Origin of the sequence: Geomonas azotofigens (assembly GCF_018919395.1) — a bacterium.
GTDB lineage: Bacteria > Desulfobacterota > Desulfuromonadia > Geobacterales > Geobacteraceae > Geomonas > Geomonas azotofigens.
Genome location: NZ_JAHLME010000011.1, coordinates 7,501 through 49,868 on the forward strand (window position 1 = coordinate 7,501; position 42,368 = coordinate 49,868).

At 61.7% G+C, this 42,368-nt stretch carries 42 protein-coding genes and 1 rRNA gene (1 of these 43 running past the window's edge); 11 read left to right on the forward strand and 32 right to left on the reverse strand.

Annotated features, from left to right (window positions below; genetic code table 11):
• Positions 1-1,351 carry the 5' portion of a 4-alpha-glucanotransferase gene (malQ, locus tag KOL99_RS20690; RefSeq protein WP_216512357.1) on the reverse strand. Its footprint begins 197 nt before the window's first position, so 1,351 of the gene's 1,548 nt are visible here — the first part of the coding sequence; it begins with the start codon at positions 1,349-1,351; the stop codon falls past the left edge of the window.
• 77 nt (positions 1,352-1,428) lie between these two features.
• Between malQ and KOL99_RS20695 the strand changes: the two genes are divergently transcribed.
• Positions 1,429-1,590 carry a hypothetical protein gene (locus KOL99_RS20695; RefSeq protein WP_183348458.1) on the forward strand — a complete coding sequence of 54 codons (162 nt, stop codon included), beginning with the start codon at positions 1,429-1,431 and terminating at the stop codon, positions 1,588-1,590.
• Positions 1,591-1,642: 52 nt separating this feature from the next.
• Here the strand turns inward: KOL99_RS20695 and ftsH are convergent, their stop codons facing one another.
• From ftsH to KOL99_RS20770, 15 genes are all read right to left on the reverse strand, one after another.
• Positions 1,643-3,493 carry an ATP-dependent zinc metalloprotease FtsH gene (gene ftsH, locus KOL99_RS20700; RefSeq protein ID WP_216512358.1) on the reverse strand — a complete coding sequence of 617 codons (1,851 nt, stop codon included), beginning with the start codon at positions 3,491-3,493 and terminating at the stop codon, positions 1,643-1,645.
• A gap of 100 nt (positions 3,494-3,593) precedes the next feature.
• A complete protein-coding gene (gene cas6, locus KOL99_RS20705; RefSeq protein ID WP_216512359.1) occupies positions 3,594-4,466 on the reverse strand; it encodes a CRISPR system precrRNA processing endoribonuclease RAMP protein Cas6 in 873 nt (290 codons plus the stop codon).
• A gap of 24 nt (positions 4,467-4,490) precedes the next feature.
• A complete protein-coding gene (locus KOL99_RS20710) occupies positions 4,491-5,291 on the reverse strand; it encodes an HD domain-containing protein (protein WP_216512360.1) in 801 nt (266 codons plus the stop codon).
• Positions 5,284-5,658, reverse strand: a complete 375-nt coding sequence (locus KOL99_RS20715) for a PilZ domain-containing protein (RefSeq protein ID WP_216512361.1) — start codon at positions 5,656-5,658, stop codon at positions 5,284-5,286. The genes KOL99_RS20710 and KOL99_RS20715 overlap by 8 nt, the downstream gene beginning before the upstream one ends.
• Positions 5,659-5,736: 78 nt before the next feature.
• A complete protein-coding gene (locus KOL99_RS20720) occupies positions 5,737-7,020 on the reverse strand; it encodes a class II fructose-bisphosphate aldolase (RefSeq protein ID WP_216512362.1) in 1,284 nt (427 codons plus the stop codon).
• A gap of 88 nt (positions 7,021-7,108) precedes the next feature.
• Positions 7,109-8,038 carry a DUF4140 domain-containing protein gene (locus tag KOL99_RS20725; protein ID WP_216512363.1) on the reverse strand — a complete coding sequence of 310 codons (930 nt, stop codon included), beginning with the start codon at positions 8,036-8,038 and terminating at the stop codon, positions 7,109-7,111.
• An 88-nt stretch (positions 8,039-8,126) separates the two neighbouring features.
• Positions 8,127-8,597 carry an FKBP-type peptidyl-prolyl cis-trans isomerase gene (locus KOL99_RS20730; RefSeq protein WP_216512364.1) on the reverse strand — a complete coding sequence of 157 codons (471 nt, stop codon included), beginning with the start codon at positions 8,595-8,597 and terminating at the stop codon, positions 8,127-8,129.
• Between the two features lie 31 nt (positions 8,598-8,628).
• Positions 8,629-9,870, reverse strand: coding sequence for a DUF1015 domain-containing protein (locus tag KOL99_RS20735; protein WP_216512365.1), 1,242 nt, complete (start codon positions 9,868-9,870; stop codon positions 8,629-8,631).
• Between the two features lie 215 nt (positions 9,871-10,085).
• On the reverse strand, positions 10,086-10,901 hold the full coding sequence (locus KOL99_RS20740; RefSeq protein WP_216512366.1) for a C40 family peptidase: 816 nt from the start codon (positions 10,899-10,901) through the stop codon (positions 10,086-10,088).
• A 75-nt stretch (positions 10,902-10,976) separates the two neighbouring features.
• A protein-coding gene (gene prfB / locus KOL99_RS20745; RefSeq protein ID WP_216512367.1) for a peptide chain release factor 2 occupies positions 10,977-12,093 on the reverse strand; the annotation gives its coding sequence in 2 pieces (ribosomal slippage) (positions 10,977-12,023 and positions 12,025-12,093; 1,116 coding nt in all).
• Positions 12,094-12,152: 59 nt separating this feature from the next.
• Positions 12,153-13,673 (reverse strand): apolipoprotein N-acyltransferase, encoded by a 1,521-nt coding sequence (gene lnt, locus KOL99_RS20750; protein WP_216512393.1) that lies wholly within the window; start codon positions 13,671-13,673, stop codon positions 12,153-12,155.
• A gap of 14 nt (positions 13,674-13,687) precedes the next feature.
• A complete protein-coding gene (locus KOL99_RS20755) occupies positions 13,688-14,545 on the reverse strand; it encodes a hemolysin family protein (RefSeq protein WP_216512368.1) in 858 nt (285 codons plus the stop codon).
• A gap of 33 nt (positions 14,546-14,578) precedes the next feature.
• Complete coding sequence (locus tag KOL99_RS20760) at positions 14,579-15,298, reverse strand: diacylglycerol kinase (protein ID WP_216512369.1); 720 nt, start codon at positions 15,296-15,298, stop codon at positions 14,579-14,581.
• 17 nt (positions 15,299-15,315) lie between these two features.
• On the reverse strand, positions 15,316-15,735 hold the full coding sequence (ybeY, locus tag KOL99_RS20765) for an rRNA maturation RNase YbeY (RefSeq protein ID WP_216512370.1): 420 nt from the start codon (positions 15,733-15,735) through the stop codon (positions 15,316-15,318).
• Positions 15,668-18,043, reverse strand: coding sequence for an HD family phosphohydrolase (locus KOL99_RS20770; protein WP_216512394.1), 2,376 nt, complete (start codon positions 18,041-18,043; stop codon positions 15,668-15,670). The genes ybeY and KOL99_RS20770 overlap by 68 nt, the downstream gene beginning before the upstream one ends.
• Positions 18,044-18,293: 250 nt before the next feature.
• On the opposite strand from KOL99_RS20770, the gene eno reads away from it, so the two are divergent.
• Together eno and KOL99_RS20780 are read left to right on the forward strand one after the other, a co-directional pair.
• On the forward strand, positions 18,294-19,583 hold the full coding sequence (gene eno / locus KOL99_RS20775) for a phosphopyruvate hydratase (RefSeq protein WP_216512371.1): 1,290 nt from the start codon (positions 18,294-18,296) through the stop codon (positions 19,581-19,583).
• A 130-nt stretch (positions 19,584-19,713) separates the two neighbouring features.
• Positions 19,714-20,622, forward strand: coding sequence for an RluA family pseudouridine synthase (locus tag KOL99_RS20780; RefSeq protein WP_216512372.1), 909 nt, complete (start codon positions 19,714-19,716; stop codon positions 20,620-20,622).
• On the opposite strand, the gene KOL99_RS20785 is transcribed toward KOL99_RS20780, so the two are convergent.
• Positions 20,619-21,284 carry a protein-L-isoaspartate(D-aspartate) O-methyltransferase gene (locus KOL99_RS20785; protein ID WP_216512373.1) on the reverse strand — a complete coding sequence of 222 codons (666 nt, stop codon included), beginning with the start codon at positions 21,282-21,284 and terminating at the stop codon, positions 20,619-20,621. The two genes, KOL99_RS20780 and KOL99_RS20785, sit on opposite strands and share 4 nt — an antisense overlap.
• A 1,005-nt stretch (positions 21,285-22,289) precedes the next feature.
• On the opposite strand from KOL99_RS20785, the gene KOL99_RS20790 reads away from it, so the two are divergent.
• The gene (locus tag KOL99_RS20790) at positions 22,290-22,784 is read left to right on the forward strand and encodes a BCAM0308 family protein (protein WP_216512374.1); all 495 of its coding nucleotides are present in this window, start codon (positions 22,290-22,292) and stop codon (positions 22,782-22,784) included.
• 75 nt (positions 22,785-22,859) lie between these two features.
• Here KOL99_RS20790 and KOL99_RS20795 read toward each other — a convergent pair whose 3' ends face one another.
• Together KOL99_RS20795 and rpsA are read right to left on the reverse strand one after the other, a co-directional pair.
• Positions 22,860-23,087, reverse strand: a complete 228-nt coding sequence (locus tag KOL99_RS20795) for a DUF3820 family protein (protein WP_216512375.1) — start codon at positions 23,085-23,087, stop codon at positions 22,860-22,862.
• A 3-nt stretch (positions 23,088-23,090) separates the two neighbouring features.
• The gene (gene rpsA, locus KOL99_RS20800) at positions 23,091-24,293 is read right to left on the reverse strand and encodes a 30S ribosomal protein S1 (protein WP_216512376.1); all 1,203 of its coding nucleotides are present in this window, start codon (positions 24,291-24,293) and stop codon (positions 23,091-23,093) included.
• A gap of 257 nt (positions 24,294-24,550) precedes the next feature.
• Between rpsA and KOL99_RS20805 the strand changes: the two genes are divergently transcribed.
• From KOL99_RS20805 to KOL99_RS20815, 3 genes are all read left to right on the forward strand, one after another.
• Positions 24,551-24,724: a GSU3473 family protein gene (locus tag KOL99_RS20805; RefSeq protein ID WP_216512377.1), complete on the forward strand. Its 174-nt coding sequence runs from the start codon at positions 24,551-24,553 to the stop codon at positions 24,722-24,724.
• Positions 24,725-24,841: 117 nt separating this feature from the next.
• A complete protein-coding gene (locus KOL99_RS20810) occupies positions 24,842-26,302 on the forward strand; it encodes an RtcB family protein (RefSeq protein WP_216512378.1) in 1,461 nt (486 codons plus the stop codon).
• Between the two features lie 13 nt (positions 26,303-26,315).
• Positions 26,316-26,747 carry an archease gene (locus KOL99_RS20815; RefSeq protein ID WP_216512379.1) on the forward strand — a complete coding sequence of 144 codons (432 nt, stop codon included), beginning with the start codon at positions 26,316-26,318 and terminating at the stop codon, positions 26,745-26,747.
• A gap of 16 nt (positions 26,748-26,763) precedes the next feature.
• On the opposite strand, the gene KOL99_RS20820 is transcribed toward KOL99_RS20815, so the two are convergent.
• The 4 genes from KOL99_RS20820 to KOL99_RS20835 all read right to left on the reverse strand — a co-directional run bounded on the left by KOL99_RS20820 (position 26,764) and on the right by KOL99_RS20835 (position 30,342).
• Positions 26,764-27,492: a BON domain-containing protein gene (locus KOL99_RS20820; RefSeq protein ID WP_216512380.1), complete on the reverse strand. Its 729-nt coding sequence runs from the start codon at positions 27,490-27,492 to the stop codon at positions 26,764-26,766.
• 208 nt (positions 27,493-27,700) lie between these two features.
• Positions 27,701-28,480: an amino acid ABC transporter ATP-binding protein gene (locus tag KOL99_RS20825; protein ID WP_328760899.1), complete on the reverse strand. Its 780-nt coding sequence runs from the start codon at positions 28,478-28,480 to the stop codon at positions 27,701-27,703.
• Complete coding sequence (locus KOL99_RS20830; protein WP_216512381.1) at positions 28,467-29,486, reverse strand: ABC transporter permease subunit; 1,020 nt, start codon at positions 29,484-29,486, stop codon at positions 28,467-28,469. Before KOL99_RS20830 ends, KOL99_RS20825 begins: the two co-directional genes overlap by 14 nt.
• Positions 29,487-29,547: 61 nt before the next feature.
• Positions 29,548-30,342, reverse strand: coding sequence for an amino acid ABC transporter substrate-binding protein (locus KOL99_RS20835; protein ID WP_216500589.1), 795 nt, complete (start codon positions 30,340-30,342; stop codon positions 29,548-29,550).
• Positions 30,343-30,642: 300 nt separating this feature from the next.
• Between KOL99_RS20835 and KOL99_RS20840 the strand changes: the two genes are divergently transcribed.
• Positions 30,643-31,737: an AAA family ATPase gene (locus tag KOL99_RS20840; RefSeq protein WP_216512382.1), complete on the forward strand. Its 1,095-nt coding sequence runs from the start codon at positions 30,643-30,645 to the stop codon at positions 31,735-31,737.
• A 75-nt stretch (positions 31,738-31,812) separates the two neighbouring features.
• On the opposite strand, the gene KOL99_RS20845 is transcribed toward KOL99_RS20840, so the two are convergent.
• The 4 genes from KOL99_RS20845 to mutL all read right to left on the reverse strand — a co-directional run bounded on the left by KOL99_RS20845 (position 31,813) and on the right by mutL (position 36,592).
• The gene (locus tag KOL99_RS20845) at positions 31,813-33,111 is read right to left on the reverse strand and encodes a DUF512 domain-containing protein (RefSeq protein ID WP_216512383.1); all 1,299 of its coding nucleotides are present in this window, start codon (positions 33,109-33,111) and stop codon (positions 31,813-31,815) included.
• A 267-nt stretch (positions 33,112-33,378) separates the two neighbouring features.
• On the reverse strand, positions 33,379-33,603 hold the full coding sequence (gene hfq, locus KOL99_RS20850; protein WP_012529414.1) for an RNA chaperone Hfq: 225 nt from the start codon (positions 33,601-33,603) through the stop codon (positions 33,379-33,381).
• Positions 33,604-33,615: 12 nt separating this feature from the next.
• Positions 33,616-34,530, reverse strand: a complete 915-nt coding sequence (gene miaA / locus KOL99_RS20855) for a tRNA (adenosine(37)-N6)-dimethylallyltransferase MiaA (RefSeq protein ID WP_216512384.1) — start codon at positions 34,528-34,530, stop codon at positions 33,616-33,618.
• 46 nt (positions 34,531-34,576) lie between these two features.
• Positions 34,577-36,592: a DNA mismatch repair endonuclease MutL gene (gene mutL, locus KOL99_RS20860; RefSeq protein WP_216512385.1), complete on the reverse strand. Its 2,016-nt coding sequence runs from the start codon at positions 36,590-36,592 to the stop codon at positions 34,577-34,579.
• Between the two features lie 148 nt (positions 36,593-36,740).
• Between mutL and KOL99_RS20865 the strand changes: the two genes are divergently transcribed.
• Positions 36,741-37,646 carry a D-alanyl-D-alanine carboxypeptidase family protein gene (locus KOL99_RS20865; RefSeq protein ID WP_216512386.1) on the forward strand — a complete coding sequence of 302 codons (906 nt, stop codon included), beginning with the start codon at positions 36,741-36,743 and terminating at the stop codon, positions 37,644-37,646.
• Complete coding sequence (locus KOL99_RS20870; RefSeq protein ID WP_216512387.1) at positions 37,603-38,019, forward strand: secondary thiamine-phosphate synthase enzyme YjbQ; 417 nt, start codon at positions 37,603-37,605, stop codon at positions 38,017-38,019. Before KOL99_RS20865 ends, KOL99_RS20870 begins: the two co-directional genes overlap by 44 nt.
• A 47-nt stretch (positions 38,020-38,066) precedes the next feature.
• Here the strand turns inward: KOL99_RS20870 and KOL99_RS20875 are convergent, their stop codons facing one another.
• Positions 38,067-39,614 carry a SpoIIE family protein phosphatase gene (locus KOL99_RS20875; protein ID WP_216512388.1) on the reverse strand — a complete coding sequence of 516 codons (1,548 nt, stop codon included), beginning with the start codon at positions 39,612-39,614 and terminating at the stop codon, positions 38,067-38,069.
• Entirely contained in the window at positions 39,611-40,069 is a 459-nt protein-coding gene (locus KOL99_RS20880; RefSeq protein WP_216512389.1) for a response regulator, read from the reverse strand. The genes KOL99_RS20875 and KOL99_RS20880 overlap by 4 nt, the downstream gene beginning before the upstream one ends.
• 299 nt (positions 40,070-40,368) lie before the next feature.
• Here KOL99_RS20880 and KOL99_RS20885 point away from each other — a divergent pair, with 299 nt between their 5' ends.
• Positions 40,369-40,710, forward strand: a complete 342-nt coding sequence (locus KOL99_RS20885) for a cytochrome C (RefSeq protein WP_216512390.1) — start codon at positions 40,369-40,371, stop codon at positions 40,708-40,710.
• Positions 40,711-40,747: 37 nt separating this feature from the next.
• Here KOL99_RS20885 and KOL99_RS20890 read toward each other — a convergent pair whose 3' ends face one another.
• The 3 genes from KOL99_RS20890 to rrf all read right to left on the reverse strand — a co-directional run bounded on the left by KOL99_RS20890 (position 40,748) and on the right by rrf (position 42,365).
• Entirely contained in the window at positions 40,748-41,644 is an 897-nt protein-coding gene (locus KOL99_RS20890) for a L,D-transpeptidase family protein (protein WP_216512391.1), read from the reverse strand.
• Between the two features lie 29 nt (positions 41,645-41,673).
• Positions 41,674-42,012, reverse strand: a complete 339-nt coding sequence (locus tag KOL99_RS20895; protein ID WP_216512392.1) for a hypothetical protein — start codon at positions 42,010-42,012, stop codon at positions 41,674-41,676.
• A gap of 236 nt (positions 42,013-42,248) precedes the next feature.
• A 5S ribosomal RNA gene (gene rrf / locus KOL99_RS20900) occupies positions 42,249-42,365 on the reverse strand.
• Positions 42,366-42,368 lie beyond the last annotated feature (3 nt).

Genomic DNA, 42,368 nt, shown 5'->3' on the forward strand with positions numbered 1-42,368 from the left:
ATTTGACCATTTGCCACACGATGTCGTTCCCGTCGCGGTCGAAGTACGACAGCACGTTCTTCTGCTCTTTCGCCTTGAGGGAGTGGAACCACCCAGCGGTGGTGTCGTTGTCGTGAGTTCCCGTATAGACCACGCACGACCTGACATGGTTGTGCGGCAGGTACGGGTTGTCGGGCCCGGAACCGAAGGCGAACTGGAGGATCTTCATTCCGGGGAAGCCGAACTGATCCCTCAGCGCTTCCACCTCAGGAGTGATGACCCCGAGATCCTCTGCGATTATCGGCAGGTTTCCCAAGGCGTTACGCAGAGCGTGGAAGAGCGATTCGCCCGGCCCCTTGACCCAGCGACCGTTGACGGCAGTCTTCTCCCACATCGGCACCTCCCAGAATGCCTCGAAACCTCGGAAGTGGTCGATCCTAACCATGTCGTAGAGGGAGAGATCGTTGCGCAGCCGGGCTATCCACCAGCCGTACCCTTCTTGAGCCATCCTGTCCCAGTTGTAAAGCGGGTTGCCCCACAACTGCCCCGTCTTGCTGAAGTAGTCGGGAGGGACCCCGGCGACGACGATGGGAACGCCCTTCTCGTCCAGATGGAACAAGTGGGGGTTGGCCCAGACATCGGCTGAATCGTAGGCAACGAATATGGGAAGATCGCCGACGATGGAGATGCCAAGAACGTTGGCGTAGGTTTTCAGTTGCTTCCACTGCCGGGAGAACTGCCATTGCATGTACTTCTGCTCGCCGATGGCCGCTCCCAACTTCTCGCTCCAAGAGGAGAGCGCCTCCGGTTCCCGGTTTGCCAGGTCATCAGGCCAATCCTTCCAACTGACCTCCTTGAACTGCTCCTTGAGCGCCATGAAAAGCGCGTAGTCATGCAGCCAGAAAGTGTTGTCGCAAAAATGCCAGAACTCCTCCTTGCGCTTTTGGGGAGCCTCCACGAAGAAGCGGGCAGCGGCCTCCTTGAGGCGGGCCATCTTATATATCTCGGTGGCCCCGTAATCGACACGCTCTGAATCGAGTTCCGGATTGGCCTCCTCCGTCAGCAGATCGCCCTCGTCCTGCAGCATCTCAAGATTGATCAACAAAGGATTTCCGGCGAAGGCCGAGTAACAGGAGTACGGCGAATTGCCGTAGGCTGTGGGGCCAAGGGGAAGGATCTGCCACAGGGACTGCCCAGACTTGTGCAGGAAATCTACGAATCTCTTTGCTTCTTCACCGAAGGAACCGATCCCTCCCGGGCCTGGCAATGAGCTGGGATGCAACAGGACCCCACTCTTTCTCTTTCTCACCATGTACACCTCGATTGCATTGTAATTGGCATCTGTAAGATGGTGCCGGAAATAGGTAGACATTACTATGACATAAATAAGGTGTAATGCAATGATGCAAAGCCTTTACGCCTTTGGCGGCAAATGGTATAGTGCGGCGCATGGAAACCATAAAGACTGCATCTTTTGAGTCCCTGATCGAACTCGCGGTACCTGATGGGGATGGGTACATCTTCACGCTGGATGGCGAGACGTTCCGGATCAAGGATACCCTTGAGATAACCGGGATCGCCAGCAAGAAGGGATACATCATCATCTACTAGGGAGTCAGTGGGCTTCTCGGACTGGTCGGACATGCATGCCTGCTCTTATAGGTCAGGCGGCAGCCAGAATCTCATCTACGCGCGCACCGTCAAGAGTCTCTTCTTCCAAAAGGGCCTCGGCCAGAGCATCGAGCTTGCCGCGGTTGCCACTGACAAGCTCCATTGCCTTCCCCTCCGCGGATCGAATCAGCGTAGCTATCTCCTGATCGATCAGCCACGCCATCTCTTCCGAGAAGGTCTTCTCTTCAGCAAGCTTCATCCCTAAAAAGGGATGCTCTTCCCCGCGCGGGAAGGTCATCGCCCCTATCTTTTCACTCATACCCCATTGGCAAACCATCTTCTCGGCCAGTTCCGTGACGTGCTTCAGATCGCTCTGGGCTCCTGACGAGACATCGTTGAACGCGATGCGCTCGGCGACGCGCCCCCCCAAGGCGACGCAGAGACGGTTCACCAGGTAGGCACGGGGGTAGTGGTAGCGATCGTCCTCGGGCAACTGCTGGGTCACGCCCAAGGCGCGCCCCCTGGGGAGAATGGTCACCTTGTGCACCGGGTCGGTGCTCGGCAAAAGCCTCGCCACCAAGGCATGGCCGGCCTCATGGTATGCGGTGATCCGCTTCTCGTCGTCCGAGATCACCATGTGGCGCTCCCCTCCCATGAGGATCTTGTCCTTCGCCCGCTCCAGCTCCTCCAACCCCACCACGAGCTTGTTGTCGCGCGCGGCCAGAATGGCGGCCTCGTTGACCAGCCCTTCCAAGTCGGCGCCGGTCATCCCAGGGGTCCCCTTGGCGATCACGGAAAGTTCCACTTCCGGCGCCAGGGGAATCCTCCTCGTGTGCACCTTGAGGATCTTCTCCCGATCCCGCCAGTCGGGACGCTCTATGACGACGTTGCGGTCGAAACGGCCGGGACGCAGCAGGGCCGGGTCGAGCACATCGGGCCGGTTGGTCGCCGCGATGACAACCACCTCGGTGTGTGGATCAAAGCCGTCCATCTCGGACAGGAGCTGGTTCAAGGTCTGCTCCCGCTCGTCATGACCGCCACCGAAACCGGCACCGCGGCTTCTCCCAACGGCATCAAGCTCGTCGATGAAAATTATGCTCGGGAGCATCTTACGGGCACTGGCGAAGAGGTCGCGTACCCGGCTCGCGCCGACGCCGACGAACATCTCGATAAAGGCTGAGGCGGAAATGGAGAAAAAGGGAACCCCGGACTCACCCGCCACGGCCCTGGCCAGGAGGGTCTTGCCCGTTCCCGGAGGACCCACGAGGAGCACGCCCTTCGGGACTTTGCCGCCGATCTGCTGGAACTTCCTCGGTTCCTTTAGGTACTCGACGACCTCTCGCAGCTCCTGCTTGGCCTCTTCCATTCCCGCGACATCGGCGAAGGTCACGTCTATCCGTTCGGAGGTGTAGGCCTTGGCCCCGGAGCGGGCGAAGCCTCCCATCATGCCGCTTGGTCCCTGCTTGCGCATCCCTCTCATGACGAAGAGCCAGACGCCGATGATGATGAACCACGGCAGCAGGTACAGGAAGATGGACCCCATCGTGGAGCCTTCGGTGGAAATGACATTGACGTCGACACGCCGGGCGCTTAATTCGGGCAACAGGGTGGGATCTTCGATGGACGGAAGGGTGGTGCTGAAGTTGCTGACGTCGACGTTCTGCCCTTTTTGTTCGACGCTCACCGCCGGCACCTTGATCGCGGTGCGGAACTGACCCTTGGCGCTTTTGCCCCGCAGTGTCAGCTTGATGATATTATCAGCGGCCAGTTCGGCGCGGAAACGGCTGTAGGTTATTTCCGCCCCACGCTCCGCCGTCTGCTTCACCATCGTCCCGTAAAAGAGGTCGAGCAGCAAAACGAACAAGACGGTGATCAGCAACGGCCTCCAAAAGGTCTGGGCCATGACCCTGCTCCTCCAACTCGGGCTGAAAAAGACACCCCGGTATTCTAACCAAGTTGAAGAGCATTACAAGATTCTAATTATTTAAAGAGGGGGCGCCAGCTTATGCTTCCACCCGGTAGGCCCCGAAGCCAAACGAGGCGCCCTTGCCGAGATGGGTGGCCGCGCCCAGTTGCAGCAGCAGGTGGAACGGCTCAAGGTCACCGTCGAAGCGGGCAGTACCGAGGATTCCGGTGGGGCGGCCGTTCCAGGACACGAAGCGGCAGTCGGATTCGACGGTCCGCACCGTTTCGCTCTGCCCGGACAGCCAACGGTAGTCCAGGGCGGGCTCGGCACCTTCGTAGTGGTAGGCAAGCGATGAGACCCTGCGCATGACGGTGCGGGCGAAGTCGGCGAAGGTGAAGGTCTTGAGCAGGCGGCCCTCTCGCACCAGCTTCAGGGGGGTCAATAGCCGAATCGCGACGGTTTCTGTCGGCAGCGGGCCGGTTAGGGCGGGGTCAAGGGACCCGAGCAGCGGCAGGGTAAGGGATCCGTCATTGCCGCAATCGGTGCGCTCTCCCCCGGGGGATTCGGCGGCCACGGCGACCTCAGCGCCTCCCTTATTCTCAATGAGCAGCCTCACCGCCGCGAGGTAGTCCGGCAGGTGCTGGATGGCGCTGCCGACCAGCGTGAGGGTGAGCTCGCAGACCCGACCCCGGTTGGGAACCGGCGGGAGCAGCGGGAAATCGAAGATGAAAGGGAGGGGTGGTTTCTGGTGGCGCCGGACCGCTTCGGGGTCCTCCGCGATCTGTTGCCCGAAGCTCGCCGGAAAGGCGCAGTCGCCCCGGCGGCAGCCGGTGCAGTCCCCACGCTTGCAGCAAAGGGCGGCACGGAAGGCCGACTCGAAGTCGGCCCGGGTGGCGTAGAAGGCGTAGGGATCGGCGAGATCATGCCTCAGGGTGAAGCTGAACCACAGCCTCGCGTAATGCAGTTCCACAGGTAATTCCTCTTGCGCGGGGTATCAGTTCGCCGATTCGCCCAGCCTACCCTCGAGATATCGCCCCACCTGCGCCAGCACATCGAGAACCTCCCGATCCTGGGGAAGCATCGCGGCGAACCGCTCCAGCACGCTCCTCTGCCGGATCAGCCGCAGGGTTGCCGGAAAGTTGATGTCGTAGATCCACGACACCTGCAGCAGCTTGAAATCGTTGAGGTTCTTCAAGGCGGAGAGTTGAACCATCCTGCCGGCGGCCACGGCGGCCAGGGGTTCGGCCGAGCAGCCGGGGAGATCGGGGAAGCCGAGTCCCGCGCCGGAAGCGCGCTCCGCCTCGGGGGCGTTGAAGTACTCGGCGAAGACGCGCCAGATGTCCAGCTTGTCGGCATCGCGCAGCAGCCTGAGCAGGTCGGCGGTTAGCGCGGGGAGCCCTTCGGGGACCTGGAAGGCGTTGTGCATGCGCACCGCGACCTCGATGCTGGCGCGCTCGACCTCGGGGAGAAAATCGAGCAGGCGATGCTGTTTCACGACCTGCGCGGAGAGGTGGGCGTGGTTCAGCGATTCGCTGTCCTTGAAGGTGTGGTAATCCCTAAATTGCGGAAAGCGGCCGAGGTCGTGGCAGAGCGCGGCGACTTCGGCGAGCATCTCGAAGCGCGGCCCCATCCCGTGTGCGATGAGGGAGGCATTCCGGCAGACGTTGCGGGTGTGCTCTTCTTTGAGGTCGAAGTTGCGCTGCAGCTCCAGGTCGGATGTGCGGAAGGAGTCGCAGTAGGAGCTGAACCAGTCGCGCAGGGGCGCCAGGTCCGGCAGAACAGCGTGATCATTCATCGTGCATCTTCTTGACCACGTACTCCGAGAACTCCGCCATGACCTTGGACTCGTCACCCCCCTGATAGGAGATGATGCTGCGCAGGTGGGCGAAGGACTCGACGTCCATCTTGTCGAAGGCGCAGCCGATGCCTCCCTCGACCAGGCGGGCCACCGTCCCCTTCACGTTGATGACGATCGGTTCGGGAGCCGCGGAGAGGTATATGGTCACCTCGACCGGAGTGCCGACGGGGATCCGCTCCTGCGTCTCCATGTAGAGGCCGTGCAGACTGACGTCCGACACCTCCCCCTTGACTGCCATCCCCTCCGCCTGCAGCAGCGCGGAGACCCTGAAATCGACTCGTGAAAAATTGCGCCTATCTTTCATTGTCATCCCCCTTCCGGACAGCAAGCTACAAAAGGGGGCACGAGGCCCCCTCCCGGTGTTTCTCAACTAGTTCGGATGCTAGTCCTCGAAGTTGCCTTCGGGCCCCTTGTCCTTGGAAAGCCCCTGGGCCTGCTTGGGGAGCTGTTCCTTGGTCCACTCGGCGGGGTTCTCGATGCGCTTACCCTTGGGGCCGAGGTCGTAGGAGCCGGCCTTGAGGATGGCTTCGATGGCCAGCGGCGCGGTGTCGGCGGAGTTGAAGACGTTGGCCATCAGGTTGTAGGCGAAGTCCTCGACCCTCTTGCACATGCGCTCGCGCACGTCCTTGGGCTGGGCCAGCAGCTTGTTCTCGAACGGGAGGTTGAGGTTCTTGTAGTCACCCTTCTTCCATCCCTTGGAGTCGGCGAAGGCCACCATCTCGGCCCAGAGCTCCTCGGTCATCCCCTCGCCCTTCACCTTGATGAAGTTGCCGTTCTCGTCGAGCTTGGCGTTGCCGTAGTCGTTGACCTCGAGCCCCCAGGAGACGAACTGGAGCGCGGTGGCGACGTTGGCCTTGGTGGTGCGGGTCTTCCGGGCGATCTCGCGCAGCCTGTCGTAGCTGTTGCCGGAGGTGCCGTGCTGGGCGCCGTTGACGCCGTACTGCTTGATCGCCTCGTGGATCTGCGCGGTGAGCTCCACCTGGATGCCAGCGTCGGACGCCTCGATACCATGGGTGGTGCCGTTATTGAGGGCGATCCAGTCCGGGAAGATGCCATGGGCGTTCAGGCCGCGGATCAAGAAGAGGGCCTCGGGAACGGTGGAAAGCCCCTCCTTCCCCTTGATCTCCCCCACTTCGGTCTCGAGGCCGGCCCAGGCCGGGATGATGCTGTTGAGCTCGATGTTGGCGAGGAGGTTTTCCTCGTCGGGGAGGTGCGAGGCGTCGATGGCGATGGAGGTGATGCCGGCGTCGAACATGCTCGGGATCTCGACCTTGGCCGACTTTACGTCCGCTTCACCCTTGATGCCGTAGTGGTCGGCGTGGATGGCGACCGGGATGGTGATGCCGAGCTCGTTGGCGACCGCATCCACCTGGCGGGCCATGTTCCAGTAGTTGACCGGGCAGTACGCTTTCTGGCCACCCTCGCTCTTGGCGATTTCAATGATGACGGCGGCGTTGGCCTTCTGGGCCGCCGCGAGGACGCCGCGGATGACGAAGTGGTTGCGGCCGTTGGCGGCCAGCGCGAGGGCGTGTCCCTTGGCGTTCATGGCGCGGTCGATGACCTTGCCGCTGACCAGGAGTGCTTTTGAATTGGGGAAGAGTTTCGCTACGTTGGGGGGACGCCCTACTTCCAGCGCTTTGACGAAATCTGAAGATGTTGCAGTCATATCTCCTCCTTTTGGTGGGAATATCAAATCACATGGCAAAAAGCCGCTTCCTTATAACATCTTAATCATGCAAAGGCAAGGACGTTCGCTAGCGCCCCAGGGAAAACGCGGTGCTGCCGCCCCCGGAGAACGGGGCGCTGCCGATGTACTCTCCCTTCCAGTACAAGGCGGCTTCCCCTGGCGGGAGACCGGCCTCGACCGGGGCGAAAACGAAGCGCTCGGGAGGATCCGCCCCGGCGGCACCGGTGACGGTGAGCGGATAGCGGGCCAGGACCGGAAAGTCCCCGCGCACCGCCTCGACCGCTCCCGGCTTCGCGGCCGTCCCGCGCACGACCTGGTACTGCACCCCTTTTTCGCGCTGCGGCAGCTTCGCGTGCAACAAAAGCTCGCCCCCCTCCCCGGAAAAGCGGAGGTCGTAGGTCGGGGTCCAGCGCTCGTTACCCACGAGGAAGGAGACCTGGGCCTTGCTGCCGGTGACCCAGATGCGCGCCGACGCGACCCCCTTGGCGGCCGCCGCGAGCTCCCGCTCCACGGCGTCGAGCGCGAGCCGGCATTTGCGCTTGCTGCGGTAGACCGACTCCATCTGGTTCAAGGCGAACTCGGTCCCCTGCTGCAGGGTAACCACCGGATCGGGGTTGGCCTTGGTCCTTCTGGGCGCCTTGCCGCTTTGCGACTTGGCGGCGGCGGAGAAGATCTCCTCGCGCCGGTTCAGGGCGTCCATGCGGTCCTGCAGTTCGCCGCGGCGTTCCCTGAGCCGGGCGATCTCGCCCGCCCGGTGCCGGTCCTGCTCGGCCGGGACCAGCTCGACCCGCTGCACGGTCCCCCCCGGCGCCTTCACCCGGAGCGAGCCCGGTGCGAAGCTCTCAGGCAGGGGGAGCTCCAGGTACCCACCGGTGGCGGATAGTTCCAGCTCCACCCGCGCGCCGTCAAGGAACAGGGTGACGCTCTTTTGGCCGGCGCTGGCCTGCTGGCAGACCAGCACCGGGAGCAGAACGAGAGCAAGCGGCAACAGGCGCATGGGGCACCTCGCAAAGGCGGCCTGGGTCTCAAAAAACACAAAGGACAACTTTACTGCGCCCCGATGCCATTGCAAGCAGCCGGTATGATTACTTCTCTACGTCGAGGAGCTCCACCTCGAAGATGAGGGTCGCGTTGGGCGGAATGACGCCGCCGGCGCCGTTGGCCCCGTAGCCAAGTTGCGGCGGAACGACCAGCTTCCTCTTGCCCCCCACCTTCATGGACATGACGCCCTCATCCCACCCCGGGATCACTTCACCGGCGCCGATCCTGAAGATGAAGGGCTGGCCGCGATCGAGGGAGCTGTCGAACTTGGTCCCGTTTTCCAGGGTGCCAGTGTAGTGCACCTTGACCCCTTTGCCCGAGGTCGGGGTCGGACCGGTCCCAACCACGAGGTCGGTATAGGAAAGGCCGGAAGGGGTGGTCACCGCCCCGGCGGCGGCCTTGGCCGCGGTTTTCTCGGTTGCCGGCTGCTTGGCAGGATCCTTCTGGGAGCAGGCGGGTATGGCTACCGCCGCCATGAGCAGCAGCAGCACGAGGAACTTCTCTACGTTGCGCATCAATTTTCCTCCGTCAGGTTTGTATGAGTTGTTAATCCAACAAGTGGATGAAGAGGCCACTTCTGAGCTTGGGCTCGAACCAGGTCGACTTGGGGGGCATGATCTTGTCTTCGTCGGCCAGCGCCATCAGTTCCTCGATCGAGGTCGGGAACAGTGAGAAGGCGACCATGTACTCGCCGGAATTGACCACCCGCTCCAGCTCCTCGACGCCGCGGATGCCGCCGACGAAGTGGATGCGCTGGTCGGTGCGCGGGTTGCGCACGCCGAGGACCGGGCTAAGCAGGTTGTCCTGCAGGATGGAGACGTCCATGGACGCGACCGGGTCGTCCGCCGGGAAGGAGTCCTCGCGCGGGGTGAGTTCGTACCACTTTCCGCCCAGGAACATGCCGAACTGGTGGCGCTCACCCGGGTTGACCGCGCCGGATACCGGGGTCACCTCGAAGCGCTCACCGACCCGCGCCATGAACTCGGCGACGCCGCGGCCGTTCAAGTCCTTGACCACCCGGTTGTAGGGCATGATGGTCATCTCGTTGTCCGGGAAGATCACGGTGAGGAAGTAGTTGTACTCCTCGCTGCCGGTGTGCTTCGGGTTGGCGTCCTTCCTCAGGTCGCGTACCCGGCTCGCGGCGGCGCTGCGGTGATGACCGTCGGCGACGTAGAGGGTCGGGATGGCGGCGAAGCTCTTGGTGAGTGAGTCGATCAACTTCGGGTCGGCGATATCCCACAGGGCGTGGGAGACGCCGTCGTCGGTGGTGAAGTCATACAGCGGCGCCGCCGTGGTAACCTGGTCGATGGTCGCGGTCAGGGCCGGGTCATGTCTATACGTGTAGAAGACCGGCTCGTCGTTCGCGTTGAGCGCGTCGATATGCTTGACGCGGTCCTCTTCCTTGTCGGCCCGGGTCAGTTCATGCTTCTTGATGGTGCCGCTCTGGTAGTCGTCCACGCCGGCGCAGACCACGAGGCCGGTCTGGGTGATGCTTCCCATCTTCTGGCGGTACACGTAGTAGCGCTCGGTCTCGTCCTGCAGCAGCACGCCCTCCGCCAGGAATTTCTCCAGGTTGTCGCGCCCCTTCACGTACACCGGATCCGAGTGCACATCGATGTCCCGGGGGAGATCGATCTCCGGGCGGGAGATGTGCAGGAAACTCACCGCGTTGCCGGCGGCCATCTGGATGGCCTCATCGGTGTTCATCACGTCATAGGGAAGAGCGGCGACCTTCTCGGCCAACTCCTTTTTGGGGCGTACCGCCTTGAACGGTTTGATAAATGCCATAACTGCTCCTGTCTCGGTTTTGGTTCAACGTTCAACGTTCAAGGTTCAACGTCTAAAAAATCAGGTTCTACGTTCTACGTTCTACGTTCTACGCTCTACGTACTAGTACTGCGTTCTACGTCTACCGGCCACGGGTAACGGAGAAGGACGTGCCTGTTCCCTTTGCTCCACCTTCTTGGCCGGCCTGGACCTTATCGGCGGTTCGGACGCCGGCGTTAGAAATAGCGCTTGGCGCCGACGAACCGCTTCTGGAAGTAGGACTCGTCCATGGAGCTCACCTTGATGTCGTCGCCGCGGCGCGGCGCATGGACGAAGCGGCCGTTGCCCACGAAGATGCCGACGTGGTTGATCTCGTCGCCGGAGGCACCGAAGAAGACCAAGTCGCCGTCTTTGAGTTCCTCGCGCCCGACGGTATCCCCGACCCGGTACTGCTCACGCGAGGTGCGCGGGATGTTGACGCCGCAAAGGTTGTAGACCGCGCGCACGAAACCGCTGCAGTCCATGCCGTCGACCACGGTATCCCCGCCCCAACGGTACGGGATGCCGACGAAGCGCTCGGCGGTGCGGGCGGCGATGTTGCCCATGTCGCCGCGGTCACGCTTTACCGGCTCCTCTTTCTTCTTGCCCGGAGGCAGGGGCTTGCTTGGTTTGGTGATGGACGGGGACGGTGTCTTCTCGATCACGGTCTCCCGCACCAGCACGGTCCGGTCGGGCTGCGGCGGCGCGATGAAGTAGGAGCCGATGGTCTTCTCCTTCACCAGCTTCTGGGCCACCTTGCGCGCCTCTTCCCGGCGCGGGAAGTCTCCGAAGCGGACCGCGTAGATGCCGTTTTCCCGTTTGAAATAGAACGCCTCTATCCCCTGCTCCTGCAGTTTCTTCGTGAGGCGCTCGGCGTTTTTCACGTCCGAGAAGGCGCCCACCTGGATGGCGAAGCCGACGCTGGAGAGCCCGGCGCGCTGCGCGGCGCAGCCGGTGGCCGCGGGCGCGAGGAGGAGCAGATATATGATCAACAGTCGTGCCGTCTTAAGCATTAATTGTTCCTTGTGTTGCTCCCGCCCCCGGAGGGGGAGGGTTGGGGAGGGGGAAAGCGAGTGCCGAAACCGCCCCTAGATGTCCTTGGTCTCCCGGCGCACGCCCATCAGAAAGGGAACCACGAAGTCGTCCAGGGCGCCGTCGAGGACGTTGTCGGGATTGCCGCTTTCCACGCCGGTGCGCAGATCCTTGACCATCTTGTAGGGATGCAGCACGTAGGAGCGGATCTGGCTCCCCCAGCCGATCTCCTTCTTCTCGCCGGCGATATCGGCCGCCTTCGCCTCGCGCTCCCGCAGCTCCATCTCGTAGAGCTTGGAGCGGAGCACCTTCATGGCGGTGGCCTTGTTCATGTGCTGGCTGCGCTCGCTCTGGCAGGCCACCACGGTGCCGGTGGGAAGATGCGTGATCCTGATGGCCGAGTCGGTGGTGTTGACGTGCTGGCCGCCCGCGCCCGAAGAACGGTAGGTGTCGATCCTCAGGTCGCTCTCCGGGATCTTGATCTCGATATCGTCCTCCTCGATCACCGGGAAGACGAATACGGAGGCGAACGAGGTGTGGCGCCGGGCGCTGCTGTCGAATGGGGAGATGCGCACCAGCCGGTGGATGCCCGCCTCGGCCTTGAGGTAGCCGTAGGCGAACTCGCCGGTGACCGCGAAGGTCACCCCCTTGATGCCGGCGCCGTCGCCTTCCTGGTAGTCGGTGATCTCGGTCTTCCACCCCTTCTTCTCGCAGTAGCGCAGGTACATGCGCAAGAGCATCTCGGCCCAATCCTGCGACTCGGTGCCGCCGGCCCCGGAGTTGATGGAGAGGAAGGCGCCGGAGGCGTCGTGGGGACCGGAGAGCATCCTGCGGAACTCCGCCTGGCTCACCCCGGTCTCCAGCTGCTCGTTCATGGCGTGGACCTCGGCGAGCGTCGCCTCGTCCTGCTCCTCGCTGCCGAGCTCGATCAGTTCCTGGATGTCGCGGGCCTGGCGCTCGAGGTTTTCCCAGATGGTGACGTCCTTCTCCATCGCCATCCTCTCCTTAAGCACCTTCTGGGCCTTGTCGGCGTCGTTCCAGAAATCGGCGCGGGAGGTCAGCTCCTCGAGTTCCTGCATCCGCTCCCTCTTGTCATCTACGTCAAAGAGACCCCCGGAGTTTGTTGATTCGCTCGGCAAGGTCCTCGATCTTGGCAATTTCTTCTCTGAACATCTGGAAAACTCCTTTATGGTCGCATCGCCCGCAGGCGATCATTGGTAGTGGCAAAACTATTAAATACGGCGCCCACGGTAGCAGGCGATCCCCATGCCGACGCTGCCGGAGAGGCAGAGCAGGGCGAAGAGGTCGCCGAAACGGTTGTAGAAGGTCCGCCCGGTGCCGGTCCTCACCTCCCCGCTCAAGGTCGCCTCCTGGAACAGCGGGGTCATGCCCCGGATGTGCCCCTTGCTGTCGATCACCGAGGAGATCCCGGTGTTGGCGGCGCGCACCAGGGGGACCCGGTTTTCCACGGCCCGGAACACGGTCATGGAGAGGTGCTGGTAGGGGGCGGAGCTGCGTCCGAACCAGGCGTCGTTGGTGATGTTCACCAGCACCTGCGCTCCCTTCTCCACGTAGGCGTTGGCCACTTCCGGGAAGATCCCCTCGAAGCAGACCAGCACGCCCAGCTTCCCGGTGGAGGCGGGGAGCACCACGGCCTCCTTGCCGGGAGAGAAGTCGCCGATCCCGGTGACCAGCTTGTTCACGAAGGGGAGCAGCGGCGCCAGCGGCACGTACTCGCCGAAGGGGACCAGGTGCAGTTTGTCGCTTCTCCCGGTGATGGCGCCCTGCTCGGAGAAGAGGAAGGCGCTGTTTAGGTAGCGCACCCTCCCCCCCTGCTGTTCGTAGGCGGGGCTTCCCACCACGAGCGGGCTCTTCAGCTCCCGGGCCAGCGCGCCGACCCGGGCCGCGTAGGCCGGTTCCCGCTGCAGGAAAAAGGGAAGGGCGCTCTCCGGCCAGACCACCAGGGTCCCCGGCTCCGGGTTCCCCTCCCGGGTCAGCCGCTCGTAGGTCTTCAGCGTCGCTTCCTGGAAGGAGGGATCCCACTTCTGGTCCTGGGGTATGTTCCCCTGCACCAGCAGCACCTTGCGCACCTCGCCCCTGTCGCTGCGGGTCAGGGCGGAGACGCCGTAGACCATGGTCGCCGCCATGAGCAGCACCAGGAGCAACAGGGCGCGCACCGGGTAGGGCTTGCGGTGCCGCATGGAGACCCAGATCCGGTAGAACACCACGTTGGCCAGGGCGATCAGGAAGCTCACCCCGTACACGCCGGTCACGTCGCTGATCTGGATCAGCGGCAGCGTGCGGTACTGGGAATAGCCGAGGCTCGCCCAGGGAAAGCCGGTCAGGACGTAGGAGCGGATCGCCTCGCCGCTCACCCACAAAAGCGGGAACGAGCAGATAAGCGGGATACGGCACATCTCGCAGCGGCGCACCAGCCAGAGCACCGCGCCCGGATAGAGCGCCAGGTAGCCGACCAGGACGAGGTAGAGGGTCACGCTCACCGTCCAGTGCAGCTTGCCGTAGTTCATCATCACCACGTTGAGCCAGTACAGGATCCCGGCGTAGGCGACGCAGCCGGCCGCGAAGCCGAGCCGGAAACCGACCCGGGGGGAGACCCGGTCGGTGGCCAAAAGAAGCGGCACGAAGGCGATCCAGGCCAGGGCCGACACCCCGGGCAGCGGGAAGGAGAGTGCCAGCAAAACGCCCGAAAGCAGCGCCAGCAGGAAACGCCCCGCAGTCGCCTCGCCTGCCATGGCGGTTCTCGCGGTCACGATTCCTCAGACTCCCCGGTCGGCTCCTGTTTCTTCGCGATGTGCACCTTGGCGATCCGTCTTTCGTCCGCCTCCAGCACGGTGAGCACCAGGGAGTCGTTTTCGATCACGTCACCCGCAACGGGGATGCGGCCGGTGAGGTGGAACAGGAGTCCCCCCACGGTCTCGAAGTTTTCCTTCTCGATCGCGACGTCGAAGTGCTCCTCCAGCTCCTGGATGGGAAGCCTGCCGTCGGCGACGATGGAGCCGTCCCCCTGCACCGAGAGGCGCTCGGTCTCCAGGTCGTACTCGTCCTGGATATCACCCACGATCTCCTCGAGCAGGTCCTCAATGGTGACCAGGCCGGCGGTGCCGCCGTACTCGTCGATGACCACCGCCATGTGCACGCGGCGCTTCTTGAAATCGTGCAGCAGCTCCTCGAGGTTTTTGGTTTCGGGAATGAAGAAGGGGGGACGGATCAGCTTCCTGAGCTCGATGGCGTCGTCGGGCTCCCCCCAGTAGCGCAGCAGGTCCTTCGCGTAGATGAGGCCGATGATGTTGTCGATGGTCCCCTCGTAGACCGGCAGCCGGGAGTGGCCGGAGGCGATGATGGACTTCAGCACCTCGCGCACCTCGAGCTCGATGGAGACGCAGGCCATCTCCATGCGCGGCAGCATGATCTCGCGCACCATCGAGTCGCCCAGGGTCAGGATGGAACGGATCATCGCGTTCTCCTCCTGGTTGATGACCCCTTCCTCCTCGCCGGCGTCCATGATCTCCTGGATCTCCGCCTCGGTTACCTTCTTTTTGCCGTACAAGAGCCGGGTCAGGGATTCGATGAGTCCCTGGCCCTTGCGTCCGTTACCCTCTTCCAAGGATCTGTCTCCTTAATGTTGATGACGTGCCGGTCACAGCCCCCCCTGCCAGAACGCGCGGAACAGCAGGTGCACCGCCAAGGTGATGGCCACCCCCACGACCGCCCCCACCACGACCTCCCGGGGACGGTGGATCCTGAGCAGCAGGCGCGAGTGGCTTACCATGACGGCCAGGATGAAGCAGAAAAGCGCGATGAGCGGCTCCTGGGTGCGCAGCGCCACGGAGGTGGCGATGGAGAAGGCGACGGCCGAGTGGCCGCTGACGCCGCCTCCCTCGAGCGGCTTTCCCGTGCCGCCGCGCGCCTTGAGGATCACCACGACGATCAGCACCAGGACCGCCGAGACCACCATGCCCAGTTCCGACTCGCTCCCCACCGTCTCAAGGCCCAGCCTCTGCCAGGGGAGCACGTACTTGGAGAGCACCAGGTATCCCATGATGGCGGTGCCGAAGGCGGCCACCAGCACGGCGCCGGCCGCCACGTCCTTGGCGACCTTCGCCATGGGGTGGTACTCCGGCGAGATCATGTCCACCACCACCTCGATGGAGGTGTTCAAGAGTTCGGCGAAGAGGACGAAGCTGATGGCCAGGGCCAGCAGCATGAACTCGATCGAGGAGACCCGCAGCAGGAGCGCGACGAACAGCACGGCGAGCGCGGCCAGGAAGTGGTAGCGCATGTGCTTTTGCGTGCGCGTCGTGTGGAGGATTCCCTCAATGGCGCAGTTCACGGAGTCGATGAAGCGGGTCGGCTTCATGCTATCCCCTGCCCCGGCTAGACAAGCCCTTCCTCGACCAGCAGGGAGAAGATCTCCCGCTCCTTGGCCTCCATGCGCGCGGCCTCGGCCTCGCCGCTTCTTTCATGGTCGTAGCCGGTGATGTGCAGGATGCCGTGCAAAAGCAGGAAGTAGAGGCGCTCCAGGAAGGTCTGCCCGGCTTCCTCGGCCTCGCGCGCCGCGGTGTCCACGGAGATGACCACGTCGCCCAGGACGTCGGGATTGATGGCGCCGAACTCACCCTCCTGCATGGCGAAGGAAATCACGTTGGTGGCCTTGTCCCGCCCCAGGTACTCCCGGTTCAGGACCCGGATGGCCCGGTCCCCGACGATGCTGACGGAGAGTTCCGCCTCAGGACATCCCAAGGCGTCTAAGATCCTCTGCGCCACCTTTCGCAGCTGCGTCGTCGCGACCGGCATCCGCCTTTGGCGGTTCGCTATCGATATCCTCTGGCTTCTTGGCAATCGTCTTCTCCTTGTAGGCGGGCTCGGGGTAATCGATGCGCTGGTGATAGATCCCCGCGAGTATCTGGTTGAAGCTCTTGGCTATCTCGTGCAAGTTCTTCAGGGTCAGCTCGCACTCGTCCAGCTGCCCGTCGATGAAGATGTTGTTGATGATCTTTTGCACCAGCCCCTGGATCCTGGCCGGGGTGGGGTCGGTGAGGGTGCGCGAGGCGGCCTCCACGCAGTCGGCCAAAAGCACGAGCCCCGCCTCCCTGGTCTGCGGCTTGGGGCCGGGGTAGCGGAAGTCGCGCTCGTCCACCGGCGGGGAGCCCGGCGTCTCAAGCCCCTTCGCCTTCAGGTAGAAGTAGTTGATCAGCGAGGTGCCGTGGGACTGCCGGATGATCTCGATGATCGGCTGCCCGATGCGGTGCTCCTTGGCGAGCTCGACCCCGTCCTTCATGTGCGAGATGAGGATGAGGGCGCTCATGCTGGGGGAGAGCTTGTCGTGGCGGTTCTCGCCGTCGCGGATGTTCTCGATGAAGTACTGCGGCTTCTTCAGCTTGCCGACGTCGTGGTAGTAGGCGGCGACGCGGGCCAGGAGCGGGTTCGCGTTGATCGCCTCGGCGCCCGCCTCGACCATGTTCCCCACCAGGACGCTGTGGTGGTAGGTGCCCGGAGCGCGGATCATCAACTCCCGCAAAAGGGGCGAGTTCAGGTTGGCGAGCTCCAGGAGCTTCACGTCGGTGGTGTACTGGAAGAGCGCCTCGATGAGCGGGATGGTGCCGGAGACATACACCGCGTTGATGAGGCCGCCCAGCAGGGCGAAGATGATGCAGTACAGCGGCTGCAAAGAGAGCGGGCCGTCATTGTAGACGTGGAAACAGACGGCGAGCGCCACGTTCACCGCGCTCACCTTGAATCCCGCGCTGTAGATGGTCCCCCGCTCCTTGCACTGGCGCACCCCGTGGGCGCCCACGATCCCGCCCAGGAGGGCGTAGACCACCACCTGGAGCGAGTTGTTCAGCATGATCCCGGTCAAGGGCGCCGTGATGGCGCAGTAGACCAGGGCCACCTCGGAGTTGAGGATGATGCGGACGATGATGGCGGAGGCCGCGAACGGGAAGAGATAGAAGTAACTCGCCGTGTCGATGGAGGGGAAGAGCCCCCCCAGGGCGGTGGAGACCGCCGACACCAGCTTGAGGACGGCGAAGTTGCCAACGGTCAAAAGCGACAGCAGCAGGATGTCCTTGTTGCTCGGGTTGAACTTCCTGATGTTCTTGCGGCCGAAGCGGTACGGCGCATAGCAGAGCACCAGGATCAGACCGAAGATTCCCAGACCGGTGAGCACGGGGGTGCTGTTCCTGGTCTTGAAGATCTTCTCAAGCTTCATCGCCTGCTCGGAGGTGACCCGCTCGCCGACCCGGACGATCATCTCGCCGCGCTTCATCTTGAAGAGCACCGGACGCACCGCGGCGCGCGCCTCGCTCTTCTTTGCGTCGGTGCCGTTGCGGTCGAAGGAGAGATTGGGGGTGATCATGCGCAGCGCCACGCCCTTGAGGAGCTCGAGGTCGTGGGGCGCCGCCCCCTGGGTCAGGCTGGCCTGGGAGAAGAGGCGACGGGCGGCGGGGAGATCGATGCTCGCGCTGTAGTCACCGCCGGCGACATCCTGCCTGGTCGCCTCGTCGACCACCACGATGCCGTGGCGCAGGTCGGCGGCGAAGTGGCCGCGGTCGGCGACGATACGCTGCCGGTACAGGGGGGCCAACTGCCGCGCCAGGTCGGAGAGGAACGCGCGCTGCTGCTTGACGTGGGAGAGCGCTGCGAACTCCTGCGCCGAGATGTCGACACCGAGGACGGCGACTGCCGCCTTGCGCCTGGCCTCCCCGCGCAGGGTCGGATCGTCCACGACATCCAACGCGTCATCGAAGCGGCGCACCAGCTCGATGTTGCCGTTGGCGGCCAGGGTATAGACGAAGGGTGCGGCACCTTCGGCCTCCGCCCTTTTCTTCTCGGTGAGCAGCAGGTCCTCGATCAGGTAATCCTGGGTGGCGCGGATGTCGGAGGTGGCGATATCGCCTTCGCGGTACTGCACCGAGAGGAACTGCGGACTCGGAATGATGAGCAGGGTGAGGAACAAGGCGGTGAGGAACAGCATGATGAAGCGGCTGCGCTTCTCATTCCTGTCACAGGTGAGACCCTGGGCAACCGCTTCCATCCAGCTGTCACAGAGCCGGATCAGGGAACTCTTCTGAATTGTCTGTTTGTCGCCGCTTTCGGTGGGCATTATCTTCAATGGTTCCCGTGTCGTAAGGACAGAGACTGCGAGAATAGCAGCAAGGGGACAATATATCCCGTTTATTCCAGCACTGTCAATCTAAACCAAATGGCTTGGGAACCGCTGTGGCTTCGCCATGTTAGCAAAAATTTACAAAAGCTGCTTCCCTTTGAGGGCAGATATGTTATATAACGGAGGCTCCATTAGGACGGGCGGTGCTGCCCGTTCACAATTAAAATTAAATTCCAGGGGGGTAGAGATGAGCCAGATAACCGACGTTTACGCCAGGGAAATACTTGATTCCAGAGGGAATCCGACGCTTGAGGTCGAAGTGTTCCTGGATTCCGGTGCTATGGGTAGAGCCGCGGTTCCCTCCGGCGCCTCCACCGGCGAGCGCGAAGCGCTGGAACTGCGTGACGGCGACAAGGGGCGCTACCTCGGCAAGGGCGTGGAGAAGGCCGTTGCCAACGTGAACGACATCATCGCCGACGAGATCACCGGCATGGACGCCACCGACCAGGTCGGCATCGACAAGAAGATGCTGGAGCTCGACGGCACCGAGTTCAAGAGCCGCCTGGGCGCCAACGCCATCCTCGGCGTCTCCCTCGCCGTGGCCAAGGCCGCGGCCGACGAGGTAGGCCTGCCGCTGTACCAGTACATCGGCGGCTCCAACGCCAAAGAACTGCCGCTGCCCATGATGAACATCATCAACGGCGGCGCCCACGCCGACAACAACGTCGACATCCAGGAATTCATGATCATGCCGGCCGGCGCGAAGAGCTTCAAGGAGGCCCTGAGGATGGGCGCCGAGATCTTCCACGCGCTGAAATCCGTCCTCAAGGGCAAGGGGTACAACACCGCCGTCGGCGACGAGGGTGGCTTCGCGCCGAACCTCAAGTCCAACGAGGAGGCCCTCGAGGTGATCATGGAGGCCATCGTGAAGGCGGGCTACAAGCCGGGCGAGGAAGTGCTCCTGGCTCTCGACGTCGCCTCTTCCGAGCTTTTCGAGAACGGGGTCTACACCCTGGAGAACGAGGCCGAGCCGAAGAAGACCGCCGACCAGATGGTCGACTTCTACGAGAACCTGGTCAACAAGTACCCGATCATCTCCATCGAGGACGGCATGGCCGAAAACGACTGGGATGGCTGGAAGAAGCTCACCGACCGCCTGGGCAAGCGCATCCAGATCGTGGGCGACGACCTCTTCGTGACCAACCCCTCCATCCTCAAGGAAGGGATCAAGAAAGGGATCGCCAACTCGATCCTGATCAAGCTGAACCAGATCGGCACCCTGACCGAGACCCTCGACGCCATCGAGATGGCCAAGCGCGCCGGTTACACCTGCGTCATCTCGCACCGCTCCGGCGAAACCGAGGACGTGACCCTGGCCGACCTCGCCGTCGCCGTCAACGCGGGCCAGATCAAGACCGGTTCGCTCTGCCGCACCGACCGCGTCGCCAAGTACAACCAGCTCCTGAGGATCGAGGACGAGCTGGACGAAGTCGCCCTGTTCAGGGGTGCCGACGTCTTCTACAACGTGAAAAAATAGGGGCGAATAATCATTCGCCCGGTTTTTGAAGTAGAAAGGGCGCACCTTAACCGGGTGCGCCCTTTTCTTTGTCCTCCCCTCCCCCCGGATTCCCTTGCGCCTTCTTCCTCATGAAGGTATACTCCGACCCATGTTAACCTACCAGATAACGGCTGAAGACCACCTGCGGCGCGTGGATAGTTTCATGCGCAACCTCCTTCCCACCGCGCAGTTCTCCTACATCAAAAAGCTGATCAACTCGGGTCACCTCAAGGTGAACGGCGCTGACGCCGAACCGGGGGACCTGCTGCGTTACGCCGACCAGGTGACCCTCAAGGAAAGCGCCAAGACAGCGGCGTTCCTGGCCCGGCTCACCCCGGAACTCGACATCCTGTTCGAGGACAGCTGGATCATCTGCTTCAACAAGCCGGCGGGCCTCGCCGTACACCGGACCGAAGACCCGGAAGAGATCACCCTGGTCGATCTGGCGGAGATGCTTTTGAAAAAACGCGACGGCGTCGGCAGGCTGCGCCCGGTGAACCGGCTGGACAAGGGTACCTCCGGGGCCATCATCCTGGCCAAGAGTTCGGTCGCCGCGGGTATGTTCGGCAAAATGGTGCAGGAGGAAGGGCTCGGCAAGCTGTACCTCGCCATGGTGGAGGGGAAACTGCAGAAGCAGGGAACCATCGATGCGGCTCTCGACGGCAAGGAGTCGCAGACCAGTTACGTGAGGCTCTTCCAGGGGGGGGGCGTGTCGCTATTGGCCGTCTATCCGCTCACCGGGCGCATGCACCAGATCAGGCAGCACTTCAGGATGATCGGGCACCCGATCCTCGGGGACAAGCGCTACGGCGGCAGGAAGCTTTCCGGCTTCACCGGCCACGCGCTGCACTCCTTCAGGACCACGCTGGTGCACCCGGCAACCGGTGAGGAGATCGACATCCCGGCACCTTTGCCGGAACAGCTGCTGCGGCTCGCCACCCGCTGCGGCGCGGTGAGCGACGAGGACTTCCTGAAGACCCTGAACGACGTCCCCGCCGCCGAGACCTTGGCGCTTTAATCCTCCCACCCCTGCGCGCCGATCAGCGGCACGAACCGGACCGCGCAGAGGGTGTCCCGATGCAGGCTCCCGCCGCGATCCCTGCGCACCCGCACCAGCTCCTGCAGATGCGGGGTCGGCCCGACCGGGATCACCAGCCGCCCTCCCGGCGCGAGTTGCTGCTCCAGCTCTTCCGGTACGCCGGGCGCACCGGCAGTCACCACGATGGCGTCGAATGGTGCATGCTCCCGCCACCCCAGCGTCCCGTCGCCGAGATGGACCGTGACGTTGTCGTAGCCGAGTTCGCGCAGCCGCTCTCCGGCAAGGTGCGCCAGGGACGGTATCCGCTCCACCGTGAATACCTTTGCCGCGCAGAGGCTCAGGACGGCTGCCGCGTAGCCGGAGCCGGTGCCGATTTCCAGAACCTTCTCCCCCCCCTGCAGTTCGAGCGCCTCGATCATGTAGGCGACGATGTAGGGCTGCGAGATGGTCTGCCCGTCCTGGATCGGGAGCGGGCCGTCCTCGTAGGCGAGATACTCCATGCCCGGAGGGAGAAACGCCTCCCGCGGCACCTCGCGCATCGCCCTCAGCACCGCTTGGTCCGTGATGCCGCGCCCCGCCAGGTGCTGGCTCAGCATTCGCTCCTTCCTCGCGGCTAGTTCCCTTTGCGCATCGCTGGTCATGGCTCCTCCAAAAACCTCAATGCTACCACGCCCTTTCCCCCCGACAAGCAGCCCCTCGCCGCGGGCCGGAGCGGAATCATCCCTCTCTGGAAGCGCCGGCACAGTACCAGCGGGCGCGGCAGATACATTAGCCGAAACCAACATAACTACTAAAAGCACCGCACATTCAACCTGTTGACTCTTATGCGGGGCAGGCGTACACTTAAATCGTAGCAAAGAGTTGTTCTTTGAAAACAGCTCTGGGGTACAGGTAGAGGTGGCGTGAGGTACCCTGATTATTCCACACTTAAAATTTCCCAGGTTTCAGACGTGGTGTGCGATTCCCTGAGTTTAGCGGAATAGCCTGAAGCGTTTTCCGGGGAGATGCTTTACAAAAGAGCGTGGTCTCACATAAACCTTTACGGCACCTTGGAGCTAGTAGCTGGCGCTTAAGGAGATCACGCCGATTGGCCTATAATAATCTCATCCGTCATGCGCGTAACAACCGCTTCAAAAAGGGGAAGATACCGCGAGATACGGGTGACATGGTCCCGCCGGAGCATGTCACTACGCCGCGAGGAACGACTTCCACCGGCGGATAGGGGTAAAGGATCTCATGATTTAAGCGCCAGTTACATATTTCAGGAAAGGCCCGGTACAAAAGCACCGGGCCTTTTTCATTTCGGCGACGTTCGCACGGGCTATGTCACCTACATTCCCTGCCGGTCGGCGCCTCCCTTGCCGGGCATACCCTTTTATCCTTTCCTCCGCTTTACGGCTTTCCTTCTCCTTGGTCCTTACCTCCTAATTTCCTCTGTCGACCTTTCCTTCCCATCATGGCATCCCATCATGGCATCCCTTCACGGCATCCACTACCTTGTGGCATTCACTCCCCTGTGACATCCATTCCCTTGTGACGCCCCCTCCCCTCTGCGACCTTTCCTCCCGGTACGGCTTCCCCTGTTATGCGGGAGTGCTATACTTAGCGCGTGCTAATTTTGGCTAATCAAAACAACGGAGGTAGCCATGCCACGCGGAACCAGAATAACCATGGGAGAGAAAGGACAGATGACGACCCGCAGCCTCGAACCGTACCTCCCCAAGCGCGGGCTGCCGGAGGGGACCGTCTGCAAGGGGTGCGGCATCGTCTACCGCAACAAACGCTGGCAAATCGAAAGCGCTTCAGCCACCTCCCACAAGGGTGACGTGCTCTGCCCCGCCTGCCAGCGCATCGTGGGCGAGGATCCGGCCGGCGTGGTCACCCTCAGCGGATCCTACCTTGCGCAGCACAGGGAAGAGATCCTAAACACGGTCAGGCAGCAGGAGGCGAAGCACAGGGAAAAGAACCCGCTGGGGCGGATCATGGAGATCCGGGAGGAGGACGGCGGCATCGTCGTCACCACCACCGAGGACAAGTTGGCGCAGAAGATCGGACGGGAGCTGTACAAGTCGCAGCGCGGCGAGTTGCACTACAAATGGAGCCATGACCAGCGCATGGTCCGGGTGGAGTGGAGCCGCTGACCGTACCGGGCATGAAATGCAAAGCCCCCCTTGCCTTGCGGCAAGAGGGGCTTTTTGTTTTGAAGGGTATGCCGATCAGCGGTGCAGCAGCGGATCAAACAGGTACTCCAGGCCGTTGGCCTTTACTTCGTACATACACTCGAGCATGGCTCCCAGTTCACCTTCCGGGAACCCCTTCTGCCGCATCCATACCAGGTACGGCTCGGGCAGGTCCACCAGCAGTGACCCGGCATATTTCCCATAGGGCATCCGGGTGCGGGCCAGCCTCAGCAGTTGGGCGGGGTCGGGAAACAGATCCTCCAACGTCTACCCCTTCAGCTTGGCCTTGAGCAGGTCGCCCAGGGTACCCATACCCTTGGGGGCCTCGGCCACGGTCTTCTTGTAGGCGTCCATGCTCTGGGCCTGCTCATCCGCGGCGCGGCTGACCGATGCCAGGGCGAGCGAGATCTTCTTGGCCTCGCGATCCACCGACTCTACCTTCACCTCGACCTCCTGCCCTTCGGACAGGACCTCTTTCGGGTGCTGGATTCTCTTGCCCGCCCCGAGCTTGGAGATGTGAATCAGGCCGTCGACGCCGCTGGCCAGGGTCACGAAGGCGCCAAACGGGGTAAGCCTTGCCACCTTGCCGTTCTGGTAGGACCCCTCGGGGAAGGCGCTCGCCGCCTCTTCCCAGGGATCAGCCAGGGTATCCTTCAAGGAGAAGGAGATGCGGTTTTTCTCCCAGTCGATCCCCTTCACCACGACCTCTACTTCCTGACCGGCGGAAAGTACTTCGCTGACGTGGTTCACGCGGGCCCAGGCGACTTCGGAGACGGGCAGGAGCCCCTCAACGGCGCCGATGGAGACGAAGGCGCCGAAGTCGCGCAGCGACGTCACCGTACCCTTCACGCGGTCGCCCACCTTCAGGGTTTCTTTAAGCGCGTCCTTCTGCTGCTGCATCTCCTCCTCGAGCAGGGCGCGGTGGGAAAGAACGATGTTGCGACCCTTTTCGGAATACTCCATGATCTTGAAGGACATCTGCTTGCCCAGCAGGGCCGCGGTGTCCTCCACCCTTCTCAGGGCGATCTGGGAGAACGGGCAGAAGGCGCGGGAACCGGCGACCTTGACCTCGAACCCACCCTTGACTTCCTTTTCGACCACGCCCTCGACCGGAATGCCGGCGGCATAGGCCTCCTCGAGCTGCGCGTTACCGGCGGAATGGCTGCTTCCGGCGCCGAGCTTGGTGGTGAAACGCATCTCGTTGTTGCGCGAAGAGACGAACCAGGCGGTGACCTTGTCACCAACCTTGACGCTCACGTTGCCATCGGCGTCAAGGAGTTCCTTGATGTCGAGGACCCCTTCGCCTTTGCGACCGGTATCCAGAAAGACCCAGTCCTTGGCGATCTGCAGTACGGTCGCCTCGACCTTGGCGCCCGGCTCAAGCCGGCCGGCGTCCTTCTGGCTCCGCTCGAACAGATCGGCAAAGCTCTCCTCTTCGGTTTCCATCTCTTCCCTGTGATCGTTATCCATTTAAGTACCTCTTCAGCGTAGTTGTTGCGCACTTTAGCACTCATGGAGCATACAGGGGACCCCGTACCCTTGTCAACTACTTGAGCCGCTCACACTCGATGTTTGTCACGGTTGCGACCAACAGGAGCGGTGCACGAGTCCGGCGCGGAGAGACCGGAAAGATGCTGGGTAGGTAAAACTTTCTTCAGGTAGCGCAAGTACCGGCCGATAGGTAGTACATCTCTGAAGCTCACCGCCGCATACGGGAGGACACAACAATGGGAGTTCTTGTCTGTTATGACGACTTCACCTATGACGTGATCAACGACTATTTCCTGGACCACCTGCTCTCCACGGGATGCATTCTTGGCTTTGACAGATCCGAGCACTGGGTGAAAAAGGACGAAGCGACTCCGCCCGCCCCTGCCCCCCCCCGGCACGTCACAGCCTAACCGTGCCCACCGCCCCCCTACCTCAGACCATCCTGAAAACCGCCGGTCGCCTCCTAAGCAACCCCAGTTGTGGTAACATCTCCGGGTGCATCGCCATCTGACGCAGACGGAGGTCCTATGAACGTACCAGCTGCGCTGAAGCGGATCAGTGAAACGATATGGGAACTGCCGGTGAGCTACAAGGAGGGGATGCTGGTTCCCGCCAGGATCGTCGCCAGCGACAAGCTGATCAAAGAAATGGACGCCGGGGTGTTCGAACAGGTGAGCAACGTCGCCACGCTTCCCGGCATCCAGCGCTACGCCTACTGCATGCCCGACGGGCACTGGGGTTACGGCTTTCCCATCGGCGGGGTCGCCGCCATGGATCCCGGCTCGGGGGTGATCTCTCCCGGCGGCATCGGTTTCGACATAAACTGCGGCATGCGGCTCGTGCTCACAAACCTGACCGCGGAGCAGGTGCAGCCGAAGCTGCACCAACTGGTCGACCGGCTCTTCGCCCGCATCCCCACCGGTGTCGGGTGCCACGGTTTCGTGAAGCTGAAGCAGGACGATTTCCGTACCGTGGTGCAACAGGGGTCGCGCTGGTGCCTCAAAAACGGCTTCGCCACCCAGGAAGACCTGGAGATGACCGAGGAGGGAGGCTGCTTCCCGGGAGCGGACACCTCGCATATCAGCGAGAAAGCGGTCGAGCGCGGCTACAACCAGCTGGGGACCCTGGGAAGCGGCAACCACTACTGCGAGATCCAGGTGGTGCAGCCCGAAAACATCATGGACCAGGAGCTCGCCCGCGCTTTCGGCCTCACCACCGTTCCCAACCAGGTGGTGATCATGTTCCACTGCGGCAGCCGTGGGTTCGGCCACCAGGTTGCCACCGACTACCTGAAGCTCTTCCTCTCGGTCATGGAACGAAAATACGGCATCAAGATCGTGGACCGGGAGCTCGCCTGCGCCCCCTTCCACTCGCCGGAGGGGCAGGCCTATTTCAGCGCCATGAAGTGCGCCGTCAACATGGCCTTCGCCAACCGCCAGGTCATCCTGCACCGGATCCGGGAGGTGTTCTCCGATCTGTTCCACGCCTCCCCCGACGAGCTCGGCCTGCGCATGGTCTACGACGTGGCCCACAATACCGCCAAACTGGAAAGGCACCTGGTCAACGGCAGCCGCAAGGAACTGCTGGTGCACCGCAAGGGGTCCACCCGCGCCTTTGGACCGGGGCTCCCGGGACTTCCCGAGTGCTACCAGAAGACCGGGCAACCGGTGATCATCGGGGGGAGCATGGAGACCGGTTCCTACCTGTTGGCGGGCATGTCGACCGGAGGTGACGCCTGGTACACCACGGCGCACGGCAGCGGCAGGACCATGAGCCGCCACGAGGCGAAGAAGAGCTTTCGCGGCGACAAGCTCCAGCGCGATATGGAGCAGCGCGGCATCTACGTGCGCACCGACTCCTTCGGAGGGCTCGCCGAGGAGGCGGGTGCCGCGTACAAGAACATCGACGAGGTGGTGGAGGCGACCGAACTGGCGGGGCTCAGTAAGCGGGTGGCGCGCCTGGTGCCGATCGGGAACATAAAGGGGTAAGGGGAGGCAGACCATGCCGTTTGAATACCGCGGCGACATCGCGCACGCCGACGTCGCCTTCGACGCCTCGGCGTCCACATTGGGGGAGCTATTCCGCGAAGCGGCACAGGCCACCATGCAGGTGATGGTGGAGAACCTGGCGCAAGTGCGCCCGGCCCAGACGCTGGAGCTGAAGCTGGAACAGGAGAACGAGGAGATGCTCCTCTTTGACTTTTTGAACGAGCTGATCTTTTACAAGGATGCCCGCAGGCTGATATTGCTCCCGACCGAGATCGCCATCGCCCCCAGCGATGGAGGTCTCACCGTCCGGGCGACGCTGGCGGGAGAGGAAATCGACCCGATCCGGCACGAACTGATGACGGACGTGAAGGCGGTGACCATGCTGCGCTACAAGGTGGAGCGGGTGCCGCAAGGGTGGCGGGCGACAGTGGTGCTGGACGTGTAGCGCCCGCCACCTCCCGTTACCCGATCACGACAAGGTTGTTGACCACCTCGTTCACCCCCAGCACGTACCAGGCATCGGACTCGGCGGCGCGCTTGTTGTTGGGGGTCGGCACCGCCCCTTCGAGGGTCACCACGCCGTCGTTGCTCCGAATCGAGACCTGCGCCGCGTTCACCAGGGGGTCCTTCTCCAAGACGATCCTGACCAGGTCTACCAGTTCATCGTCGTTCTCATCCGCGCCGGACCACACCTCGATCCCGTTCACCACGTCCCTGCTTCCCGGCACCCACCAGGCCAAGACGCCGGCCAACCGCTTGTGCGAGATGCTCTCGGCCCTGCCGTTCAGGATGACCACGCCCTCGCTGACCTCGACCTCGATGACCCGCTCCAGCCCCCGTTGCGCGGTGCCCCGTACCTCTTCCAGATCCTTCTTGACGATGGCCTGAACGGCGTACTGCATGAAGGCCGGCTCGCTGGCGAGTGCGTTGCAAACATGGTCACGGATAGTCCCGTCCTCCATCTGCTCGGACGGCTCGACACGCAACCGGTCCACGATGCCGGTGACCGGCTGCGGCTTGGCAGCAATATCAAGGGCAAGTTTCTTGGCGCCGATCCACCCGACCTCCCCCTGGACCGTGACCACGCCATCGGCAAAGTCCAGCGCAATGGGATGGCCGTGCAGGTTCACCCGCGGTTCGCGCTCGAGTGCGGCCCGAATGGTTCCGATGACCTCTTCCGCTCTGATCATGCCTCTCCCCCTTTCCCGGCTCGTTCTTCGGAAACGGATCGATTCCCATGTGAACTGCCGGGGCTAGCCGTTAATAAATGCCGAAAAAACAACGGATACATTGTAGCATGGGGAGAGGTGTTGTCGAACCCGACGGGACGGGAGACTACAGCGGGAAGAACGAGAGGAACAACGGAAAACGGCGGCAGGGTCGCTGCCGCCGTAGGCGTTAAAGGATGCGGTTTAGGAAGGACTTGATGCGATCGTGTTCCATCTGGTTGGCGAAGAAGTCTTCCGGGGTCCCTTGGGCCACGAAGGAGCCTTTCTCCATGAAGATGACCCGGTCCGCCATCTCCTTGGCGAAGCCCATCTGGTGGGTGACGATGATCATGGTCATCCCCTCCTTGCCGAGGGCGCGGATGGTGTCGAACACCTCGCCGATCAGTTCCGGGTCGAGGGCCGACGTCGGCTCGTCGAAGAGCATCAGCTTGGGGCGCATGGCGAGGGCCCGAGCGATGGCAACGCGCTGCTTCTGTCCACCGGATAGCGTGGCGGGGTAGACGTCGCGCTTGTCGGAAAGGCCGACCTTGGCCAGCATGTCCAGGGCGATCGCGCGCGCCTCCTCCGGGCTCTTCTTCTGCACCGTAAGCGGCCCTTCCATCACGTTCCCCAAAACGGTCATATGCGGGAACAGGTTGAAGTGCTGGAACACCATGCCGATCTCGGAGCGGAGCGCGCAGATCTTGTGCGGCACGTCCAGGTGCCGGCGCCCGTGCTTATTGGTCACGTAGCCGATCTCGTTCCCCTCGAAGACGATGGTCCCCTCCTCGATCTCCTCGAGGAAGTTGATCGAACGCAGCAGGGTCGATTTGCCGGACCCGGAAGGCCCGATGATGACCACGATCTCGCCGGGGCAGACGTCGAGGTCGACGCCATTCACGGCGGTAAGCGATCCGAAGCGCTTGGTGATCCCCTTGAGGCTTAACAACGGTTGGTTAGCGGTTTTCATAGATGCCGGCCCGAACCTCGATCTTTTCGAAGATGAAGGTGAAGATGGTGGTGAACAGCAGGTAGATGAGCGCCGCCAGGATCAGCGCCGTGACGTTGAAGTAGGCGTTGAACATCTGGTCCGCGGAGCGCATCAGTTCGACCATGGCGATGGTGGAAACGAGCGCCGTGTCCTTGATGAGCGCGATGAACTCGTTGCCGATGGGGGGCATGAGCCGCTTGTAGGTCTGGGGGATGATGACCCGGCGCATTGCCTGCCAGTAGCTCATGCCGATCGCCTTGGCGGCCTCCATCTGGCCGTGCTCGATGCTTTGGATGCCGCCGCGGATGATCTCTCCCAGGTAGGCCGAGTAGTTGAGGCCGAGGCCCAGGATGGCGGCGGTGAAGGGCTTGAAGGTCACCCCCAGGGAGGGGAGCCCGTAGTAGATGAAGAAGAGCTGCAGCAACAGCGGGGTGCCGCGGAAGAGCCAGATGAAGAACCAGCAGAGCCCGGAGACCGGCTTGAAGGTGCTGATGCGCCCCAGCGCGATGAGAAGGCCGCCGATCGGCGAGATCAGGATGATGCAGACCACGAGGGTGATGGTCATCACCGCGCCCTTCAGCAACTGCGGCAGGAAGCGGAGGCAGTCCTGGATGAACACCTGGTAGCGGGGCGTCTGTTCCTGCTTGACCGAGGCGAGGAAGTTGAGGGCCTCGCTGTTGTCGGGATAGACGGCAAGGACTTCCTTGGCGGCGGAGCTCGCCTTTTCCATGTCCTTCAGGGCGAACTGCAGCCTTGCGATCTGCATCCTGCTCCTGACGAAGGCGCCGCTTTCGTCACCCTTCTCGAACTCCACCTTCTTCAGCAGGGCGATGGCCGCGGGGAGATCCCCCTGCGCCATGGCATCGTTGGCATCGGTGAAGAGCTGATCGTAATCCTTGGCGAAACAGACCGAGGCCAGAAGTAACAGCAAGCATGAAAAAAGCAGGATCGCTCTTTTGACGACCCTGCCGGTAAAAAATTTCATCGGCACACCTGATTAACTGTGGCAGTCCCCCTCCCCGCGCACGGGGAGGGGAAAGCGTTAACTATTTCCACTTCTTCGGGTTGGTGATGTCCTCGCCGAACCACTTCTTGGAGATCTTGGCCATGGTGCCGTCCTTGACCATCTTGTCGAGGGTCTTCTGGACCGCCTCGCGCAGCTCCACGTCTTCCTTGCGGAAGGCGACGCCGAAGGGCTCCTTGGTGATGTTGCCCGGCAGGATCCGGAACTTGCCCGGGCGCTTGGCGATGAAGTCGCGGCCGGTTGCGTCGTCGATGATGACGGTGTCGAGACGGTCGGATTCGAGATCCAGCAGCGCCTTCGGGTTGTCCTCGTACTCACGCACCTCGGCGGGGGCTGCCGGCAGCTTCTTGACGGCCTCGACGGCGGAGGAACCCTTCTGAACGCCTACCTTGGCGCCTTTTAGGTCGGCAAGCTTCTTGAGCTTCTTGTCGGCGAAACGGACCACCGCGACCTGGCCGTCCATCTTGTACGGCTTGGTGAAGGCGACTTCCTTCTTGCGCTCGTCGGTGATGGTCATGCCGTTCCAGATGCAGTCGAACTTCTTGGAGTTGAGAGCGTGGATGACGCCGTCCCATGCGGTCGGCTGCCAGTTGATCTTGATGCCGAGACGCTTGCCGACTTCTTCAGCTGCATCGATGTCGAAGCCGACCAACTGCCCCTTGTCGTTGCGGTACCCCATCGGCGGGAAGGCATCATCGAGGCCGATGGTCAGAGCTCCCTGGCTTTTGACCCTCTTGAAGGAACCGTCGCCGGCAAAGGCCGATACGGCACAGGCAAGGACGAGCAGAGACGACAGGACTACCCAGATCTTTTTCACGTTTACGCTCCTTTTCTACGCTATGGTCGGTGATGGTGAAGCTTAGAAAGATTTGATGTAAACAAACAGGCGTTTGGACCGGCGGATTATTGCAGAATCTCACGCAAGCGTCAAGAAGATAACGGGACTTGCCCCAGCCTCAAGAGGATGGTCCCATCGCGGCTCAGAAGGCTAAGCGAGTCCCCCTCTTGGTCAGTCCCGGGGGCGGTACCGTATACCATGTTGCCCCTATTTTTCCAAAAACGTATAATCCGGGTGATAGCGTATCAACACGTAAGAAAGGCCACGAGGCTTAGACATATGTGTAAGAAAATTTTCATCGCTGCTACCGGCCAGCACTGTGGCAAGACCACCATCAGTCTGTCACTGCTTCATCTGGCCAAAAAGAAATACGCACGCGTCGGCTTCATCAAGCCGATCGGCCCCAAGGTCTTCATGCTGGACGGCGTGGAAATGGACATGGATGCAGCCCTCATCGCCGGCATTTACGGCATGGAGGCGGACCGCAAGCTCATGTCCCCGGTCGTGGTGGGGAAGGGGTACACCAAAAGGTACCTCTCCGGCGAAATCGCGCCCGAGGCCCCGCTCGAGGCCATCAAATACGCCTGTGCCGAGCTGGAAGCCAAGAACGATTTCCTGATCATCGAGGGGTCCGGACACGGCGGGGTCGGCTCGGTGGTCGGCATCAACAACGCCCAGATCGCCCGCACCCTGGACGCTCCGGTCATCATGGTGGCCAGCGGCGGCATCGGCTGCGTCATCGATTCGGTGCAGTTGAACCTCTCCCTGTTCCAGCAGCAGGGGGCCGAGGTCAAGCTGGTCCTGGTGAACAAGCTTCTTGCCAACAAGCGCGAGGAGACGCTGGGCTACCTGAGAACCTTCTTCGAGAGCCGCCAGCAGAACGTGGCCGGCGCCTTCGATTATTCTCCCACCCTGGCCAACCCTACCCTGCTCGACCTCTCCAAGCTCCTGAAGCTGCCGCTGCAGGGAGACCAGGAGGGGAAGGACCGCATCATCAACCACATCCAGCTGGGCGCCGCATCGTCGCAGCGCGTCATCGACACCCTGCAGGAATCCACGCTGCTGATCACCACGAGCTCCAGGGACGAGTTGATCGTCACCGCGTCGGCGCTGTACAACATCCCGGCCTACCGGTGCAAGCTGGCCGGCATCGTGATCCCGGGGTCGGCGCCGGTTTCCGCCATCACCCAGCGGATCCTCGACGACAGCAACATCCCCTACCTGCGCACCTCGCAGAACACGGCGGATGCCTTCATCACCCTCACCGAACACGTTTCGAAGATTACGGCGGACGACAAGGAGAAGATCGACCTGATCAAGTCCACCGCCGAGAGCGTCTTCGATTTCGACGTCATCGACGCCATGAGCCGCTAAAAGAAAAACCTAAAAGCACGAAGAGCCGGAGAGGGGGCCCACCCTCTCCGGCTCTTTTCGTTTTGCCTTCCGCTTTTATCCCAGCCGCTGCACCAGGGCCTCGTAGATCCCGTACGGAGTCGACTCGACCACCTGGACCTCCGTCCCCAGCTGCTGCTCCACGTCGTCCAGGGTGAGGTCGTCGAGGAACACCCCCTCCCCCTCCTTCAGCATCACGTCAGGAACGAGCACCAGGTCTCCCAGTTCCATCCCCTGCAGAGCGGCCACGACGTCGGCCCCGCACACCAGACCGGTCACCGTGACCGTGGGACCGAAGAGTCTGTTGCGCACCGCCACCGGCTGCATGGCCACCCCGGTCGCCCCCGAGAGCTGTTTCAGGAAATCGGAGAGATAGCGATAGGGGGACTCGCCGGTGACCACGGTCAGTTTCCCCGGCTTCAGGGGCTCGGCCTCCTGGAGGACCTGTTCCGCCTCGAAGAGAAACAGCGGGATCATGCCGACGCCGTTTTCCAGTTGCGGCAGGTCGCCGTAGTTGTCCAGCTCCGGAAACGGCACACCGCCCTTGATGTAGAATTCGTCGGCCAGGAACAGGAAGGGGGCACCCAGGCGCTCCTCAAGGAGACGGGATTCAGGGTACCATTTGCCGATGAAGTCTGCGGCGAACTCTTTGGTGACCGGGGCCAGCGCCGGGAGATTCTGCCTGTGCTCGGTCAACCCGACCGGCACGACCGCCAGGGAGGCCACCCAGGGGTAGAGGGCGGCCAAGTCTGCCACAGTCCGGGCGAAGGCCTCCCCGTCGTTCCAGCCCGGGCAGAGGACGATCTGGGTGTGCATGGTGATGCGCGCCTCGGCCAGCTCCCGCATCACGTCCAGGATGGGCAGGATGCCGTTTTTGCCCAAAAGCTTCTCGCGCAACGCCGCGTCGGTGGCATGCACGGAAATGTAGAGCGGTGAAAGTCGCTGCTCCTTGATGCGGTCCAACTCGGAGCGGCCGATATTGGCCATGGTCACGTAGTTGCCGTAAAGAAAGGAGAGGCGGTAATCCTCGTCCTTCACGTAAAGGGGCCCGCGCAGTCCGCGGGGCAACTGGTGCACGAAGCAGAAGACGCAGTTGTTGCCGCAGCGCGCCGGTGCCGGCGCCTGAAAGGAGATGCCAAGCGGCTCCCCCTCTTCGCGCTCCACTTCGAGTTCCCAGAGTTCGCCGTCGGCTTTTTCGACTTCCAGCTCCAGTTCGTCGTCAGCCGTGAAATAGTTGTAATCGATGACGTCCCGCAACGGATGCCCGTTCACCGACAGCAGCCGGTCCCCCGGCTCGAGTTCAAACTCTTCCGCGATGCTTCCCGGCATCACTTTATCGATAGTCAGACCTGACATGAAATCCCTCCCGGTGCGCGCCCCGCAGCGGAGATGGAGATTTTTCCGGCTGCGGGAACAGCAGTCGCAGGATCACCCGCGAGGCAACTGGCGTGAGAGCGGCGGCGCGCAGAGTTTAATGATAGGTGGAGAAGGAGGAATTTGGCAACAGATAAAAAACGAGCCGGCCCTTTAGAGCCGGCTGGGAGGAGTTACCGCGGTGACGAGTCTTTCCCGTCCGAATGGTTACCGTCTGTCGGACGCATGGTTGCTGCACAAGAGATCGTGCTACTGGTGCAGTCGGAAGACACCATCCACGGAGGTGATGCTGCAGATCGCGTGCTTATAGATGAGGATATCCCCGTGCACTTCCATAAGTACGGAGAAGTTGTCGAAGGATTTGATATGCCCTTCCAGTTTTTCACCGGACATGAGCTGCACCAAGACCTTTACACGCTCCTTGCGAGACTGGTTGAGGTACTGGTCCTGGATGTTAAAAGGCGTTTTAGGCATGATTCCGCTCCTTTACCCAAAAAATTCAATCACATGACCAAGGATACTAGCAAATGCTGCGGGATATTCAAGCCAATAAATATCATTTTCCCTGCCGAACCATGTCATCTGTCGCTTGGCATAACGGCGGCTGTCGCGCTTGATCAGCGTAACTGCCTCATCCAGCGTCGTTTCGCCAGCCAGATAGGCCGTCATTTCCTTGTATCCGATGGAGCGCATTGACTTTAAGTCACGGTTGTAGCCCTGGGCCAGGAGTTGCCGCACCTCTTCCACCAACCCCTTTTCCAGCATCCTTTCCACCCGGGCATCGATACGCCGGTACAATTCGGCCCGTTCCACGCTGATGGCAAGCTTCAGAGCGCGGTAATGGTCGCCCGAAAAACCATGCTCGGCGCGGAAGGCGGAGATGGGGCGGCCGGTCTGTGTGTAGACTTCCAGCGCGCGCACCAGGCGCACACGGTCGTTGGGGTGGAGTCTCGCCGCAGTCTCCGGATCGACCTGTGCCAAGCGGTTCAGGAGCTCCTCCCCCGGGACGCCGTCGAACTGACGGCGCAGCTCAGGGTCGCCGGTCGGGGAGTCGAGGAGCCCCTCCAAGAGGGCGCGCAGGTACAGGCCGGTCCCGCCGACCACGATAGCCTTTTTGCCGCGGCGGTCGATGTCCTCGATGGCGGCCGCAGCCTCCCGCCTAAAGTCCGAAGCGGTGAAATCCTCCTCCGGCGAGACGATGTCGATCAGGTGGTGCGGCACCCTGGCCAACTCTTCCGGCGAGGGTTTGGCGGTCCCGACGTCGAGGCCCCGATAGATCTGCATCGAGTCGGCGTTGACGATCTCCGCATCGATCTGCTCCGCCAGCCTCAAGGCGAGGTCACTCTTGCCGGAACCGGTGGGTCCCCCCACGACCAGCAGCTTTATCTTCTCTTGCGTCATGGCTTCTCGTCTGGCGAGGCTGCCGAAGCGGCTGCCGCGCCGGGCTCTACACCCGCTTGAACATCTTCTCCACGTCGGTCAGCGTCAGGGTCTGCATCACCGGCCTGCCGTGCGGGCAGTTGCTGGAGAAATCAGTCTCGTCCATCTGCCTGAACAGCGCCGAAATCTCCTGGGCCGTCAGCGTGCGCCGGCCACGCACAACGCTGTGGCAGGCAATGCGCGCCAGGAGATCCTCCTGGATGTCCGTGAAAGTACGACTGCGGCTTAGGCTGGAGAGCTCCTCCAAGATGTCCCGGATGGTGCGCAGGTAGTCAGTGCCGGACAGAAGCTGCGGCACACCGTTCAGAAGCCAGGTGTTGCCTCCGAACTCCTCGAAGGAGAAGCCCAGGCGCCGAAGCTCCTCAAGATTCTCCAGGAGCACGGCCGACTCACGGAAGGAGAGTTCCAGCGTTTCCGGGAAGAGCAGCCCTTGGCTGTCCACCTCCTTGCCGGCAAATTCCACCTTGAGCTTTTCAAAGGCCACCCGCTCGTGCGCCGCGTGCTGGTCGATCAGCACCAGGTCAGTTCCCTGCTGGCACAGGATGTAGGAGGCGTTGAACTGGCCGATCACCGCCAGCGACGAGAAGTAGCCTGGCGTCTCGCTCTCGTGCCGGGGGACGTGCGCAGGTTCTTCCGCCAGAGGTTGGGCGGCAGGCTCCTCGCTGCGTGGCGCGGCGGGATCATCCGCCTTCCGCGTCGGGGCCTCGAAGTGGTAATGGGGGCGCAGCGCCGGCTGGGGCTTGGGCTGATATCCCACCAGCAGCTCGCGTATCTCGGCGACCTTGGCCTCGCTGACCGAGAACAGCGGCGCCGCTACGGGCGATACCGGTTCCTGCGCGGTTTCGGCAGTCGCGGAAGGGGCCGGCACATCGACCAGAGGCGGTATATCCGTGGGTGTACCTGCCGGGGCGGGAACGGGGCGTCCCGATGGGCTGGCGGTGCCGGGTGCGCCCCCTGTGATTGCACATGCCGGCTGTGCAACCGAGGCGGTCGAAGCAGACGAAACCGGCACGGCGGCCCGCTTCAGCCAAGGGGTCTGCTTCAGCACGCTTTCCACCGCGTACTGGATGGCGTCGTGCACCTTTCCCTGTTCGCGGAACCTGACCTCGTGCTTGGTCGGATGGACGTTGACGTCCACCTCCCCCGGGGCGATGTCGATGAAGACGGCGACCACCGGATAGCGACCGCGCTCCAGGAAGTTCCGGTACGCCTGGAGGATGGCGTGCTGCACAACCTTGTCCCTGATGAAACGGCCGTTTATGTAGGTGTAGAGGTGACTGCCGGCGCTACGGCTGCACTCGGGCGCCGCCACCAGGCCGGTCACCCGCACGCCACCCGCCTCCTCGTAGGAAACCGGATAGAGAAACGAGGCGATGGACCGACCGAGAAGCGTCGCCACCCGCTCCTTGAGGTCGGCGTCGAGGGCGCGAAATACCGTCTTGCCCTCATTCTTATAGGTGAAGCGGACATCGGGGCGGGAGATGGCCAGCCGCGTCAACAGTTCCCCGACGTGCCCCCCTTCGGTCTCGGCGCTCTTCATGAACTTAAGCCGCGCCGGCGTATTGAAGAAGAGGTTGCGCACGGCGATCACCGTCCCGGGAGCCATCCCGCACTCCTTGACCTCCTTGATGCGCCCCCCCTCTACGTAAATCTCTGTCCCCTCCAGGCTGTCGCCGGTGCGGGTGGAGATGGTAAGCCGCGACACCGAGGCGACCGATGGCAGCGCCTCCCCACGAAAACCGAGGGTGGAGAGGGCGAAGAGGTCCTCGTCACTGGCGATCTTGCTGGTGGCGTGGCGCTCGAGCGCCAAAAGCGCGTCCTCGCGCGACATGCCGCTGCCGGAATCGGTCACCTTGATGAGCCGCCTGCCGCCGGACTCGATCTCCACCACGACCTCTTTGGACCCCGCATCCAGAGCATTCTCCACCAGTTCTTTGGCCACGGAGGCGGGGCGTTCCACCACCTCGCCGGCGGCGATCTTGTTGGTCAGGTTCTCGGGAAGTATTCGTATCTTGGTTGCCACTGTCGACCTCACACTGCGGTAATCGAAGTCAGCAACATACCTTAAGGGGCGATCGTTTGTAAATCCAAGATTCGCGGTGACAGGCGACGCCGCGCCCTTCGCGCCGCGCTTAATTGCGGGCGCGGGAAACGATGCTATAACATCACGCATGAAATTTTTCCAATTTAACAAACTTTGTGCTCTTCTAGCGGCTGTTATCACCGCCCTCGCCCTTCCACAACCTACCGCCGCACGCTCCTACCACCCCGCCACGACCTATCTGGTAAAGGTCAACGGCAAGGTCATTCGCCAGCAAAATGCCGGTATCCGCCGGGCCCCGGCCAGCCTCACCAAGATGATGACCGCGCTGGTGGTCATGGAGCGCTGCAACCTGGACGAGGTTGTCGTGGTCAGTCGCGCCGCGGCGCGTGAGACCGGCAGCAGAATCGGATTGCGACGCGGGGATAAATTCCGGGTGCGCGACCTGCTCGCGGCCACTCTGATCGCTTCCGCCAACGACGCCTGCCGCGCCCTCGCCGATCACGCCTGTGGCAATCAAACGGATTTCGTGGTACAGATGAACGCCCGGGCTCGGACGCTTGGCCTGGAGAACACCCATTTTGCCAACGCCTGCGGCCACGACAGCAAGGGCCTCTACTCCAACGCGCACGACCTGGCGCGCATCGCCGAGAGGGCGATGCAACTGCCGCAGTTCGCCAAGATCGTTGCTAAACACGACATGCGCATTACCACGCTCGACGGCAGGCGCAGTTATTATCTGAGAAACAAAAACAGGCTGATCGGAAGGTATCCAGGGGCCATTGGTGTTAAAACAGGTACCACGCCCAACGCAGGGCAATGCCTCGTCGCCTTGGCAGAGCGGGAGGAGACGAGAGTCCTCGTGGTGATCATGCACTCCAGGAACAGGTGGGGTGCCGCACCGGCCCTGCTTGACGCCGCCTTCGCTGCGTCAGCGCCACGCCATGCCTCAAGGAGAACTCCAGAGTCGACTGTACCAGCAAGGAGAGAAGATGAAGCACCACCGGAAGGAACTGTGGTTCCAGATCAAGAGTAGGCGTGGCTTTGTCAACGTCACGCGCGACCTCCAGGCGGCCCTGGACGAAAGCGGCATACGCGAGGGACTTCTGTTGTGTAACGCCATGCACATCACGGCAAGCGTCTTCATAAACGATGACGAATCAGGGTTGCACCAGGATTTCGAAGAATGGCTGGAAGGGCTCGCGCCGGAGAAACCGCACAGCCGGTACCGCCACAACCACGGAGAAGACAACGGCGACGCGCACCTGAAAAGAACCATCATGGGGCGCGAGGTGGTGGTCGCGGTGACCGGGGGAAAACTCGATCTGGGGCCTTGGGAGCAGGTTTTTTACGGGGAGTTCGACGGCATGCGCAGAAAACGGGTCCTGGTCAAGATCATCGGAGAGTAGTAAATCGGGAGTGCTGCCGGCGGAGGAGCACCGGCTTGCGGCAAATCTTACAGCCCCCGCAGCACCAGGACGGTGATGTCGTCAGGTTGCGGGTCTGGCTTTCCGGTGAGGGCGACAAGAGCGTCGGCCATCTCCTGGGCGCTCATCCTTCCTCCCAACTGCCTGGCCAGCGCCTCATGGGTAAGTTCCAGTTCCGGCTTCGCATCAACCAATCCGTCGCTGTACAAAACAAGCACGTCCCCCTTCCCGAGTCGCACCTTCCCCTCCTGGTACACCTCATCCCCCTGCACCCCCAACGGGAGCCCACGTGGGTTCAGGGTCTCCACTGAGCCATTGTTGCGCCTGACGAAGACATAGCCATGACCGCAGTCGACAAAGGAAAGTGTCCGCGCTGTGGAGTCCAACTGGGCATGGAAGAGGGTCACGAAGCTTTCCGAATTCTCCAGGTCCTCATTGAGCGCTTTCTCGGCCAAGTGCACCGCCTGGGCCGGCCGATTGTAGAGGGTGACGGCATGGAGGGCGGCCCTGACCGTGGCCATCAGCATGGCGGCTGCCATCCCCTTGCCCATCACATCCCCAAGCGTCAGGTTGAAGAGCGTGGGCGATACCTGCTGCCAGTCGTAGAAGTCTCCACCAACCTGTTTGGCGGGGAGGCAGCGGGCGGCGATGTCGAAGCCGCCGATCTGCGGATACACGCGCGGCAGCAGCTTGGCCTGGATCTCTGCGGCGTAGACCAGTTCAAGCTGCAGCTGCATGCGGCGCAGTTCGCTCTCCCTTAGATCCGCCTCGGCCTTTTTCCGTTCGCTGATGTCCCTAAAGATGGAGATGTTGCCAGTCACGTTGCCAAAGCGATCCAGGCGCTTCATCGCGTACAGCTCGCCGATGAAGACTTCGCCGCTTTTCCTGCGAAAGTGCAGTTCAACCAGCTTTCCCTTCACCGGGGCTTTCACGTCGAAAACCTCCGTGCCGGTACGCTCGTAATCGTCGTCGTTGGCGTAGAGAATTGCGCTGCTCTGGCCGATGACCTCGGGAGAGTCATAGCCGAAAATGTCCTGCAGTGCTGGCTGGTTGACATGGAGAATGGTGCGGTTATGGTCGGCGACGACGATAACGTCGCGGATGCTGTTGAACAGGTTGCGATAGTCTTCCGCGCGTTTCTCGATCTCGGCGTGAGCAACCTCGAGGTCCCGCTCGGTTTGTCTCTGCTTGGCCCGCTCCTGTGCCTCGGTCAGCGCGCGCTGCACCGCAGGAACCAACCTGGACAAGCGGCTCTTCAAGACGTAATCCGTTGCACCGCTTTTCAGCGACTCGATGGCCGCTTCTTCGCCCAGCTTGCCTGAGACAAAGACAAAGGGCAGATCAGGGAGCTTTTGGCGGACCATGGCCAACGCCGTCATGCCGTCGAAAGCGGGAAGAGCGAAATCGGCCAAGATCAAGTCCATGCCGCCACGTTCCAAGGCGATGCTGAATTCGTCCCGCCTCGACACCACCTCGACTTCGCAATCAAGCCCCTCGGACATGAGCGTCAGCAGAACCAGTTCTGCATCCATCGGATCATCTTCGAGGTGCAGTATGCGCAGATGCTGCTCTTTCATTCGTTTTGGCCCTTTGGAGGCAACGGAGGCGGCTCGTTGATGATGGCCCAGAAGGCCCCAAGTTCCTTGACTGCCGTTATGAACTCGGAGAAGTTCACCGGCTTGACGACGTACGCGTTGACTCCCAGCCGATAGCTCTCGACAACATCCCTTTCCTCCCGGGAGGAAGTGAGCACCACCACCGGGATACATTTGAGCTTCTCGTCCCCTTTGAGAATGCTGAGCACCTCGAGACCGTCAACCTTCGGCAGTTTCAGGTCCAAAAGGATGACTGCCAAGTTCGGCGGCGGCTGCCCTGCGTATTGCCCACGGAGGTAGAGGTAATCGAGGGCTTCGGCACCATCTCTAACAACGTCGACGCCGTTGGCCAGATTATGTTCAGCCAGCGCTTCCAAGGTAAGTTCAGCATCATTGGCGTTGTCCTCAACCAACAGTATGCGCTTTAGCTTTAACATCCCTGTATCTCCTTAAATCCCCCCACAGCACAGCAAGGTAAACAGGCACGTTGGACACACAGATTTTACCACGTCTTTATTGCGATACACCAATGACGTTTTGCCGGCAGCCCTCACCGGCACGCGAGACCTGAGTACGGTAACGTCTGCTGGCCTTACGACGTCAATCACCGTACGGCTTCGACAATTACTTGAATGACTGTCCTGATAGTGATTGTGCACCGGCTGAAAGCAAATCTAGAAATTTCTGTTATTCTTAATACAAGACATACTCTTCATAACGAGTTAAAGGAGAAACAATGAAAGGCAGAATACTCGTGGCATTGGCGGTAACCACTCTTTCATTCACCACCTTGCACGCGGCACAGGAAGTGCCACAATTTGCCCCCAAGTCCGCTCCGTCCTCCGGGACCAACCTTGGCAGTGTAACTGGAGGCGTTTTCAAGGAAGCGCACCTGGTTATCGACAAGAAGTGCGTTTCATGTCATACCGCCCAGCGCATTGAAAGCGCGATAGCGGCCGGCAAGGATATGCAGAAGATCCAACACCGCATGGAACTCAAGGGAGCAAAACTCACTGCGGATGAACAGACGGTACTTGGCATATTCTATAAAGAGAGCCCGCTGAAACCCAAGAAGTAGCTATAACCTCGCGTCCCGGGGGGGCTCACTCCCCCCCTCACTTTCGTTCGTTCCAGGTTATCTCCACGGGATATCCCTTGTTCTCGTAATACGCTCGGACCAGTTTCCCCATGTCGATCAAATGAAGCATGCCCCTGTCCGCCATCAGTTGCAGGATGTCGCCGACGCCAACGGTGTCGGAACTCTGGCAATGGAACTCCACGAAAATCCGCCCACCTTTCGCCCCTATTTTCACAGGCTGGTTTATCACCCATACCGGCATCCCCTTCTGGGCCATCTCGAATAAGTTCGCGATATCCTCGGAGTACAGGCGCAGACACCCATGGCTCGACCGTCTGCCAATGCCCCAAGGACGGTTCGTCCCATGGATCAAAATGTCTGGGCGTGAAAGGCGCAACGCGTGGCGCCCCAGCGGGTTCCGCGCTCCAGGTGCGACAACGGCGGGAAGCTGAGGTCGCTTGCGACGAATTGACTCCGGGACATGCCAGTACGGGTTGACTATTTTCTCAGTAATCACGAAACGGCCAACCGGAGTATCAGTTCCTTCATCACCAATGCCTATGGGAAAGGTAATGATACCGTCACCACGGTGGGGAAAATAGAATAAGCGCAGCTCGGCCAAGTTCACCACGATGCAAGGTCGCTCCCAGGCGGTCGGGGGAATCCATGCTGAGGGTATCGTAACGACAGTACCTGGTTTAGGAAGGATAGGGTCGACTCCACGATTGGCGTCCCTGATCCCGTTGTAGCCAAGATCGAACTTCCTGGCGATTTCAATGAGGGATTCGCCGTGACGCACCTTGTACAGCCGAAGTTCACCTACAAAGCCACCCTCATAGATAGATGGCACGGCGACAACAGCCCGAGCTGCCGGCACCATAACGGTGAGCAGACCAAATGCCGCTACGGTTGTTGCCCGGCAGACAAGGGACATGTGACGAACCAGCACTTTTTTTGAGGTTGTTATTTCTTTTGTCCCAACTCGAAAGTTTTTTCAGCTCGCTCTGCCGCCTGGGCAACTGCGGTCGCGGCGGCCTCGGCTCTTTGCGCGCTATCTGCAGCCCTTGCGGTCGCCTCATCGAGCATGGCCTTGTTTGCCAGTTGCGCTTGAGAGACTTGACTCTCCAACGTGGCGAGTCTGCTCTCAAGGGAGCGGGCTCGCTCGTCGAGAGACGCGCTCTTTCCTTCAATGATATCGACTTTGCACGAGATGGGATCCAGTTGACGGTTGACATAGCCTTTGGTGACACAGCCGGGCAAAACGAAGGTAACAACGGCAAGGGTCAAGAGGGAGAGCTTCAAGAGGAACCTCCACAGAATGGTTAAAATTAGCACCAGCCAATTTTAACCAGCACGGCGACATTTGCAACGTCATGGGTGAAAGAAGCGAGAGCGGGTACTCCCTCGGCCGTTAACGCCAGTGAATACCGGAATTGGTCAGGAGATGCGCGATTTGGTGGGGTCTGGAAAAATGGAGAAGGTGGAAGATGCGAAAAAGCCCCGTCTGGACGAACCAGACGGGGCTTTTTCAATTAAATTCCCTGCGGCGACCTACTCTCCCACACCGTTACCAGTGCAGTACCATCGGCCCTGAGAGGCTTAACTTCCGTGTTCGGGATGGGAACGGGTGTGACCCTCTCGGCATAGCCACAGAGAAA

Coding starts and splice junctions, on each gene's coding strand:
- KOL99_RS20695 (WP_183348458.1), top strand. CDS start 1,429: ATGGAAACCATAAAGACTGCATCTTTTGAGTCCCTGATCGAACTCGCG.
- ftsH (WP_216512358.1), bottom strand. CDS start 3,493: ATGGCCCAGACCTTTTGGAGGCCGTTGCTGATCACCGTCTTGTTCGTT.
- KOL99_RS20710 (WP_216512360.1), bottom strand. CDS start 5,291: ATGAATGATCACGCTGTTCTGCCGGACCTGGCGCCCCTGCGCGACTGG.
- KOL99_RS20715 (WP_216512361.1), bottom strand. CDS start 5,658: ATGAAAGATAGGCGCAATTTTTCACGAGTCGATTTCAGGGTCTCCGCG.
- KOL99_RS20720 (WP_216512362.1), bottom strand. CDS start 7,020: ATGACTGCAACATCTTCAGATTTCGTCAAAGCGCTGGAAGTAGGGCGT.
- KOL99_RS20725 (WP_216512363.1), bottom strand. CDS start 8,038: ATGCGCCTGTTGCCGCTTGCTCTCGTTCTGCTCCCGGTGCTGGTCTGC.
- KOL99_RS20730 (WP_216512364.1), bottom strand. CDS start 8,597: ATGCGCAACGTAGAGAAGTTCCTCGTGCTGCTGCTGCTCATGGCGGCG.
- KOL99_RS20735 (WP_216512365.1), bottom strand. CDS start 9,870: ATGGCATTTATCAAACCGTTCAAGGCGGTACGCCCCAAAAAGGAGTTG.
- KOL99_RS20740 (WP_216512366.1), bottom strand. CDS start 10,901: ATGCTTAAGACGGCACGACTGTTGATCATATATCTGCTCCTCCTCGCG.
- lnt (WP_216512393.1), bottom strand. CDS start 13,673: ATGGCAGGCGAGGCGACTGCGGGGCGTTTCCTGCTGGCGCTGCTTTCG.
- KOL99_RS20760 (WP_216512369.1), bottom strand. CDS start 15,298: ATGAAGCCGACCCGCTTCATCGACTCCGTGAACTGCGCCATTGAGGGA.
- ybeY (WP_216512370.1), bottom strand. CDS start 15,735: ATGCCGGTCGCGACGACGCAGCTGCGAAAGGTGGCGCAGAGGATCTTA.
- KOL99_RS20770 (WP_216512394.1), bottom strand. CDS start 18,043: ATGCCCACCGAAAGCGGCGACAAACAGACAATTCAGAAGAGTTCCCTG.
- eno (WP_216512371.1), top strand. CDS start 18,294: ATGAGCCAGATAACCGACGTTTACGCCAGGGAAATACTTGATTCCAGA.
- KOL99_RS20780 (WP_216512372.1), top strand. CDS start 19,714: ATGTTAACCTACCAGATAACGGCTGAAGACCACCTGCGGCGCGTGGAT.
- KOL99_RS20785 (WP_216512373.1), bottom strand. CDS start 21,284: ATGACCAGCGATGCGCAAAGGGAACTAGCCGCGAGGAAGGAGCGAATG.
- KOL99_RS20790 (WP_216512374.1), top strand. CDS start 22,290: ATGCCACGCGGAACCAGAATAACCATGGGAGAGAAAGGACAGATGACG.
- rpsA (WP_216512376.1), bottom strand. CDS start 24,293: ATGGATAACGATCACAGGGAAGAGATGGAAACCGAAGAGGAGAGCTTT.
- KOL99_RS20805 (WP_216512377.1), top strand. CDS start 24,551: ATGGGAGTTCTTGTCTGTTATGACGACTTCACCTATGACGTGATCAAC.
- KOL99_RS20810 (WP_216512378.1), top strand. CDS start 24,842: ATGAACGTACCAGCTGCGCTGAAGCGGATCAGTGAAACGATATGGGAA.
- KOL99_RS20815 (WP_216512379.1), top strand. CDS start 26,316: ATGCCGTTTGAATACCGCGGCGACATCGCGCACGCCGACGTCGCCTTC.
- KOL99_RS20820 (WP_216512380.1), bottom strand. CDS start 27,492: ATGATCAGAGCGGAAGAGGTCATCGGAACCATTCGGGCCGCACTCGAG.
- KOL99_RS20825 (WP_328760899.1), bottom strand. CDS start 28,480: ATGAAAACCGCTAACCAACCGTTGTTAAGCCTCAAGGGGATCACCAAG.
- KOL99_RS20830 (WP_216512381.1), bottom strand. CDS start 29,486: ATGAAATTTTTTACCGGCAGGGTCGTCAAAAGAGCGATCCTGCTTTTT.
- KOL99_RS20840 (WP_216512382.1), top strand. CDS start 30,643: ATGTGTAAGAAAATTTTCATCGCTGCTACCGGCCAGCACTGTGGCAAG.
- KOL99_RS20845 (WP_216512383.1), bottom strand. CDS start 33,111: ATGTCAGGTCTGACTATCGATAAAGTGATGCCGGGAAGCATCGCGGAA.
- hfq (WP_012529414.1), bottom strand. CDS start 33,603: ATGCCTAAAACGCCTTTTAACATCCAGGACCAGTACCTCAACCAGTCT.
- miaA (WP_216512384.1), bottom strand. CDS start 34,530: ATGACGCAAGAGAAGATAAAGCTGCTGGTCGTGGGGGGACCCACCGGT.
- KOL99_RS20865 (WP_216512386.1), top strand. CDS start 36,741: ATGAAATTTTTCCAATTTAACAAACTTTGTGCTCTTCTAGCGGCTGTT.
- KOL99_RS20870 (WP_216512387.1), top strand. CDS start 37,603: ATGAAGCACCACCGGAAGGAACTGTGGTTCCAGATCAAGAGTAGGCGT.
- KOL99_RS20875 (WP_216512388.1), bottom strand. CDS start 39,614: ATGAAAGAGCAGCATCTGCGCATACTGCACCTCGAAGATGATCCGATG.
- KOL99_RS20880 (WP_216512389.1), bottom strand. CDS start 40,069: ATGTTAAAGCTAAAGCGCATACTGTTGGTTGAGGACAACGCCAATGAT.
- KOL99_RS20885 (WP_216512390.1), top strand. CDS start 40,369: ATGAAAGGCAGAATACTCGTGGCATTGGCGGTAACCACTCTTTCATTC.
- KOL99_RS20890 (WP_216512391.1), bottom strand. CDS start 41,644: ATGTCCCTTGTCTGCCGGGCAACAACCGTAGCGGCATTTGGTCTGCTC.